At 63.8% G+C, this 57,671-nt stretch carries 43 protein-coding genes (1 of these 43 running past the window's edge); 13 read left to right on the plus strand and 30 right to left on the minus strand.

The window, feature by feature from the left end:
* Window positions 1-536 precede the first annotated feature (536 nt).
* The 8 genes from VNH11_17975 to VNH11_18010 all read right to left on the minus strand — a co-directional run bounded on the left by VNH11_17975 (window position 537) and on the right by VNH11_18010 (window position 6,874).
* Window positions 537-1,445: a hypothetical protein gene (locus VNH11_17975; protein ID HVA48259.1), complete on the minus strand. Its 909-nt coding sequence runs from the start codon at window positions 1,443-1,445 to the stop codon at window positions 537-539.
* Window positions 1,442-2,035 (minus strand): hypothetical protein, encoded by a 594-nt coding sequence (locus tag VNH11_17980; GenBank protein ID HVA48260.1) that lies wholly within the window; start codon window positions 2,033-2,035, stop codon window positions 1,442-1,444. The genes VNH11_17975 and VNH11_17980 overlap by 4 nt, the downstream gene beginning before the upstream one ends.
* 139 nt (window positions 2,036-2,174) lie before the next feature.
* The gene (locus VNH11_17985; protein HVA48261.1) at window positions 2,175-2,621 is read right to left on the minus strand and encodes a hypothetical protein; all 447 of its coding nucleotides are present in this window, start codon (window positions 2,619-2,621) and stop codon (window positions 2,175-2,177) included.
* A complete protein-coding gene (locus tag VNH11_17990; GenBank protein HVA48262.1) occupies window positions 2,618-3,361 on the minus strand; it encodes an SsrA-binding protein in 744 nt (247 codons plus the stop codon). The genes VNH11_17985 and VNH11_17990 overlap by 4 nt, the downstream gene beginning before the upstream one ends.
* A 76-nt stretch (window positions 3,362-3,437) precedes the next feature.
* A complete protein-coding gene (locus VNH11_17995; GenBank protein HVA48263.1) occupies window positions 3,438-4,547 on the minus strand; it encodes an ABC transporter permease in 1,110 nt (369 codons plus the stop codon).
* A 4-nt stretch (window positions 4,548-4,551) separates the two neighbouring features.
* Complete coding sequence (locus VNH11_18000) at window positions 4,552-5,688, minus strand: ABC transporter permease (GenBank protein ID HVA48264.1); 1,137 nt, start codon at window positions 5,686-5,688, stop codon at window positions 4,552-4,554.
* Between the two features lie 17 nt (window positions 5,689-5,705).
* The gene (locus tag VNH11_18005; protein HVA48265.1) at window positions 5,706-6,569 is read right to left on the minus strand and encodes a HEAT repeat domain-containing protein; all 864 of its coding nucleotides are present in this window, start codon (window positions 6,567-6,569) and stop codon (window positions 5,706-5,708) included.
* Between the two features lie 11 nt (window positions 6,570-6,580).
* The gene (locus tag VNH11_18010) at window positions 6,581-6,874 is read right to left on the minus strand and encodes a hypothetical protein (GenBank protein ID HVA48266.1); all 294 of its coding nucleotides are present in this window, start codon (window positions 6,872-6,874) and stop codon (window positions 6,581-6,583) included.
* A 229-nt stretch (window positions 6,875-7,103) separates the two neighbouring features.
* Here VNH11_18010 and VNH11_18015 point away from each other — a divergent pair, with 229 nt between their 5' ends.
* Both VNH11_18015 and VNH11_18020 read left to right on the plus strand, forming a co-directional pair.
* Window positions 7,104-7,478: a RusA family crossover junction endodeoxyribonuclease gene (locus VNH11_18015; GenBank protein ID HVA48267.1), complete on the plus strand. Its 375-nt coding sequence runs from the start codon at window positions 7,104-7,106 to the stop codon at window positions 7,476-7,478.
* A gap of 10 nt (window positions 7,479-7,488) precedes the next feature.
* Window positions 7,489-8,142 (plus strand): hypothetical protein, encoded by a 654-nt coding sequence (locus VNH11_18020; GenBank protein ID HVA48268.1) that lies wholly within the window; start codon window positions 7,489-7,491, stop codon window positions 8,140-8,142.
* Here the strand turns inward: VNH11_18020 and VNH11_18025 are convergent.
* The 3 genes from VNH11_18025 to VNH11_18035 form a co-directional block, all read right to left on the minus strand.
* A complete protein-coding gene (locus tag VNH11_18025; GenBank protein ID HVA48269.1) occupies window positions 8,139-9,251 on the minus strand; it encodes an MraY family glycosyltransferase in 1,113 nt (370 codons plus the stop codon). The genes VNH11_18020 and VNH11_18025 overlap by 4 nt on opposite strands.
* A complete protein-coding gene (locus VNH11_18030) occupies window positions 9,248-9,796 on the minus strand; it encodes a DUF4416 family protein (GenBank protein ID HVA48270.1) in 549 nt (182 codons plus the stop codon). Before VNH11_18030 ends, VNH11_18025 begins: the two co-directional genes overlap by 4 nt.
* A 145-nt stretch (window positions 9,797-9,941) precedes the next feature.
* Window positions 9,942-14,363: a PVC-type heme-binding CxxCH protein gene (locus VNH11_18035; GenBank protein ID HVA48271.1), complete on the minus strand. Its 4,422-nt coding sequence runs from the start codon at window positions 14,361-14,363 to the stop codon at window positions 9,942-9,944.
* 1,103 nt (window positions 14,364-15,466) lie between these two features.
* Between VNH11_18035 and VNH11_18040 the strand changes: the two genes are divergently transcribed.
* Window positions 15,467-15,970, plus strand: coding sequence for a helix-turn-helix domain-containing protein (locus VNH11_18040; GenBank protein HVA48272.1), 504 nt, complete (start codon window positions 15,467-15,469; stop codon window positions 15,968-15,970).
* A gap of 211 nt (window positions 15,971-16,181) precedes the next feature.
* Here VNH11_18040 and VNH11_18045 read toward each other — a convergent pair whose 3' ends face one another.
* From VNH11_18045 to VNH11_18055, 3 genes are all read right to left on the minus strand, one after another.
* A complete protein-coding gene (locus tag VNH11_18045) occupies window positions 16,182-18,377 on the minus strand; it encodes a BatA domain-containing protein (GenBank protein HVA48273.1) in 2,196 nt (731 codons plus the stop codon).
* A 174-nt stretch (window positions 18,378-18,551) separates the two neighbouring features.
* Complete coding sequence (locus tag VNH11_18050; protein ID HVA48274.1) at window positions 18,552-19,574, minus strand: ThiF family adenylyltransferase; 1,023 nt, start codon at window positions 19,572-19,574, stop codon at window positions 18,552-18,554.
* Window positions 19,575-19,631: 57 nt separating this feature from the next.
* The gene (locus VNH11_18055; GenBank protein ID HVA48275.1) at window positions 19,632-20,528 is read right to left on the minus strand and encodes a hypothetical protein; all 897 of its coding nucleotides are present in this window, start codon (window positions 20,526-20,528) and stop codon (window positions 19,632-19,634) included.
* Between the two features lie 98 nt (window positions 20,529-20,626).
* Here VNH11_18055 and VNH11_18060 point away from each other — a divergent pair, with 98 nt between their 5' ends.
* Window positions 20,627-21,622, plus strand: coding sequence for an SgcJ/EcaC family oxidoreductase (locus VNH11_18060; GenBank protein ID HVA48276.1), 996 nt, complete (start codon window positions 20,627-20,629; stop codon window positions 21,620-21,622).
* 16 nt (window positions 21,623-21,638) lie between these two features.
* Here the strand turns inward: VNH11_18060 and VNH11_18065 are convergent, their stop codons facing one another.
* A complete protein-coding gene (locus VNH11_18065; GenBank protein HVA48277.1) occupies window positions 21,639-21,926 on the minus strand; it encodes a hypothetical protein in 288 nt (95 codons plus the stop codon).
* 18 nt (window positions 21,927-21,944) lie between these two features.
* Here VNH11_18065 and VNH11_18070 point away from each other — a divergent pair, with 18 nt between their 5' ends.
* Window positions 21,945-23,201, plus strand: coding sequence for a tetratricopeptide repeat protein (locus VNH11_18070; GenBank protein ID HVA48278.1), 1,257 nt, complete (start codon window positions 21,945-21,947; stop codon window positions 23,199-23,201).
* 295 nt (window positions 23,202-23,496) lie between these two features.
* Here VNH11_18070 and VNH11_18075 read toward each other — a convergent pair whose 3' ends face one another.
* From VNH11_18075 to VNH11_18090, 4 genes are all read right to left on the minus strand, one after another.
* The gene (locus VNH11_18075; GenBank protein ID HVA48279.1) at window positions 23,497-26,214 is read right to left on the minus strand and encodes a bifunctional acetate--CoA ligase family protein/GNAT family N-acetyltransferase; all 2,718 of its coding nucleotides are present in this window, start codon (window positions 26,212-26,214) and stop codon (window positions 23,497-23,499) included.
* 150 nt (window positions 26,215-26,364) lie between these two features.
* Window positions 26,365-27,318 carry an ABC transporter permease gene (locus VNH11_18080; GenBank protein ID HVA48280.1) on the minus strand — a complete coding sequence of 318 codons (954 nt, stop codon included), beginning with the start codon at window positions 27,316-27,318 and terminating at the stop codon, window positions 26,365-26,367.
* Window positions 27,315-28,907, minus strand: coding sequence for a sugar ABC transporter ATP-binding protein (locus VNH11_18085; protein ID HVA48281.1), 1,593 nt, complete (start codon window positions 28,905-28,907; stop codon window positions 27,315-27,317). Before VNH11_18085 ends, VNH11_18080 begins: the two co-directional genes overlap by 4 nt.
* Window positions 28,908-28,918: 11 nt before the next feature.
* Window positions 28,919-29,956: a sugar-binding protein gene (locus VNH11_18090; protein ID HVA48282.1), complete on the minus strand. Its 1,038-nt coding sequence runs from the start codon at window positions 29,954-29,956 to the stop codon at window positions 28,919-28,921.
* A gap of 240 nt (window positions 29,957-30,196) precedes the next feature.
* Between VNH11_18090 and VNH11_18095 the strand changes: the two genes are divergently transcribed.
* The 3 genes from VNH11_18095 to VNH11_18105 are packed head-to-tail and all read left to right on the plus strand — an operon-like array spanning window position 30,197 to window position 33,220.
* Window positions 30,197-31,390 (plus strand): AAA family ATPase, encoded by a 1,194-nt coding sequence (locus VNH11_18095; protein ID HVA48283.1) that lies wholly within the window; start codon window positions 30,197-30,199, stop codon window positions 31,388-31,390.
* 44 nt (window positions 31,391-31,434) lie between these two features.
* The gene (locus VNH11_18100; protein HVA48284.1) at window positions 31,435-31,959 is read left to right on the plus strand and encodes a DUF4276 family protein; all 525 of its coding nucleotides are present in this window, start codon (window positions 31,435-31,437) and stop codon (window positions 31,957-31,959) included.
* Window positions 31,960-31,984: 25 nt separating this feature from the next.
* Window positions 31,985-33,220 carry a dipeptidase gene (locus VNH11_18105; protein ID HVA48285.1) on the plus strand — a complete coding sequence of 412 codons (1,236 nt, stop codon included), beginning with the start codon at window positions 31,985-31,987 and terminating at the stop codon, window positions 33,218-33,220.
* Between the two features lie 118 nt (window positions 33,221-33,338).
* Here VNH11_18105 and VNH11_18110 read toward each other — a convergent pair whose 3' ends face one another.
* Window positions 33,339-34,361 (minus strand): aminoglycoside phosphotransferase family protein, encoded by a 1,023-nt coding sequence (locus VNH11_18110; protein HVA48286.1) that lies wholly within the window; start codon window positions 34,359-34,361, stop codon window positions 33,339-33,341.
* Window positions 34,362-34,916: 555 nt separating this feature from the next.
* Complete coding sequence (locus tag VNH11_18115; GenBank protein ID HVA48287.1) at window positions 34,917-36,020, minus strand: ADP-ribosylation factor-directed GTPase activating protein isoform b; 1,104 nt, start codon at window positions 36,018-36,020, stop codon at window positions 34,917-34,919.
* Between the two features lie 233 nt (window positions 36,021-36,253).
* Here VNH11_18115 and VNH11_18120 point away from each other — a divergent pair, with 233 nt between their 5' ends.
* Both VNH11_18120 and VNH11_18125 read left to right on the plus strand, forming a co-directional pair.
* Window positions 36,254-37,345 carry an ATP-binding protein gene (locus VNH11_18120; GenBank protein HVA48288.1) on the plus strand — a complete coding sequence of 364 codons (1,092 nt, stop codon included), beginning with the start codon at window positions 36,254-36,256 and terminating at the stop codon, window positions 37,343-37,345.
* 9 nt (window positions 37,346-37,354) lie between these two features.
* Window positions 37,355-38,515, plus strand: coding sequence for a HAMP domain-containing sensor histidine kinase (locus VNH11_18125; protein HVA48289.1), 1,161 nt, complete (start codon window positions 37,355-37,357; stop codon window positions 38,513-38,515).
* Window positions 38,516-38,561: 46 nt separating this feature from the next.
* Here VNH11_18125 and VNH11_18130 read toward each other — a convergent pair whose 3' ends face one another.
* The 5 genes from VNH11_18130 to VNH11_18150 all read right to left on the minus strand — a co-directional run bounded on the left by VNH11_18130 (window position 38,562) and on the right by VNH11_18150 (window position 42,328).
* Window positions 38,562-38,951, minus strand: a complete 390-nt coding sequence (locus tag VNH11_18130) for a helix-turn-helix transcriptional regulator (protein HVA48290.1) — start codon at window positions 38,949-38,951, stop codon at window positions 38,562-38,564.
* Window positions 38,944-39,237, minus strand: a complete 294-nt coding sequence (locus VNH11_18135; GenBank protein ID HVA48291.1) for a type II toxin-antitoxin system RelE/ParE family toxin — start codon at window positions 39,235-39,237, stop codon at window positions 38,944-38,946. Before VNH11_18135 ends, VNH11_18130 begins: the two co-directional genes overlap by 8 nt.
* Window positions 39,238-39,274: 37 nt before the next feature.
* Window positions 39,275-40,006 carry a DUF1080 domain-containing protein gene (locus VNH11_18140; protein HVA48292.1) on the minus strand — a complete coding sequence of 244 codons (732 nt, stop codon included), beginning with the start codon at window positions 40,004-40,006 and terminating at the stop codon, window positions 39,275-39,277.
* An 8-nt stretch (window positions 40,007-40,014) separates the two neighbouring features.
* A complete protein-coding gene (locus VNH11_18145; protein HVA48293.1) occupies window positions 40,015-41,202 on the minus strand; it encodes a VCBS repeat-containing protein in 1,188 nt (395 codons plus the stop codon).
* 76 nt (window positions 41,203-41,278) lie between these two features.
* Entirely contained in the window at window positions 41,279-42,328 is a 1,050-nt protein-coding gene (locus tag VNH11_18150) for a malate/lactate/ureidoglycolate dehydrogenase (GenBank protein ID HVA48294.1), read from the minus strand.
* A 479-nt stretch (window positions 42,329-42,807) separates the two neighbouring features.
* Here VNH11_18150 and VNH11_18155 point away from each other — a divergent pair, with 479 nt between their 5' ends.
* Together VNH11_18155 and VNH11_18160 are read left to right on the plus strand one after the other, a co-directional pair.
* A complete protein-coding gene (locus VNH11_18155) occupies window positions 42,808-44,508 on the plus strand; it encodes a cytochrome c3 family protein (protein ID HVA48295.1) in 1,701 nt (566 codons plus the stop codon).
* Between the two features lie 235 nt (window positions 44,509-44,743).
* Complete coding sequence (locus VNH11_18160) at window positions 44,744-45,493, plus strand: hypothetical protein (protein ID HVA48296.1); 750 nt, start codon at window positions 44,744-44,746, stop codon at window positions 45,491-45,493.
* 43 nt (window positions 45,494-45,536) lie between these two features.
* Here the strand turns inward: VNH11_18160 and VNH11_18165 are convergent, their stop codons facing one another.
* The gene (locus VNH11_18165) at window positions 45,537-46,505 is read right to left on the minus strand and encodes an alpha/beta hydrolase (protein HVA48297.1); all 969 of its coding nucleotides are present in this window, start codon (window positions 46,503-46,505) and stop codon (window positions 45,537-45,539) included.
* A 129-nt stretch (window positions 46,506-46,634) separates the two neighbouring features.
* Between VNH11_18165 and VNH11_18170 the strand changes: the two genes are divergently transcribed.
* The gene (locus VNH11_18170) at window positions 46,635-50,093 is read left to right on the plus strand and encodes a PAS domain S-box protein (GenBank protein ID HVA48298.1); all 3,459 of its coding nucleotides are present in this window, start codon (window positions 46,635-46,637) and stop codon (window positions 50,091-50,093) included.
* A gap of 193 nt (window positions 50,094-50,286) precedes the next feature.
* Here the strand turns inward: VNH11_18170 and VNH11_18175 are convergent, their stop codons facing one another.
* The 3 genes from VNH11_18175 to VNH11_18185 all read right to left on the minus strand — a co-directional run.
* On the minus strand, window positions 50,287-51,516 hold the full coding sequence (locus VNH11_18175) for an SH3 domain-containing protein (GenBank protein HVA48299.1): 1,230 nt from the start codon (window positions 51,514-51,516) through the stop codon (window positions 50,287-50,289).
* A 77-nt stretch (window positions 51,517-51,593) separates the two neighbouring features.
* A complete protein-coding gene (locus VNH11_18180) occupies window positions 51,594-55,622 on the minus strand; it encodes a VWA domain-containing protein (GenBank protein ID HVA48300.1) in 4,029 nt (1,342 codons plus the stop codon).
* Window positions 55,623-55,995: 373 nt separating this feature from the next.
* Window positions 55,996-57,671 carry the 3' portion of a vWA domain-containing protein gene (locus VNH11_18185; protein ID HVA48301.1) on the minus strand. Its footprint extends 406 nt past the window's final position, so only the last 1,676 of its 2,082 coding nucleotides appear in the window; its start codon lies beyond the right edge, outside the window; its stop codon occupies window positions 55,996-55,998.

Here is a 57,671-nt window from a genome sequence, read left to right on the forward strand (position 1 = left end):
CCATGAACCTTTGAACTACGAAAGCATGCTCGCCTTTCGCCGAGTGTCCCGCCTTCTGCCCAAAGATGTTCCGATCATTCTCGAAACGCCCGTCGCGGCGGCGAGAATCGAGAAAGAGCTCGAAAAGGTCGGCTGGCTGATTGAGTGACACTACAGTTCGCGACCGCCCGAACAGTTCCCGACCGCCCGAAGCGAATCGCTGGATGACGTCTGAAGATGACGGCTTCGTGGAGGCCGCTCTTGCGCTGACGCTTGCGCATCCGCTCGATGGATTCGAGCCGAAAACCGAAGTGCCCGAAGATCGAGGCGAGAATCTCGTCGCTCGGCGGCCCGATCAAGCCCAGCTCTTCCGCCACGCTGCTCATTTCCCTCGTTGTCCTGGTATAGAGGTGCGGCCATACTTCGCGTCGCTGGTTGGAGTAGCGGAGCAACTGGCAGGTCCGGGTGGCCCTCGATCCATTGCCAACCCATTGCCGCGAGCTGCCGGCCGAAGGGCTTTTCGACGACCTCAGATTCCCTATCAATGACGCTCGTTGTCATTCCCAGGCTGGTACGCTCAGCAAGACGTACCGAGGTTTGCCGCTGCCGACCTGAGTCGCCATCACCGAAATCTCTGTGGGCTGGTGCAGATGGCGGTTGATCGAGTCGGGATCGGCCACCCCTGGACCGACCTTGCCGCGAATCACTTCGCTCTCGGCGGAGAGCCTGAACTCAAACCGCCGCGATTCCGGCAGCACGCCGAGAAACTCGCCGTGCAGCGTCTTTCGCTCCTCTCGCAGGTTTTCGCGGCTCAATCGCGCCACGGCGCGGCGGACCTCGCCGACATCGCGAAAGCGTGAGGCCCGCTCGTTAAACTCCAGCGCGCAAACGGCTTCGTTCGAGGCAAGCAGCTCCAGGAATTCGCGGACCGCCGCAACGGCACGCGGATCAGCCGCCGACGCGGAATCGGCCAGGTCGTCGTCGCTGCCTCGCGTACCTTCCAACAAGCCCCGAACGATTTCAAGAGCTTGGCCCGCTGGGTTCTCGTCGCCGAAATCGAGCACATTGGGGCGATACTCCTCGAACTCGAAGCCGAACGATCCGACAGCAGTGCTCGTGATCAACAATTGGCTGTCGGCACGATTGGGGACCGGCCCCATGGCGGCCAACGGCGCCGCAAGACCGGCGGCGACCTTGGCCACCGCGTCGGCAAATCGGTTGGCCGCCTGGCTGCCAAAGTCGGCGAAAATCCCTCGGCAGTCGAGCACCGGCCGACCGCCAAACGTGAGCACCGCCCGCGCGGGTCCGCGCCGCGGCGCCCCGCCCGCGGCGAGCCGCTCGTCAACTTCCTCCAAACGGGCCTCCAAGCCGGACCGATCGAGCACGTTCTCGCGCGGAATACCGGCCAGCATGCGCCGCAGGGCGGTCTGTTCGCTACGAAGCTGATTGTGTTCCTGAATGTTCATGGCGTAGCTCCCGTCGGCGGGGCCGCACTCAGATAGGCGGCCGCCGTGCCGTCTTCCACGAAGGCCAAATCAATTGTCAAGTAGCCCTTCCACCGCGCGTCGCGCCGGTGCGACCACATGCTGTACCAATAGGTGCTTCTTTCAATAAGCCGGTCCGCAGCCGTCGCCAGGTCCACCAGATAGGCATCCATATTATAGACATTTTTGAACGCCAGGCGTTCATCCTTCGTGCGCGGAAAAAGGCCCGGATTTCGGGCTTGGATTTCAAGCTGCGTGGCCCCGGCGGGCAGGTGAAAAAAGGTCACCACGTCCAGGTCATTTGGGGCGCGGTCTTCCAGTAGCTCGATGTTCTCCAAAAAGCTGCCGTCGAGCCACTGGAATCCGCGCGTCAATCCCACCGCGTGCAATCGACTTCGATACCGCAGCAATCCGTCGAGAATGGCATGCCGCTGGGGCGATGTGTTGAACCGCAGCACCACCTCCGACAGAGAAACGAAGTACGGCGACCGCTCCGAGCTTGCCGGTCGTGTCGCGTCGATCGGCGGCAGAATGCCGGTTGCTGTCCACGGCGGTATGGCGACTCGCGACATCACGCGCCCCCCGTTTCAATTTTCGCGGATACACGCATGCGGCCGCTCAGCAGATCGGCCATCAGGCCAGGCGACCGGTCGGCTTGAGCGACACAAATGTGACGCGGATGCCGGCAACCGATGACCTCCTGAACGTTGCTCACCCGATGCCCTCCGCCAAGCGCACCGCGAGGTGCTTTCGCGCGCGTACCCGACGCAGGCAGGCGCAATGCAGCAGGCAAACTAGCAGGTTGGGCGGTGAATGCAAGCGGGCGCGAGGCTTGCGTGGCAACATCCGTCGGCTTCCATATCGCTTGCCGTTGCGCGTCACCTGTTCGCCGCCGGCGGTCTCAGGCACCGATTCACCGAGCGCCTTGACCTCCACCACGGCCCGCAGGTTGCCCGACTTGGCCTTGGCGAGGCCGAAATCGGGTCGCCCCGAGCCGGTGTCGGCCAGTTCCGCGGTCGCGCGGACGGCCGGATCAAGCTCCGCCCCGACGGCATTGAGCAGATTTTCCAGGGCCGCGCGGTAGGAAAGTTCCGGCGTGCCTCTTCTGCTCGCGCGGATTTCGAACAGGCGGTCGAGATAGGCGGCAACCGGTTTCACGTGGCGGCCTCCGGAGCAGGCTTGAGAAACTTGACGTAGGCCAACATGCCCATGCGGTCGACGGTAAAACGCACGAACGCCGGGTCGCGCTTCTGGAGCGTTTTGAGCAACTCCGCTCCCGGCGTAAGGGCGAGCAAGACCAGGCTGCGCGTGAGCGGCGAGTAAGTCCCTTTCCTGATCAGCTCCAGCGACGTGCCGAGATAGGGATATCGCCGCCAACTGGCCTCTGCCAATTTGCCGGTGCGCGATGGAAGCCTCGCGTCGGCCAGGCAGACGTCCTGGATTTCCAAACGTACCGGTGCGCCGTTCGCCGGTTCGAGCACCGCATTACCCAAGTCGTGATACGAGCGGTGCGTAAGCCGGTTTGTCACGTACTCGCGCGTTTGAGCGTCGAGCGGGGACGAGACGACGACTCGTTTCGTGACACACTCGATGAGGCGTTTGCCGAGCGTTTCCAAGTTGCTGGTTTCGGTCTTGTTGACCAAGGCGCAAAGCGGCTTCAAATAGCCGAGCCGTTGCATGGTTCGGTTGGCCGAATCAAGCACGCGAATGCGTTTGGCCATGGTGAAGTCTGCTACCCCTCGCTTCCGCCGCAAGGCCCGGGCGATGTCGCGTTGGACCGAGGCTTTCTTGATCCTCTCGCGCTTGTCGTGCAGTTTGCGGCCGCGGCAAATGCCCCTGAGCAGCTTCACGCGGCCCTGTTTGAAGTACATCTTCAGGGGCACCAGCGTGAGACCCAGTTCGACCGTTGCGCGACCGTGTCGGAGAGTTCAGCCCGGTCTGGGAATTGCCGGGAAAGTAAGGATCTCATAGGGCCTATTCCATCCGCCGCCGAAAGAGCAGCGTGGCGGCTGAGAGCGTCACCGTCGCAATCACGGCCATCGGCCAGATGTAGGCCAGGGCGACCGCGGCGGGCATGTCTTTCAGAAACACGCCCTTCACCACCACCATGAAGTAACGGATTGGATTGGCGTAGCTGACGTATTGCAGCCAGTCGGGCATGTTCTCGATCGGGCTGGCAAATCCGGAAAGCAGCATGGCCGGCACCATGAACACGAACCCTCCCAGAATCGCCTGCTGCTGCGTCTTGGCCAGGGCCGAGATGAACAACCCCACACCGATCACCGCGAACAAGTAGACGACCATGGCGGCATAGAGCAACGCGAGTGAGCCGTGCAGCGGCACGCGGAAGGCCAGCACACCCACCAAGATCATGCCCGACGCTTCGGCCACGCCGACCAAGAGCGCCGGCGCCGTCTTGCCGATAATGATCTCCGTGGGGCTGAGCGGCGAGACGAGAAGCTGCTCGAAGGTGCCCAGCTCGCGCTCGCGGGCCACGGAAAGCGCCGTCACCACCACGCCCATCAACGTCGTGAGAATGGCCACCAGGCTGGGGACCGAGTGCCAGGTGCTCATCAGGTTGGGATTGAACCAGGTGCGGGCCACTACGACGCTGGCCGGCCGCGGAGTGCGCCGCCGCCGCGGAAGCTCGGCACTGTAAGCCTCGACGATCGCCGCCGAGTATCCGGCCACGAGTTGGGAAGCGTTCGAGCGCCGGCCGTCGAGCACAAGCTGCACCTTGGCCGGGCGGTTTGCCCACACCTCGCGCGAGAAGTCGGGCGGAATGTGCAGCACCATCAGCGCCTGCCGCGAGTCGATCACCTGGGCCATTTCCTCGTCGGACTTCAGATAGTCGATGCGGCTAAAGGTGGGGGCCCCTTCGAAGCGCGCAATCAGGTCGCGCGAGGCCGTGCCAGGATCGCGGTTGAGCACCGCCATCCGCACGTTCTTGGCTTCCTCGGTGGCGGCGAAGCTGAAGATCAGCATCTGGAACAGCGGCGGCACGATCAGGATCACCCGGCTCTTGCGGTCGCGCCACAGGGCCAGCAGCTCTTTGATTACCAGTGACGTCACGCGGTCGATCATGGCGTCACTCCAATCGCAGGCGTGTGGCCCGCATCAACAAGACGAACAGCACCGCTGCGAACGCCGCCAAGGCCAGCGTGTTGGGTACGAGCACGTCCGGCACGTCGCCCGCCAGAAAGAGCGTTTGCAGTGAGGGAACAAAATAACGGGCAGGCAAGATGTAGGTCAGGGCGCGAATCGGCAGCGGCATGCTGTCGATCTCGAAGATGAAGCCCGACAGCTCGAACGCCGGCAAAAAGGCCGCGATCAAGGCCGCCTGGCTGGCGGCGAACTGATTGCGGCTCACCGTCGAAATGAAGAGCCCCAACGGCAACATGGCCAGCAAGAAGGCCGCCGAAACGATCACCAAGGCAAGCACCGATCCGCGAAAGGGAACGTCGAACAGGATTACAGCCGCGGTGGCGGCCAGGCCCATCGCGGCCATGCCCAATGCAAAATAAGGCAGCAACTTGCCGAGCAGAAACTCCGCGCGGCTGATCGGCGTGGCCATCAGGGCTTCCATTGTGCCCCGCTCCCACTCGCGGGCCACGACCAGTGCCGTGAGCAGCGTGCCGATCAGGCTCATGATGATGGCCATCGAGCCGGGCACCAGGAAATTCTGGCTTCGCAGCTCCGGGTTGAACCAATACCGCGGCTCGACGCTGATCCGCGGAGTGATGGCCCGCGCGGCCAGCCCGACGCGCGAGAGCCTCTCTTCGGCGACCCAGGTGCTCCACACTCCTTGCACATAATAGGCCACCAGGCCGGCCGTGTTGGGTTCGCTGCCATCGACGATCGCCTGCACCGGCGCGGTCGCGCCGCCTCCCATGCGGTCGCCAAAATCGGACGCCAGCACCACAACCCCTTTCAGCCGTCCGGCAACCAGGTCGTTTTGGAACTGCCGCCGCGTGCGGGCAAGGTGAACGTGAAAGTAGGGCGAATTGCGAAATGCGGAGACGAGGCTTTCGGCCTCCGGCGTCGGTTGCTCGACGACCAGGCCGATTTCGACGCGCCGCAGGTCGAGCGACACGCCGTAGCCGAACAGAAACAGCAGGACCAGCGGCAACAGGCCGGCGATCAGGTAGCTGCTCGGATCGCGCACGATCTGCAGCGATTCTTTACGCACCAGTCCGGCCACGCGACGCAAACGGCCCCCATGCATGGTCGATTCCAAAACCATCACTCACCGGCTTGTAGATGCGCCAGGGCCGTGCGCGCCGAGTCGCGTACCACGCTATTCGTATCGCGTGTCGCGGCACTGAGGTCAGCGAGCGCTATTTCGGCTTCGGAGCCGAACTTTTCAATCGCACCAATGGCATAAATTCGCACGTTCGCTTCAGGATCCCCCCTAAGCAACTTGGCCAGGGCCGGCAGCGACAATTTCGGCAACGATCGCTGACAACCGAGAGACCTTGCCGCCCTCCAACGGACGTCCTTGTCAGAATCGGCCAGCGCCTTGATTAATGCCGGCACGGCGCGGTCGGCATACTTCTTGAAATACTCCAGCGCCATGGCGGCCCCAAAGCGCGTGTCAACTTCTTCCGCAGAAAGTGCCGCAATGAGTGGCGCTACGGACTTTTCCCCGATTTCACTCAAGGCAAGTGCCGCAAAAGTCGTCCTCCGGCCCAAGCGCAGTGCCAAAGGTCCAGACAACGACGTTGCCCGGCGTGCCGGTGCTAGCCGCTCAATGAGCGCCGGGATAGCGGGACTTGCCCTATCGCCGAGAATGCGAAGCGCGGACAGCGACTGCGAAAGCGCCTGGTAATCATCCATTTGTTCGGCCATCTCTTCGGTAAGATGCGGCGGCACTTGGAATCGTTTGATTAGCAAGGGCAGTGCGTCCGCACCTATCGCCCGGATTGCCTCGGTCGCCAGACGATCCTTCTCCATGTCGGGATATCGCCCGTACGCCAAGTCTTCGAGCCACGAATTGAGCGTCCTGCCCTGATAGACTGGCTCGGCAGCGTTCAGCGTCACGGACCACATCAGCATCGTCGAAACGGCGGCGAAACATGTCGAGAGTCGGGCGGTTTCAAACATCATCAGCTCCTGACCTACGGATTTCTGGGGAAACGCGGATGCAACAAGTCCTCGAGAACCTCGTGGGCCGGCCGGTTTTCAAATTCAGCAAGTTTATGAATTGCTTCGACGGTTCTTTCCGCGTAATCGTCGAGCCGTTCATGCACCGGCACGATTAATTGCCGCAGTGAATCGCGTGGGTTTTGGTAGACTGTGATTCTCCCCTCAATGTCGACGACGTGCTGCCATCCAAGGCGCTCCGCATAGCCTCGGACCGCTCGCGGCGACACCAGACGCACGGTCTCCAACGGCAAGCCCTTTAGCAGCACGGCAACTACCTCGAGAGGGTTCAGGATACTGCGCAAGTGGCGAAAACCAAAGTCTGCCTGCTGAGTGTGCCGAGTGCCCGAGTGCTGCACGAGCTAGACGCGATGCCCAGGCGATGGTAGCGTAAAAGGGAGGTCGCTTCGCTTTCGCGGCCATTGTCGCTCAACGTTGACGGCCAAGGCAAGGGTCGCGAGCATGCCGCTTCTCGAGTTTACCGTCCCTGGACCTCCCGTGTCGCATCAATCGAGAAACAAGGCGGCCTTGGCCCTTTGGAAGGCGGCCGTTCGCACGGAGGCTGCCAGGCGATGGGGTGCAAACCGGCCGCTCATGGGCAAGCTGAAGTGTACGATCATTTACTTTCACGAAGACGACTGGCCTTCACTCGACGACGATAATATGGTCAAACCGGTCCGCGACGCCTTGAACGGCCTGGTCTACGAGGATGACCGCCAGATCACTTACTCCGAGACGGTACAATATCCCATTGAGGCGCCGATTATGATTCGACGTGGGTCGGCGGTTTTGCTGGCAGCGTCTTCCGTGGGCGACGCATTCGTCTATGTCCGCATCGAAGACGCCCCGCAGGTTTTGCAAATTCCCGGATAAGGAGGAAACGATGGTCAGCCACGACAGTCTCGCCCAGGTCGTCAACGAGTATCAGGATGAAGGCTATCAGGTCATCGTCGCTCCGGACCCGAGCCAACTGCCCGCATTCGTTTCCGGGTTTCCCGTAGATTTGCTCGCGTCCAGAGGCGGTGAGCATGTCATCGTGGAAGTCAAGCGCAATCAACGTGCGCTGCAACAGGACCCGCGGATCCAAGAGCGGGCACAGGTTGTCAACTCGCAGCCGAATTGGAGGTTTGATCTGGTCGTGCTCGAGCGTCAAAACTTCCTCGAAAAGTTCGCCGACGACGCGCGACAACCGTCCGTGGACGAGATTGTGGAAATGCTGAACCGTGCGGAATCGACGGCGCGTGCCGGCGATCTCAATGCGGGCTACCTGCTCGCTTGGGCCGGGCTGGAGGCGGCAATGAGGCGGGCGGTTAGCGACGCCAACCGGTACGGCCGGATCGCCCCGCTGGGCTTGTTGGGCAATTTGTATTCCAACGGCATTCTGTCGCGCGAGGAATACGATGACTTGAAGCGGGCATACGCGATTCGCACCCAGTTGGCGCATGGCCTGGTGCCGACGGCGGCGAATGGCGTCCCGATCGACCGGCTGATTGCAACTGCCCGCAACCTGTTGACGGTGGGAAATGCCCGAAGCTAACCGTCGCCGTTTCGTTTTCTCCCCGTCATCTCCAACACGCAAATCACCGTGATCGTCGAGAGCACTTGCAGCACGACGACGACGGCACCGACGGCGTCGACCTGGTGCAGCAGCAATCCGGCCAGGCCGCAGGTAGCCGTGGTCAGGTAGATGGTAAGCACGGCTTGGCCTTTGGTCATGCCCAGCTCCACGAGTCGGTGCGAAAAATGGTTCTTGTCGCCTTCGAAGGGGCTTCGGCCCTGACGCAGACGGATGATGACCACCGTGATCGTGTCGTAGAGCGGCACCGCCAGGATGCACAACGGCGCCAGAATGGTGTGCGGCGGCAGGTTGCCGCCGGTGAATGTGGCCATGCTCGTGGCCGTGGCCAGGCAGTATCCGACCAGGTAACTGCCGGCGTCGCCCATGAACAGCCGCGCCGGCGGACGATTGTGCCACAAAAAGCCGACGAGCGAGCCGGCCAGCACCAGCAGAAACCCGGCCACGAAAAGCTGCGGCGCCCGCGTCACAGGGTCGGGCGTGGTCAGCAGCACGATCACCAGCATCGCCGCCGCGATGGCCGCCACGCCCGCCGACAGGCCGTCCATATTGTCGAGCATGTTGAATGAGTTGATCAGCCCCACGATCCAGAGCACGCTCAGCGGCATCGTGATCCACGCGTGATCGAGGATATAGAGCGACAGCCGCCATCCTTCCCACCGCCAAACCAATGCCGACGCCACCGCCGTTTGCACGGCCAGCCGCCACCGCCAATCCAGCCCGCGGCGATCGTCGATCAGCCCTAACACCACCAGCACAGCTCCTCCCGCCAGCAGAAACCAGAGCTTCGGCGCCTGACTCAGCAAGCCGGGCACATGCGTCGCGATGAACGGCGGCAATGGCAAACGGCCGGACACCAGCAGCAAGGCCAGATAACCGCAGGCCAGCGGCGCGACGATGCCCGTGAACACCGCCAGTCCGCCGCCCAGCGGAGTGGCCACGCTGTGGACCTTGCGATGGCCTGGGCGGTCGACCAGCCCCCAGCGCGGCGCCCAGCGGCGCACCAGATAGGCCACGGCCAGCGACACAAGCAGGCTTGGCAACGATGCCCCCAGAATCAGCCAGGTCACGCGCGTCGGGCCTCCCGAATGCGGCGCTGCCAGTCGTCACGCAATCGCAAAAAGAAGTCCTGAAAATCGGGCCGGCGATAGTCGGGGTAGGTCCAATCGCGATGCTGCCAGCGCCCGTCGCGAAAGTAGAGCGTCACCTCGCCGTAGATGCCCTCGCCCAAATACAGTCGGTGCGAATGGTCTTTGGTCGAAGCCAGCACCAGCTTGGCCACCGTCAAGTAGCCGGGGTCGAGATTCAACGGCCGCGGCTCCGCGTGCCGGGCGAGCCGGGCGTATTCCTGCTCCCAGTCGCCCGTCTCAAGCTTGATCTGCGGCAGCCGGGCAGGGTCGATCGGCCGCTCGAATGCCAAAAACTGCTTCAGCAGGCCCTCCCCCATCGTGGATCGGTAGTAATCGGTCTCGGTGAAGGCGAAGGCTTGGCTGCGGTCGGCGATGGGACTCCAGGCCCGGCTGCTGCGATCGGCCGCCCAGTCGAGGGCCTCCGGATAGCGGCTGACAACGGCCATGATCAGCAAAACCGGCGGTTGCGTGGTGGCTCGGCCCATGATGATTTATGATCGTAACTTGCTAGGCTGAAACAAGATCACGCAACGGAAAGCAATTTCGGGCTTGCGGCAAGGGGCGGCTTGCTTTACGAATACGCAATCCCTTGCCTGCCACAGGCCAGCGGCGCGAGTCGCCGCCGTCGCATCAAAAACTTTCGACCGTCACGGCCATCACCACCGGGGCGGTGTGGTCGGGGCCTTTGACCAGCTCGATCCGCTCGATCGCGTCGCGGCGGGCGGGGTGGATGGCGAAGTAGCGGATTTGTTGGTTGCGGAGCATGAAGGCCAGCTTCGACTTGGGCACCTCGAAGCGGCCGATGTAGTCGGCAAAGTGCTCGCCGTTGCGCAGCGCGTGCTCCTCCGTTTCGCCGTCGGCGTAGTGCAGCCGCACGATCAACGACACGCTGCCGCCCTTCAGCTCGCCCTGCGCTCCCCAGCCGCTCACGCCGCTGAGGAAATGGACCGCCTTGGCCGGCGCGTTGTACACCAGGCTCACCGACTTGGGCATCGTCGGCGGGAACTTGCCGGTGGGGCCATAAAGCATCACGGCGTTCGGCACGCGGTCGCCCTGCGGGTCGACAAGCTGGAAGGGCACGCCCTCGAACGTCTTCGGCGACCAGTCCGGGAAAATCAGCCGCTCGGCGCCGGCCTCCTTGCTGTAGAACATGCCCTGCGTGCTGACGATCGTCGCCACGCGGCCCAGATCGAGCGGCATGAATTGCCCGCGTTGCGTGAGAAACTCCAGCAGATTGACGATCGCCTCCGGCGGCACCTGCTTCTCAAACCCTTCGGGCATGAGCGACTTCGTCGAAGCCACGAGTTCCTCGATGTTCTCGCGGAGCACGGGGTGCCGCTTGGCTTCGGCGTCGATGAGCTCGATGGCGGTCTTCGTTTCGCCGGCCAACAGGCCGTTGAGCACGCGGCCGTCGTCGGTGAGCACGGTGTAGACGCGATAGTTGCCTTCGACGTTGCGGCTGGGGTCGATGATGTGCGTGAGCAGCTCGGCCTTGGGATGCACGGCCATGCCGGTCAGGTCGGGGCCGATGCGGTTCCCTTCGCCGCTGTGCGTATGGCACTTCAGGCACTGCTGCTTGAACACCTCTTTGCCGGCCGCGGCATCGCCGCTCTTCTTGGCCAGCGGCAAAAGCTCGTCGAGCACCTTCTGGCGGTCGGGACTCGGCAATCCTTTGTCGCGGGCGAGTACCTCCTTGGCCCGCTTGGCGATCTCGCGATCGGGATGCGCGGCGAGCGCCTGTTTCTGATCGAGCGTCAGGTCGGCCAACTGCAACTTGCCCTCGGCCAGCCCGTCGAGAAACGCGCGCGTCAACGTCGGCCGGCCGAGCAGTACGCGGACCGCCGATCTTTTGGCCGCCGGGGTGAGCACGCCGAACTTTTCGACTAGCGCCGTGCCGACGTCCTTCGATTCGCTTTGCGCCAGGGCATCGATCAAACCGGCGGAAACGTCGGGCGGAGTGCGCGGCGAGACGATGAGTTCCACCAGCGGTCCGATCACGTCCGATTGGCCGCCGCGGAAGTCGACAAGCTGCCGGGCGGCCGCAATGCGTTTGTCTTCGCCGAGTTTTTCGTCTCCCACGGCCGCCGTGAGCGATTGGGCGATTTCGTCGGCGTACTTCTGGAATGTCTCGTTGCCCCAAGCGGTAACGAGCTTGACGAGCTGACCCTGCGGGCCGGTGGCAAGCCGCGGCAAGATGTTGGCCAGGGCCTTCTCGGCCTCCGCGCTGAGGGCGACTTTTTGGTTTTTCGGCCATCCTTTGGCCAGCCCGGCGATGATCGTCTCGGCCAATCGCGGATCGGCGCGGTCGAGCGTCACCAGCAGCGAGTTCACAGAATCGGTCGGCCCACCGCGGGCATAGTGCTCGGCGACGATGGACACCGCCCTTCTGTAGGGAACGCCCTCCGTGGCGTTCCGCGGGGTGGACGCACCGCCTGGTCCCGGAACGCCACGGAGGGCGTTCCCTACAGAAGCGGGAGGCATCGTCGTCGTGGCCACCTCCGCGAGAAACGCCCGATCGTGCCTGGCCGCGGCGGCCGTGGCGGCGTCGGGCAACCATTTGTCGAAGAGGTTCTCTGGCCGGAAAAGCATGGCGGCAATCGCCCGACCGGCTTTCGTGCTGGCCGGCATCTCCGATAGCGCCAACAGGGCCGCCAGCCGCACCTGAGCGTCGTCGTCGGCAAGCACGCCGCACGCCAAGATTGCGTCGAGCGATTCTCGGCTTGGCGGCAGCACCGCCACAGCGTTTCGCCGCACGCCGGCCGATGCGTGTCGCATCGCGCCCACCGTCGCAGCCAGTGCGTCCGAATTCACACCGCCAAGAACTCCCAAGCCCTGCAACGTCCACAAAGCATGAATGGCCGCGGTGTTCAGGCCAAGCTCGTCCACATCGGGATCTTTCACCAGGTCGAGCAACTGCGGCACCACGTCTTGCTCGCCCCGTTCGACCAGCAGCCGCTGGGCATGCCGTCGCCAGAACAGGTTCGAGTGCCGCAACGTCTCGACCAGTTCGCCGGCCGTCGCGTCGGCAAGCGAAAACGGCCGATGCCGCGGGGCCGCCGAGTAGACAACCCGATAGATGCGGCCGTGCCGCTTGTCGCGCAGCTCGGTCTCGTAGGCGCCGCCCTTGCCGGTCTTAAACCCGGCGGGCGTCGGATTGTGCTGCACGATGTAGTTGTACCAGTCGATCACCCACACGTGCCCGTCAGGCCCGACCTCCGCCATGATCGGCGCGCTCCACTCGTCGTCGCTCCCCAGCAGGTTGAACGGATTGGTGGAGTGGAAACCGGCGCCGTCGGGCATCAGGGCAAAGGTGCCCACGAGGTGCCCGGTGCCGTCCGTGACAAAGGCCGTGCGGTTCCAATAGTTTTGCGGATACTCGCGGGCCGTGTAGAGCGCGTGGCCGGCGGCCGCGGTGTAGCCGCCGTGCTGATCGACCTGGCGGATTTTTTCCGTCGGCGGGTGGAAGAGATAGGTGTCGGCGATGCCGTTCAACTGGCCGGCCGACCAGCCGCGCACGCCTTCATAGTAGCGGTTGGCGACCGGCAGATATTCGCTCGGATTGCGGTTGGCCGTCGAGCCGAACACCGTCCCCTCTTCGCTGAAACCGATGCCCCAGGTATTGTTGTTCGTCGAGCGCAGAAACTCCAGCTTCGAGCCGTCGGGCCTCAAGCGATAAAAGCCCTGGCCGAAGCGGTGGTGCTCGCCGCCCACCTCGCCGTAGAAGCCCGAATAGCCGACCATGCCCCAAATCCAGTTGTCGAAGCCGTATTGCAGATTGCTCGGCCCGGCGTGCGTGTCGCGCGTGTTCCAGCCGGTGAACAGTACTTGCCGCACGTCGGCCTTGTCGTCGCCGTCGGTGTCTTTGAGAAACAGCGTGTCGGGCGCCTGCTGCACGATCACGCCGCCGCGAGCGAAAGTAAGGCTGGTGGGAATGCTCAGCTTGTCGGCGAAGACGGTAAACTTGTCTGCCCGACCGTCGCCGTCGGTGTCTTCACAAATCTTGATGCGGTCGCGGCCCTCGCCTTCGGGCTTGAGTTCGTTGGGATAGTCGTAGGTCTCGGCGATCCACAGCCGGCCGCGCTCGTCCCAATTCATGGCGATCGGCTTGACGATGTCCGGTTCGGCCGCGAACAGCCGCACCTCGAAGCCGACCGGCGTCGTGAAGTGTTTCATCGACTCCTCCGGACCGAGCGGTTTCTGCATCTTGGTGATCGGCTCGCCCATCGTGCCCCACTTCTCGCTGGGCGGATAGTAGGGGACGTTGGCTTCGACGTATTCGAACGGCTTTACGTCGTTTCGCCGGGCGGTCATTTCGGGCACGGTCAGCGGCGGATAGGGGGCGACTTGCTCAGGGTCGCGGCCGACGGCCCAGCGGATGCCGCGCTCCATCAGGTTCTGAAAGCCCGGATGTCCCCAGGTGCGTTCGTCGTGTCCCCAGGCGGTGTAGAAGACGCGGCCTTTGCCGTGCGTGCGAATCCACGTCCACGGCTCGCGGCCTTCGGCATCGACGCGATAGGAGAGCACTTCGCGGTCCTTGGTATTGTGCAAATGATGCACGTAACTTTCGTCCCAGCTCCCGAAGCCGCCATAACCTTTGAACAGCGGATGATCGGGCCGGGCGACCACTTCGCTGAACACGCCCGTCCCATGACGCTCGAACTGTGCGCCGATCAACTCCACGATCTTGGCCGAGTTGCGAAAGCAATAGGAGGCGCAGTGCAGCGGCACAAAGCCGTGTCCGGCGGCGACGTAGTCGATGAGGGCCCGCTCCTGTTCCGGCTCGATGCGGTCGATGTTGGCATAGAGCAGCAGAGCGTCGTAGTTTGCCAGCGTGCCGGCCTTGAGATCGCCGACATTCTCGGTGTACGCAAGGTCGATCCCGCGTCGAGCGAGCACCGGCTCGATTTGGCGGAAGCGGTCGGCCGGGCGGTGGTGCCCTTGGTCGCCGAGAAACAGCACTTTGATTCGCGGCGACTCACCCGCCCGAGCAAGCGGGCCGATTGTCAACGACGCAAAGAGGGTAACGAAAAGGGAAAGTAAGCGTGAGGTCATGATGTACTCCGGGCGTTCGACAGGAGATTTCGATTATAGCTTTCGCAAAACGGTTCCGCATCCGTGGCGACCGCCTCGGTCTCGCATTTGCTTGCGGAAAACAACGGCCCTCAGCGTGCGCTGCGTGTTGCAACGTGTTTCCGCATGGCCAGTTGCAGGCACGCGCCAACGCATCACGAGTCTAGCGCCGAACCGGCTTGTGATGCTCCGTTCGCCTTCCACGGTCTTTGCAAATTTGCAAAGACCGAAAAACGTGCTGGATTTCGTTACTATCCCCTCACACGAGTGGCATCGATAGCCGTGCCGTGATTTAAGCACCGCGACTGGCCCGGCGGGAAGCACTGCGATGGTCGGCGGGCAAGGGCCTGCTGCCCGTGGGTGCAAATTTGCACCCGTGGGAAAAAGACGGCGATTTGCTTGTCTCGTACCTCATCAGAACGGGCGCCGCTTCGGCTGCGGAAGCTCCCCTGTGGGCGGATGCCAGTCGCCGCGCCAACCCCTTGAGTTTCCGCGCAAACTGGCTTGGGAGGTGCTTTTTTGGCGGACGTCCGCTCGACGGCTTTTGCAAATTTGCAAAAGCCGCGAAACGCGAGGGATTTGGGCATTCCGTACTCCATCCGTGGGGAACCGTCGCCGGGGCTTCCCTGAAGCGGAACCGGAACCATCGAACCGTCGCCGTTGATTGCGGACCGCAGTCCAGGTGTTAAACTAAAAAGGGTGCGGTTTCTTGCCGTACTGCCACACACAATAGCGGACGGCCGAGGACGTGCGGCGCAACAGGGCGGCGATTATCCACGCGGAGCCCAACAGCGACGCGGCCCACACGACGAGCAAACCGATGGCCTGAAATCCGCGGTCGCCGAAGACGGCGACGAGTGTTGAATCATGCTGGATAAAGGCGGCGGCGGATGACGCTGGCGGTGAAGGTGGAGGGGCTGACGGTCAACCAAGTCGCCGAGAGGTTCGGAGTCAGCACGACGACCGTTCACAATGCCTGCGTGAAGGATTTCGCCGCTTACGAGGCGCTGCTTGAGCCGCGTGGCAAGAAGCGGTCGGAGCAACACCGGCGGATTGCGATGGCGGTGCGAAAGGAGGTTCTTACCGTGACGGCGGCGGCCGAGAAGTTTCATGTCGCGACGAACCACGTAAGAATGGCCTGCGCCGAACATGGCGCCCAACCGCGCGTAGCGCAGCCCACATCCAATGTCAGGATGCTCCAAATCGTGGCGGACATTGCGCGAGGCAAGTCGAGAAAGCAGATCTGCGACGAGCGGTGCTTGAGCCGCGAACGCGTCCGTCAGATCAAGGACAAAGCGGAAGCCGCCGGAAGCATCAAGTCGCATTTCGCGGCAGCTCTCCGCCGCTGCCGCAAGGCCAACGGACTCACGCAAGCCGACGCGGCGGCGATCGCCGGGATCGGCCAGACACACTGGTCCGCTTACGAGTCGGGCTCATCGACGAACCCCAGTTTGGATCACATCATCGCGATGGCCGCCGCGCTCGGCGTCAAGGTCAGCGAATTGCTGGACAGCCCGCCGGCGCCTGATGCCACCGCGATGCTTCGCCACGAACGGGAAATCGACCCGAAACGGAATCAAAACGCCTAAAGGCGGCATTCTCAAGCATCGCGATGGAGTCACCGTTGCATCGAGCGAGAATCGCATCCTCAAGCCCCTCTCGAACGGCACAATCTGTGCAGCTCCGGCCTGCGCACACGTGCCGCTCGCCTGTTTCGTTGCTGGCCGCGAAAAGTACAGCGATTTTCCATCCGCAACCGGTTGCGGATGGAAATGCAGGATTCTTGAGCAGTCAAAAACCTTACGCCGCCCGCCGTCCCAGCCAGCTTGCCAGGCCGGTCTCGACCAGCAGCAAGGCTAAAGCGGCGTAGAGCAGCCAATGGTGCAGGGCATATTGCCGCACGATGGCCGAACTTGGCTCCTCGGCGGCAACCCGGCCGTCGAACGCTTCGAAATCGACGCCGGGCCAAACGTCGTCGCGCAGGTCATCGAGAGTGATGCGCGTTAAATCGCTCTCCGCCGTATCGACGTTGGCCGCATACAGCTCGTGCTTCGCCAACGGCGGGACAAAATCAACGCCGTACATGCCGCTGCGGTCGACGCCCTCGAAGGTCCAATGGCTCGCACCGTCGTCGGCCACCGCCCGCACCGCCTGCGGCTCTCCCACGGGCGGCTCGATGGTGACCAACAGTTCGCCGCCGCCGGCGATCGTGCCTGAAAGCGTCTGGCCGACCTTCAGACTACGTTCTTCAAGCCGGCCCCGCACGGCCGCGGCCACGAGTTCCTGCACGACGGGCACATAACTCGGCCACATGGGCCAGCCGGTCCAGGACGCGTCGGCAGTCGTCGCCACCACGATCGAGCGGCCCGCGCCGACGCGACGCTCCACAATCGCGGCATCCCCGGTCGTGAACGCCAGCGCCACCTTGGACGGTTCTTCCGGCTGCAGCTTGATGTATTGATAGGTGGGCGTGGTGAGCAGGCCCGCCCGGTCGCGCCCGCGGAAGGGGGCCACGATCGGATGCTGGTAGCCGAGCGCGTTGAAAAGATACGGCTCGTCGCGATTCAAGGGCGCCGGCTGGCCCAGCTTCGCCGCTAGCAACTGGACGCCGTCGTCCTCGGCCGCCAATTGCTGATTGTAATTCTCCGGCCGCACCTGATCGCCCAGAAACACGACCAACCCGCCGCCGCCGCGCACGTAGGCGTCGAGGAGGCGCGCTTCGCCCGCCGTAAACTGGGCCACGTTGCAAAGGAACACGCAATCGTATTGATCGATATCGGTTTCCAGCAATGCCCGCTCCGTCATGACTTCGGGCTGGATGACCGAGCGCTCGTCGGTCGGCCCGTTGGGCGCCAGCGCCACCACCAAATAATCGGTGGCCCCCTGAAAATCGCCGCCCGCCGGCTTGCCGTTGATGCACAGCACCCGCAGATGACTGACGACGGGCAGTGCCAGCCAACGATGGTTGTCGACATCCAACGAGTCGCCCGCCGCGCGGATCTCGACCGTGTGGTCGCCCGGCGTATCGAAGCGGTAGTTGAGCGCCGTCGTCGCCGAACCGTTGGCCGGCAGATCGACGCGCGACTCGCCCGCGCGGCGGCCATCGACGAACAGCTCGACGGGCTGGCGGGGCCGCTGCTGACGCCCGAAGTTGTGCAGATCGGCTTCCAGCGGAGTGTCGCGGGCCAGTGCGGCGTACGGCTCCAGCGGCCGCAGCCCGGTGACGGCGATGTTTTCCGCGCCGTCTTGCCCCAGGTCGGCCACCACCAGCGTTGCCGACGCCGCCAATCGCTCGCTACGGGCGCGAAAGTCGGATACAGCGGTCGCCCCGCGCAGGTCGGGCATCCACGTGTTGCGGCCCAGATCGGTGAGGAAATAGACTTCGTCGTGGGCCAGCCGCGGGTATTCGCGATGGGCCGCCGTCAGCACCTGCTCGACCTTCGCCAGCGTGCCCGGCAGATCGGCATCGGCATCGAGTACGCGCACGTTTTGGAGTTCTTCGAGAAAATCCTGCCGCTCGAAGACCGGCGTGCCGACGACGACACGCGGCGGAGACGCCAGCAGCAAGAGCGTAAAGCCATCGCCCTGGCTGCTGTCGTCGACGATTCGCTTGGCCAGCTCGCGGGCGCGGTCGAAGCGGCTCTTGTCGTTGTTGACGTACGCCATCGAATAGGACGCATCGAGCACCAGCACTTTGTGCGTGCGTCCGCCCGACATGAGCTTCAGCCCGGCCTGCGTGAAATAAGGCTCGGCCAGCGCCAACACGACCAGGACCACCAGCAGCGTGCGCACGGCCAGCAGCAGCCACTGCTCGATGCGAATTCGGCGGGCGTTTTTGCGGACGGCGGCCAGCAGATATTGCATCGCGGCCCATTGCGTCTCGCGATAGCGCCGCCGCGAAAGCAGATGGATGATCAACGGCGCCGCCGCGGCCGCCAACCACGCCAGCATGGCGGGATGGTTGAAGAAGGCCAGGAGCAGGAAGGGCGGCGGCATGGAGGGTTCAGGGTTCAGGATGCGGGATGCGGGATGCGGGATGCGGGATGTGACGATTTTGGATTTTGGATTGCGGATTTTGGATTCAAGTCTTGGGGCTTTGGTCTTCTGCTCCACGCCTCGCTTCCAATTGCGAATTTGCAATTTGCAATTTCCCCTGAACCCCGAACCCTCTCACGCTCCAATATACTTGGCATAGACGCTCCGGGCGGTGGCGATGTCGTCCGTGCCGCCGATGATGGCGCGGCCATCAGGAAAGATGGTTAGCGTGAAGCCGCCGACCTCCAACCGCAATAGAAAAGGATTCCGTGTGAGACGACCGACGCCCGACAGCTTTTGAGCCAGCGCATCGAGCGAGACGGCGGCGCGGCCGGGCTGAGCGAGCTGCACGGCGTTGCGGCCACAGAGCACGGCGGTGTGCGAGCCGCGCTCGCCCGACAACCACTCGAACTTTCGCCGCACGCAAGTGGGGCAATCGGACCCTTCGCGCAGGCCGCGGGCCTTCATCGCCAGAAAGCGGTTCTCCCACAGGTCGATCACCAGCAGCGACCGCTGCACCGCCTCTCGCCGTCCGGCAAGAATTTTGATGGCCTCGGTGGCCTGAATCGACGCGATCACGTTGACGATCGGGCCGAGAATGCCCGCCGTATCGCACGTTTCCGTGGTTCCCGGCGGCGGCGCTTCGGTGATCAGGCAGCGGAGGCAAGGCGTTTCGCCGGGCAGAATCGTCATGGTCTGGCCCCCCGCCCCGATCGACCCACCGTAGACCCAGGGGATGCCCAGCTTGACCGCCGCGTCGTTGATCAGAAAGCGGGTCTCGAAGTTGTCGGTGCCGTCGACCAGGCAATCGACGCCTTCCAACAATCGCTCGATGTTCGTCGCGTCCACATCAGCCACGATCGGCTCGATTTCGATTTCGGAATTGATCCTGCGCAGCTTGTTTGCGGCGGCGATCGCCTTGGGCAAGTTCGCCGCCACGTCGTCTTCATCGAACAAGACTTGCCGTTGCAAATTGCTCGTCTCGACAAAATCGCGATCGACGATCCGCAGCTTGCCGACGCCCGCCCGTGCCAGCGTGTTGGCCAGCACGCTGCCCAGCGCTCCGCAGCCGCAGACCAGCACCCGGCTGGCCAGCAGGCGACGTTGCCCGTCGTCGCCCAGTGGGGCAAAGCGGATTTGGCGGGAGTAACGGTCCATGCGCAATTTTGGATTTTGGATTTTGGATTTTGGATTGCCAAGCGAACAACGATCAATCTACACAACGTAGCCCGTGAAGTCGCCTCGGCCGGCCAGGTCGCGCTGCAAACCGTCGCACTCGCGACGGACATCGGCCAGATCGTCGCCCCAGTCGGCGGCGCGCTGAGCGACGACGGGCACATGGATCTTGTTCGCCTGGGCGGCGATCGCATCGGCCGAGGCGCCTTCGCAGATCACAACGTCGGCCCACGGACTTGGCGCGAAATCGGCCTCGGGGCCGCAGCGTTCCGCCAAGAGCAGATTGCGGGCCGTGCTGCGCGTGCTGGCTTCCAACAATTGGCCGGAGGCGAGCACCGCGCCGGCCACCGCCGGCCAACATGCCAATCGTCGCAACTCGTTGTCAACCTGCTCGCGGCATTCAGTCATGTCTGCGATCAGAACCACGCCAAGCCGGCTGGCATCGCGGCAAAGCTCGTCGCCCGGTTGTTCGACGAGCATGGCCAGGTCGTTGGCTCTCCATTCGGCGATCGGCCGCTCGGCCACTTCGCGAACATCCGCGGCCCGCACCACCCACGGCCGCCTTTCCCACACCAGCCGCCGCTGGCGAACGCCCAGCGGCCGAATGCCGAAGCTTCGCGTAACGGCGGCCAGTAATTCCCCGCCGCATCGCAGCTCGATTTCCGCCGCATAAAGAAACGGCAGTTCTTGCGACCAAAAGCACGGATCGGGCACGATCGCCTCGGTCAGCAACGGCGACGGTCCCGGAGCGGCGGGTGGTCGCCGTGGGGCGAAGGGGATGGTCGCCCGCAGCGTCTGCGAGTATTCACACGTCGGTCCAACGACGCGACCGATCAAGGCGCAGCCCGGCGGCAAATCCGTGTCGGCCAGCCGCGCGTAGACCCGCGCCTCGGCATGGTTGGCGTCGCCAAAAAAAATGTCCAAGTCTGAGAGCATCTTCGCCAGTCTTGTATCCCACTCTCGTTATCGTACACTACCAAACACAGCCGCGGGAATCCGCAATTCGCCGAAAGGGCACCTCAAGGTACGCCGATATGAAAACGACGCCGTTTCTCTGTTTGTTGTATGGTGCCCTGTTGGCCGGGGCCGCCGCGGCTGCCGATAAGCCGCAGACCAAACCGACGCCGTCCAAACCGGCGGCGCCAAGCACCGCCGCCCGCCAACCCGCCCCCAGCCGGGCCGACGACGAAAAGACGTTGCGAACGCTGGCGGCCGATTTTGTCAAAGCATTCAACGAACAAGACGCCAAAGCCATCGCCGCGCAGTTCGCCCCACAGGCGGAAATGGTCGACTTGGAGGGCAACGTCGTGCAGGGACGCGAAGCCATCGAAAAGTCGTATGCCGAGCACTTCGAAGAGCCGTTGCTGACCATCGCCGTCGAAATCGAATCACTGCGGTTCGTCGGCGACAACCTGGCCATCGAAGACGGGCAGCTCGTGCTGACCAGCGAAGACCACGATCTGACGCTTCGCACCCGATACAGCACGGTCCACGTCCGCGAAGGCGGCCGCTGGCTGGTGGCCAGCTCGCGCGACGTGGTCAACCCCAACGATCGCGTGCCGCCGCACGAGCACCTGGAGCAGCTCGCGTGGCTGGTCGGCGATTGGGTCGAGGAAGGAGGCGACTCGATCGTCGCCACTTCCTGCCGCTGGGACGAGAACAAGAACTTCCTGCTCAGCGAATACACGGTCCAGGTGGCCGGCCAAATTACGATGAGCGGCACGCAGCGCATCGGCTGGGACCCGCTCACCCGGCAGATCAAGACCTGGACCTTCGACGGCGACGGCGGATATGGCGAAGGTTTTTGGCACCGCGACGGCGACCGCTGGCTCGTCAAGCTCGAAGGCGTTTCGGCCGACGGCCGCGCCGGATCGGTGACGCAGATCCACACTCGCGTCAACGACCACACGCGCACCTGGCGGGCCGTCGATCGCATGCTTGGCGGCGAGCCGCTGGCCGACATCAACGAAATCACGGTGGTCCGCCGGGCGCCCAAACCCAAACAGCCGCCGGCCCAGAGCGGCAAATGAGATGCGGCCTTTGCCATCAGCCTAAACGGGCGGCAATTTCACCGACACGGAACCACAAAGATGACTCATGAACCCAAAACTCGATCGCCTTGACGTTGCTGCGATTCTTTGTGTTGCGTTGGCTTCCGGAACCGCCTTCGCCCACGGTGGCGGTGGAGGAGGATTTCACGGCGGTGGTGGCTTTCACGGTGGCGGCGCGGGAGGCTGGCACGGCGGTGGTGGAATCGCAGGCGGTGGATGGCACGGCGGTGGAATGCCGGGCGGCGGAATGCCGGGCGGCGGTCACGGGGGCGGCTTTGAACATTTCGGGGGTTTCGGCGGCATGGCCAACGCGCCGATGGCCGGACACTTGCCCGGCACCACGCACTTTCCGGGTGCGGGGCTTGGATTCGTGCCCGGTTTTCCCGCCCACAGACCCGCAACGGTCGGCGGATTCGGTCACGGAGCTGGTTGGGCGGGCGGTATTCCAGGCCACGGATTAGGCTGGGAGGGCGGCGTGCCGGGTGCGGCCGGCCATTGGGCGAACGCTCATCCTTATTCCTGGTACAACGGCCATTGGCACGATCACTGGCATGGCAATGGCTTTGGCGGCTACGGGGGCGGTTGGGGATATCCGCTTGGCTGGGGAATGACCGGCTGGGGGATGGGCAGTCTTTGGTATCAGAGCGGCTACATGCCGTACTACAATCCGTACTACAACGCCGCCGCCGGCGGATGGAACTATGCTCAGCCGATCCCTGCTCCCGCCATCGCCACCGCGCCGGCCGCCATCCCGCCCGCGCCGGGCCTGGCCGACGCGGCCAATCCCAACGTCGATGCCGCCATCGAACGGTTTCGGATGGGCGAATTCGCCGATGCGCTGGTGCTGATCGACGGCGTCATTCAGGCCCAGCCCTCCGACGCCGCCGCGCACGAGCTGCGCGCGCTGATCCAGTTCGCGATGCAGGACTACGCCGGGGCGGCGGCCACCATCCATGCGGTGCTGGCCATCGGTCCCGGCTGGGACTGGACCACGCTGAGCAGCATCTATTCCGACATGCGGGTTTACATGGGGCAATTGCAGGCCCTGGAAGTCTACGTTGACGATCATCCCCGGCAGGCCGACGCGCGGTTCTTATTGGCCTATCACTACCTGACCGCGGGCCACACCGATGCCGCGACCGCTCAACTCCAGCGCGTGGTGAGCCTGATGCCCGATGACAAGTTGGCCGCCGAGTTGTTGCGGATGGTGGGCGGGAAGGGCACTGCGCCGCAGGTCGCCGCGCAACCGGCGCCGCGTGCGGACGTGCCGCCGGTCGATCCGGCCGCACTGGATGGCAACTGGCACGCCCGCCGCGACGACGGAGCGCGGTTCGGCCTGACCCTCTCGCCCGACACATCGTTTATCTGGAAGTTTTCTCAACAGCAGCAGACGCAAACCATTTCGGGCAACTACAGCATCGACAACGGGCTGCTGATTCTGCGCGGCACGAGCGGCGGCGCGATGGTCGGCCAGGTGAGCGCGGCCGACGGCGACCGCTTTATCTTCAAGCCGCGGGGCGGCCCGGCCGACGATCCGGGCTTGACGTTTACGCGGTAATTACGGCTCTTTTCTGTCCTAGTTCAGTATACTTCACGCGGCCGAGAATGAAACGTTTTGCCGCAAGGAAAAGCGCGGTGGCTGGGGCAGAGCTTGGCCAGATAGCGGCTGGTGCCTTCAACAGCGTGACGGCCAAGCGATGCCCCGGTGCGTCCAACCGGGGCATCGCCTGGCCGCCGAGATGAACGGAGTGCCAGCCTCCACCGGCCCAGGCTCTGCCCCACCCACCGCCGATGTCTCGGCCGCGTGAAGTATAGATGCGCCCGCGTCACCTCGTTGCCACCCTTCACGTCCGTTACGACGGTCCCGCCGCTTCCGGCTCCAGACCGTCGAGCCGCTTGCGGACCAGCACCACGTCGCCGGCCAAGCTGTGATCCAGCTCGAAGCCGCGGTCGCGGAAAATGGCCAGCATGCGAGTGTTGTCGCGCATGGTCTCGGCCGTGATGCGGCGGAGCTGCCAGTCGCGTGCGATCTCCAAGCTGTAATCGGTCAGCAGTCCGCCCAATCCGCGCGACTGCCAACGGTCGCCCACCAACAGCGCATACTCCGCCTGCTGGTGATCGGGATCCGCCACCAGCCGTGCCACGCCGGCCAGCTTCTGCACGCCGTCGACCTCCAATTCCGCCACAATCGCCAGCTCGCGGTCGTAGTCGAGGTAGCAGAAGCGGGTCGCCATTTCGTGCGTGACTTCCTTCAAGAAGCCGCGGAAGCGCGACCAAAGCGATTCGGGCGAGCAACTCGCCAGCAACTCGTGCCAGAGCGGCTCGTCTTCCGGCTTGATCGGACGGAACACGGCCTCTCCGCCGTCGGTCAGCGTCACGCGGCGCACGTACTGCTCCGGATACGGCCGGATGGCCAAGTGGCTGAACGGCCGCGGCGCCGCGTTCATCCGCTGGCGATCGATCACCATCCGCGCATCGAGCGCCAGCACCTCTTGCGGCGTGACCAGCAGCGGATTGACGTCGATCTCGACGATCTCCGGAAAATCGGCCACCAGATAAGAGAACCGCATGATGACGTCGATCAGCCGATCGACCTCGACCGCCGGCCGGCCCCGATAGCCGTTCAACAGCGGCCACGACCGCAGCGATTCGAGCATCCGCGTGGCCAGCCGCTCGTTCAAGGGCGGCAGGCCCAAGGCCCGGTCCTGAAACAACTCCGCCGTCACGCCGCCCGCTCCGACCATGATCACCGCCCCAAACACCGGATCTTGCTTGGCGCCGAGAATCAACTCCACGCCGTCGGGCGCCGCCATCATCCGTTCGACCGTCACGCCCTCGATGCGGGCCTCCGGCCGACGCTGACGGGCGGCCAGCGTGACGCGTTCATACGCCGCCCGCACCTGGTCCTGGTTGGCCAGGTTCAGGGCCACCCCGCCCACGTCGGTCTTGTGCGTGATGTCAGGCGACGCGATCTTCAGCACCACCGGATAGCCCACCAGATTCGCCACCTTGACCGCTTCGTCGGCGTCGCGGGCACGCAACGGCAAGGTGGTGGGAATGCCGTAGGCGTCGAGCAGCTCTTTCGAATCGTCCTCCGAGAGAATGTCTTGCCCCTTCGAAGCCAGGTCGTGAAAGCGGCCGCGGGCCGACGGGCGGTCGAGCTTGAACGTCAGCGGAACTTCGCGAGGCGTCTCGTAAAGCGTTTCCAGGTTCTTGGCATATCGGATGAGATACATGAAGGCACGGATGGCATGTACCGGCGTGGCGTAGGTCGGCACGCCCACGTCGTTGAGCAACCGCACGCCCTCGCGCACCGAGGGGCCGCCCATCCACACCGCCAGCACCGGCTTGTGAAACCGTGACGCGACTTCGCCCACTGCCCGTGCGGTGCCGGTGGGATCGGTCATGGCCTGGGGCGTGAGCATGACCAGCGCCGCGTCGACGTCGCCGTCGCGCAGCACCAACTCGAGCGCTTTCGCCAGGCGTTCAGGCGGCGCGTCGCCGAGCACGTCGACCGGATTGCCGTGCGACCAGAACGAAGGAAGCACGTCGTCAAGCTTGGCCCGCAAATCGTCGGAGAGCGTGGCCAGCGTCCCCTGCCGGGCCAGCAGGGCGTCGGTGGCCATCACGCCCGGACCACCGGCGTTGGTGACAATGGCCAGCCGCGGCCCCTTGGGAATGTGCTTTCGCGCGAGCAGCTCGGCACAATCGAACAGGTCGTCGACTTGCGTGACGCGCACCGCACCGGCGCGTTCCAGCGCGGCGTCGTAGACGGCGTCGACGCCGGCCATCGCTCCCGTGTGCGAAGCGGCGGCCTTGGCCGACTGCGGGAAGCGGCCCGCCTTGTAGACCACGATCGGCTTGGAGCGGGCAAAGGCCCGCGCGGCCGACATGAATTGCCGGGCGTCGGTGATCGACTCGATGTAGAGCACGATCGACCGGGTGGCCGGGTCGGCGCCGAAATAGTCGATCAGGTCGCCGACGCCCACGTCGAGCATGTTGCCGATCGAGACGAAGTTGGAGAAGCCGATGTTCTCGTCGAGCGCCCAATCGAGCACCGACGTACACAAGGCGCCCGACTGCGAGAGAAAGGCGACATGGCCCGCCTTGGGCATGGTCGAGGCGAAACTGGCGTTCAGCCCAATCTGCGGGGCGATCACGCCCAGGCAGTTCGGGCCGATGATCCGCAAACCTTCGTAGCGCTCGGCTTCGCGGCGAATCTCCTCTTCCAGCGCGCGGCCTTCCGGTCCCACTTCGCGAAACCCGGCGGAGAGAATCACAATGCCCCGCGTGCCGGCCTCGCCGCACTCGCGCACCACGCCGGGCACCGTGGGCGCCGGCGTGCAGATCACGGCCAGATCGGGCGGAGGCGAGAGCTGGCCGACGTGGGCCACGGCAGGCACGCCCTGCACGCTCGACTGCTTGGGATTGACCGCATGGACGGCCCCGCCGAAACCGAAGCTGAGTAGATTGTGCAAGACCGTATGGCCGACCTTGCCCGGCTGTTCGCTGGCGCCAATCACGGCCACGCTCTTCGGACGGAAAATCTTGTCGAGATTATGAACGGGCACGGGATGGTCTCCTGCGGTGAAGTTTGGGTCCTGTTTGTCCTGACGCCTGCCGCCTGAAACCTGACGCCTCAAAACGGTGGGCCGGCGCTCGCAAGCTCGCTGGTCCCACCCTACCTCGAATGCCGAACTCGTTTGTCAAATCCAGCAGGTCTAACGTCCGCCGCCTTTCTCCGCGCGGCGACGCAAGAACTCGTCGAGCAGCGCCCCCAAGAGCAGCGCGCCGCCAATCACCGTGTATTCCAACGAGGAGGCGACTTTCCACATTTGCGTGAAGGTGGGCAGGATGCGGATGATAGCGGCTCCGATCAGGATGCCCAGCACGCTTCCCTCGCCGCCCCGCAAACTGCATCCTCCCAGCACGGCGCCGGCGATCGCATACAACTCGAAGAAGTTGCCCGTGCTGCTCGGCTGCACCGAGTTCTCCTCCATCAGAAACAATACCGAGAAAAAAGCCGCCAGCGTCGAACACAGCACGTAAGCCAGAATGCGGTAGCGGTCGGTCGGCACGCCCGCATATCGGGCGGCCTGCTCGTTGCTGCCGATGGCATACAGGTAGCGTCCGTGGATGCTGAAGTGCAGAAAGACCGTGGCCACCGCCGCCAATGCGAGAAAAATGACCAACGACATCGGCAGCCCCAGCAGGTCGCGGCTTTTGGCCAGCCAATACTTCCACTCCGGAAACGCGTTGCCCAGTCCCTGCACTTTGTCGCCGGCCAGCCAGCGGGCGGCGCCGCGATAAATGAACAATCCGCACAGCGTCACCACAAACGCCTGCACCCTCAGCTTGGTGACAACCAGCCCGTTCATCAGCCCGATGGCCGCCCCCGTGGCGAGCACCGCCGCCGTGGCCGCGGCGGGATGCCAGTGCAAACGCACCAGCAACAGGGCCATGATCGTGGCGCAAAAGCCCACCACCGAACCGATCGAGAGGTCGATGCCGCCGCTGATGATGAGCATGCCCGCTCCCAGGCTGATGATGCCGTACAGGCCGGTCCGCTTGCCGAGATTCAGATGGTTGCTGAGCGAGCGAGCGCTCTCGTCGGCCGCCAGCATCGCCACGTAAAGGACCACCAGGAAGGCGGTCAGGCCCAAAAGCTTTTTCATTCGCGAGATTCGCCTCCGGTGGCAAGCTGCATGATCGCTTCTTCGGTCATAAGTTCTCGGCCCAGTCCGCCCGCCAGCTGGCCCTGGTGCATGACGAGCACGCGGTCGCTGACGCCCAGAACCTCCTCCAGGTCGCTGGAGATCATCAGCACGCCGAGGCCTTGGTCGGCCAGCTCGCGCATCAAGGCGTAAATCTCGGCTTTGGCGCCCACGTCGATGCCGCGCGTCGGTTCGTCGAGAATCAGCAGCCGGCAGGCACGCGCCAGCCATTTGGCGATCACGATCTTCTGCTGGTTTCCGCCGCTCAGCAAGCCCGACCGCTGCTCGACGTGCGGCGTGCGGATGTTCAGCCGCTGGCGCATCGTATCGGCCAGCTCGCGCTCGGCGCGTCGCGCCACCAGGCCCCAATGATTCAGGCGGTCCAGTGAGGGGAGGCTGATATTCTCTTTGACGCTCATCGCCAACAGCAGACCCTGGCTGCGGCGGTCTTCCGGTACGAGGAACACTCCGGCCGCAATCGCGTCGGCGGGCGAGCGCGTGCGAACGAGCTTGCCATCCACGGCGATCGTACCGCCCAGCAACGGACGAACGCCGAAGATCGCTTCGGCCAGTTCCGTGCGTCCGGCGCCCATCAGGCCCGCCATGCCTACGATCTCGCCGCCGTGAATCGCAAAGTCGATCGGCCGCCGCTGCGCCGGTTCGACGACAAGTCCACGGGCTTCAAACACCGGCTTGTGGTGTAGGCGTCCCGCCTGCGCGACGACAGGCGGGACGCCTAAACCTGAAGCAAGAGCAGGCGGGACGCCTGCACCACAAGGGGCGCGATGAAAGAACTGCTTGACGTCGCGGCCGACCATCAACCGCACGATGGCGTCGTGCGAGATTTCGTCGCGCGTCAGCTCGCCCGCGTTGCGGCCGTCGCGCAGCACCGTCACGCGATCGGCAATCGCCCGCACCTCGGCCAGCCGGTGCGAAATGTATAGAATGCTCACGCCGTCGTGTTTCAAGTCACGAATCACCTCGAACAAACGGTCGGTCTCGCGCTGCGTCAGGCTGCTGGTCGGTTCGTCCATGATCAGCACGCGGCTTTTCAAGGAAACCGCCCGTGCGATCTCGACAAGCTGCTGCTGCCCGATCGACAAACGCGAGACGGGCGTCTGCGGCGAACAATCGAGTCCCAGCCGTTCGATCACGGCCACCGCGTCGGAGTAGATGCTGCGGCGGATCAACCCCAGCGGTCCGCCCCAACGCGGCTCGCGGCCCAGGAACAAATTGCCCGCCACGTCCAGGCTCTCGGCCAGGTTCAGTTCTTGATGGATCAGCGTGATGCCCAGCCGCTGGGCGGCTTCGACCGTGCCGATTTCGACGGGGCTGCCGTCGAGCAAGATTTCGCCGGCGTCGGGCGTATAAACTCCGCCCAGGATCTTCATCAACGTCGATTTGCCGGCGCCGTTCTCGCCCACGACGCACAGTGTTTCGCCGCGGTCCAGACGCAGGCCGACCTGCTGCAAGGCGCGGACGCCGGGAAACGATTTGGAGATGCCGGCCGCCTCAACCAGCGGCGGGGCACTGTGGGCCGTGCTCGTCACGCGCGCTCCTGCTATTCTTTCAGCCGCCGCAGCTCGTCGTGGAACGCTTCGACGTTGTCGCACTTGATGACCTTATAGTCGATGAACAATTCCCCACCGGCGGGCACGACCGACTTGTCGCCCTGCGCCAGGCTGTTGAGCATCTTGACGGCCTGATATCCGAACTCGAACGGCTGCTGCACGATGGTGCCGAAGATTTGGCCCTCTTTGATTCCTTCCAGCGTCTCTTCGTTCTCGTCGAATCCGACCAGCTTGACCTTGCCCGCCAGCCCCTGGTCTTTGACGGCGGCCAGCAGGGCCGGCGGATTGTAGGCCCACAAGCCGACCAGGCAGAGACTTTCCGGATCCTTGCCATGCTGCACCAGGGCGTCTTCCGCCTTATTCTTGCAGACTTCTTGCTTGGCGTCGTCGGTGAAGGTGTCGATCAGCGTAAATCTGCCCAGCTCCGGACCCTCGGCATGCTCCTTTCCGGCCAGCTCGTCGAGCACACCTTGGCGGCGGTCGATGGCGTTCTGGGCGTCCATGCTGCCGACGAAAATCGCCAGGCGTCCGCCGTCGGGCAGGGCCTCTTCGACCAACCGGCCGGCGGCCTTGCCGGCCTCGTAGTTGTTGGTGCCCAAAAAGCAGAGCCGCTTGCTCCCCGCGGGCAAATCGCTGTCCTGCGTGATGAGCGGCACCTTTTCGGCCACTTCGTCGAGAAACTCGGCCTGGTTCGCGGGATCGATCGGGCTGATGGCGATGCCTTGAACGCCCTGCACCAACAAATCTTCAATGATCTGGCGTTGCTCGGCGGCCGAGCCTTGCGGCGGCATGCGAAACTCGACCGTCACGTTCAGATCCTTGGCCGCCTTCTCGGTTCCCTTCTTGGCAATGGTCCAGAATTCGTAAGGATTGTTGGTGACGAAGGCCACGCTGGGCGTTTGGCTCGCCGTCGCTGTTGCCGGGCCGGTGGGTGAATTTGCCGGTTTGCCTGAGCTGGTGGCGCTGTTGCCTGAGCAGCCAAGCGTGCCGGCGGTCAGAATAAGGAACAGATACGTGCATCGTCGCATGGCGAGGCTCCCTGAAACCTGGGCGGGCGAATATTGGATGACGGTTGAGAGTCGTCATCATAATCGGCGAAACGGCCGTCCGCCACGCTGAAACTCCGCGCCCTGCGTTACCCCACAATCTCGAATGGCTCCGAACAGACCACCGCCTGCGCCATGCGGTACAGGCGGCCCAAGGCTTCTCGTTGGCACCGCGGGCAGAATCAGGCTAAACTTGCCAAAGAACATCAGGATCGCAAACGAATGATCGAACGAGTTCGGATCGAGAATTACAAGGCACTGCGCGACATCACAATCGACTTGACGCCCGTCCATGTCCTGATTGGACCGAACGACTCCGGCAAGACGAGCGTGCTGGAGGCGATTGCGGCGCTTTGCCGTAGCACCGATCATCAGTTGAATCATGCGTTTGTTGGAGCGTGGGAGGGTAGAAGCCTTGTTTGGAAACGACAGGCCGAGTTGCTTGTCGTGCTTACCGCCGCGGTCGAAGATGTGTCGGGTGCGTTCGAGTATAGCCTCTCCGTCCGTTTTCCAATGGCGGACCGAAATGTAGTGGTTGAGCGTGAAGCAGTCCGCATGGACGCGAACCAGCACGAAATCGAAATTCAACCTGGACGCGGGCATCCTCGCTCGGGCGTGTTTACGTGGGAAACCAGTCCCACAGCCATACCGGATGACAAACGGCAAGCGACCGAGCGCGTGTTCGCTGCACTGGCGGGAGTGCATTACTACCGCTGGAGCCCCGGATTCCTCGCTTTGCCCGTCGCGCCGGACTCGAAGCGGAGGTTTCGCATGGAGGCGTCAGGCTTTGGGCTGGCGCTTTGCCTCGACGACATTCTGGGATTCGACCGCGACCGCTTTATCGCATTGGAACAGCGCTTCAAGGCGATTTTCCCGCAGGTGCGTTCGATTAAGCTCATGCCCGAGCCCGCCTTTCGCGCTCCTGCCGACGACCCTGAACAAGTTCCGCAGTTGAATCGCGCCGATGGCAAGGGTATCTACTTCGAGCTATCCGAGCGCGGACAACTGGTGGCGGCTTCGCAGGTATCGGACGGCATGCTGCTCGTGCTGGCCTATCTCACGGTCCTTTATTTGCCACAGCCACCCCGAGTGGTGCTGGTGGAAGAACCGGAAAACGGCATCCACCCCAAGCGCCTGCAGGACGTGCTTTCGATCTTGCGCGACTTGGTGAAGGAGCAGGCGCAATCGCAAGTGATTTTGACCACGCACTCGCCCTATGTCGTCGATCTATTTCAGCCCGACGAGGTTACACTTTGCCAGAAGTCGGCCGACGGCTCGGTTGCCGTACGCCGGCTTTCCGAAAGTCAGGCAGTCCGCGAGCAACTCGATGTCTTCACGCTTGGAGAAATCTGGACCGCCGAGGGCGATGAAGGGCTTGCCCGGCAGGCAGCAGACGTTACGGACGCCGTGCCATGAAGGTATTACTCGTATCCGAGGGAAAGCACGAGTTGAGCGGTTCCTTGGAAACGCTTGTCCGCCGACTCTCATCGCTCAAGCTGGAGGTGGATCACGACCGAGTAAGCCGGGGCGACATCCACGCGCACCACGGAAAGGGGCAAGGGTTCTTCAAACGTGCCCTTCGTTGGATGCTCGAAGCGCGCAAGCGCGGTTACGAAGCTCTCGTCCTCGTCGTCGATGAGGACGGACAGGCCGAGCGGGTGAAAGAGATGACGGCGGCTCAGGAGTCGTCGCTGATTGCCTTCCGCCGGGCACTTGGCATCGCCGTCCGGACCTTTGATGCCTGGATGCTGGCGGACGAGAAGGCTTTATCGTCTATTCTAGGAGGCGAAATCGAGCGACAACCGTCGCCGGAAGGAATTCACAATCCGAAGCAAGTGTGTATGAAGCTCCGCGATGAATGCAAAGCCGACCTTGCGCAGAGCGAGATGTACGCCAAGTTGGCCGAAGCCATCGAGCTGCCAATCCTTGAGCAGCGATGTGCAAGAGGATTCGCGCCCTTCGCTCATCGCGTAAAAACCCTGTGAGTTATCCCGAACGACTGTAAACCGCATGAAACCTCATCTGCACCTGGTCGTTTCTCTCACGCTGGCCGTCGCCTGTGTGGCGATAGCGGCAGGTGCCGAACCGGCCTCCGACAAACCGCCCGTCATCGTGACCGAACGGGCATGGCAGATCCACCGAGACTCCCCGGTGTTCGACGGCCACAACGACCTGCCGTGGAGATTGCGAGACGAGTTCGGCGGCTCGCTGGACAAGTGCGATCTTTCTCAGCCGCAGCCCCGCTTGCAGACCGACATTCCGCGCCTGCGACGAGGCGGCGTCGGGGCGCAGTTCTGGTCGGTCTATGTGCCGGCCGAGACGAGCCAGTCGGGCACCGCCCTGCGCGATACCCTGGAGCAGATCGACCTGGTCTACCAGATCGTCGCCCGCTATCCCGAAACGTTCGAGCTGGCACTGACCGCCGACGACGTCGAGCGAATTCACCGGCAGGGAAAAATCGCCTCGTTGATCGGCGTCGAAGGCGGGCATTCAATCCAAGAATCGTTGGGCGCGTTGCGGCAGCTCTACAAGCTCGGCGCACGCTACATGACGCTCACCCACAGCGACACGCTGTCGTGGGCCGATTCGGCCACCGACGACGCCAAACACGGCGGACTGACGCCCTTCGGCGAAGAAGTGGTGCGCGAGATGAACCGCCTGGGGATGCTGGTCGACATCTCGCACGTTTCGGCCGATACGATGCGCGACGCGCTGCGGGTGTCGCGGGCGCCGATCATCGCCTCGCATTCGTCGGCCTATGCCATCGCGCCGCATCGCCGCAACGTGCCCGACGACGTGCTCGTCGGCCTGCGCGACAACGGCGGCGTGGTGATGGTCAACTTTTTCTCGGGCTTTGTCGTGCCCGAAGCCGCTCGTCGCAGGGCCGACTTTCTGGAAGTCCGCCGCGAACTGAAGGCCCGGTTTCCCGACAAGGCCGACTACGAAGCCGCCGTCGAACGCTGGGACAACGCCCATCCGATCTCGCCCGGAACGGTGCGGACGGTGGTGGACCATATCGAGCACATCGCGAAGGTGGCGGGCATCGACCACGTCGGCCTCGGTTCCGACTACGACGGCGTCTCGATGGTGCCCAAGCAACTCGAAAACGTTTCCTGCTATCCCTATCTCACGCAGGAGTTATTGGACCGCGGCTATGACGAAGCGGCGATCAGGAAGATTTTGGGCGGCAACATGCTTCGCGTCCTTCGCCGGGCGGAAGAAGTCGCCCGCCAACCGGCAGGCTGACGATTGCTACACCGAACGTACGGTGGGACCAGCGAGCTTGCGAGCGCTGGCCCACCGTTAGCGACGTCGATAGCGGTGGGCCGGCGCTCGCAAGCTCGCTGGTCCCACCTTACGAGGGTCAAACGCCAAACGCCGTTTGACCGACGAGATGCTCCAACCGCGCCAGATTCGCATCGAGCCGCTCGCAGATCGCGGCCCGGTTTTCAAACTCGCGGCCCTCCAGGTAAATCCATTCCAGCCAACTCATGCCCGAAAGCAACACGTTCGAGCGGTCGAACGCCGTGACCAGCAGCGCCTCGCCCGACGAAAGCGGACGGACCGAGTCGTAGGCGTTGAGGGCTTCGAGCCAGGCCGCGCTGTCGTCGCCGCACAGACTGCCCAGCAGCCGGGCGACGTCGGTGGCCACCGAGTCGACGCGCAGGGCCCCAAAGTCGATCAGCCCGCTCACCTCGTCGCCGACAAAGAGCACATGGTCGTGCCAGATGTCGCGGATGCATGGTTCCAGCGAAGCCTGGATGGGGAGGGCCTGCCGCAACACGTCGGCCACCGCTTCGGCGGCACGGGCAAAAAGCGGCACGAGCCTTCGGGCACGCTCGGCCATCTCCGGCCAGTCGCCCGCGGTAATGGCGGCCGAAACCTGTACCAGCCTGGCGTCATTCCAGACTTCCAGACGCTTCAGCCGGCTCCGCAGGCCCGGGGCCGTGCCCGGACCACGATGCGGCAACGGAAAGCTGGCGGCCGCCTGATGAAAACCGGCCAAGGCGGTGGCGGCGGCGCGCAGCCGGGCCAACGACGGCGAGCGGTGATAGTCGGCCTCACCCGGCAGCCAGGGAGTCAGCTCCCAGAGGTGCCCGGCCTCGCAAACGTATCCCGCGAGGGTGCGGGTTTCCAGCGGCAGCGGCACAAGGCCAAAGCCTTCCTGATGGACGTGCCACAGCACCGCCTGGATGAACTCAAGCTGCTGCCGGTCGGGGTGTTCGCGCGGCCAGCGACGCAGGCACAAGACGCCGGCCTGGGCAGAGACGCGCCAGAAGCGTGCCCCGCTGAAGCCCCCGGCCGAAGCCAGCGGCTCGATGCGCAGCGGCTGGCAATCGGCCCCATAGGCCGCAAGCACTCGCCGGCAGGCATGTTCGTCGGCCATACTCCTCACGTTCCTGAAAACCATCGCCGCGGCCGATCGCGCCACGAAATTACACCGCTACTTAGGATACTTTCGGCAGGTCGATGCCGCGGGCAGCGGCGAGCGCCGCGCCGCTCGGCAATTCAGCCGTAAACCGCCCCGCCTCCGATCTTTACCGGCTGCAACGCGGGTAGTCTAGGGCGTCTTTATACTTCACGCGGCCGAAAATGAGGGATTTTTCCGCGAGCAAAAGCGGTGGCTGGGGCAGAGCTTGGCCAGATAGCGGCTGGCGCCCATCAACGGCGTGGCGGCCAAGCGATGCCCCGGTTGGACGCACCGGGGCATCGTCTGGCCGCCGAGATGAACGCAGTGCCAGCCTTCACGTGGCCAGACTCTGCCCCAGCCACCCCCAATGTCTCATTCTCGGCCGCGTGAAGTAGAACCACCGCGACTTTGCCGGCCTTGCCTGGGCAATCGCGAGCGTGCGGGTGGTGGAGGATGGCCTTCCTAGACTGTCCAGGCTCGTTTTGAGGGCCAGGAACCAGCGGCTTGCTGGAGCGATTGGACATCGGAGTTTCACTCCCCGAAGCGCCGCAGGCGGTAGAGCATCAGGCCGTGGACGGCGTGATAGAGCCCGCCGCACTCGACCGGCAGGTCGGCCGTCTCTTCCAACAGGCCGCAGAGATAGGTCGCGGCACGCGTCACCCAGGGCTGACGCAATTCGTCGCCCGTCGCCGCCAGGCAGACGAACTCCAGCACGTGACCGGTGGTGTTGAGCCGCAGGCCGATGTCGGCCGAGCTGCTGGACCGCTGGAAATAGTTGGTCGAAAAACCGCCGTCGGGCTGCTGATATTCACGCGCGTCGGCCAGGGCCTGCTTGACCTTCTCGTCGGCCACCTGCCAGATGCCCGCCAGCTTGCCGCCTTCGACGAGATGGCGGTTCAGAGTCGAGGCGATGCCGTACATGCGGTGCGTGCCGCCGCAAGTGCTGCTGGCCAGGTCCTGCTTGCACTCCAGCTCGAGCAGCCGCTCGATCGACCACTCGCTGCCGTCGCGGGCCTGCCACTTCGAATCGAGCGGCAGGTACACGCTGAACGCCATCAGCGTCCAAGTGGCTTCCATGCCTTCGCGCACGTCCCATTGGGCTTGAGTGACCATGTCGTGGATGGTGAACTCCTGCCCGCGCACGTTGATCTTGGCGTCGAGCGGCACGTCGCACTGGGCGAAATAACCGAGCCACTGATCGTCGTGCCCCTCGCCGCTTTTGCTCCCCGGCTCCTCGACGTCCTTGAGTCCCTTCTCGCCCGGCACAAGCTGCCAGCCACGCATCTGCCCGCCGTCGAACAGCCACTCGATGCCCGGCACCAGCTTGCCGTTGTCGTTGAGTTGTAGCGAGTCACCGTAGGCCAGCATGCCGTGGATGATTTGCCAGGCGTTGTTCACCTGCGGACTCATGTGCCGCTTGCCTGTCAACTCGATCACGTTGTCGAGCCGGTCACGCAGCGTTTTATCGTCGGGCAGGCTGGGCAAAGCGGCCACTGCCGATGGCGTGGCATCGACGTCATTTAGGGCATGCGACGCCTGGCTGGTCGTGTCGGAGCACCCGGAGAGTGTCGGAAGCAAGAGCGCGATGGCCAGCGGCACGGCTGACGGTCGGCAGAGGGAAGTCGTAGAGGGCATGGGCGCGAAGATGTTTGAAAGCGTAACCGAAGAATCGGGGGGAACAGGTTTGGACCGCCGGGCGGATGTAGGGTGGGCCGGCGCTCGCAAGCTCGCTGGTCCCATCCTACGGAAGATACCACACGATTTGCCATCGCTCCAGCCGACTGGGCACTTTGGCTAATTCGGGTTAAGTGTGTAGGCGGAGACCGCCGATAAACGATCTGAGTCGCTACGGACAGGATTCGAGCATAATGAATGATCGGCGGCGATTGATGACGCTTTCGGTATCGGTTTTGACCATCGTGTCGTTGGGCGCGGTCGGCATCACCGCTTTATACCTTCTGCCGCTGGGCGATCGAGGCGTTGCCGCGCCGGTGGCAAAAAACCTCTGGCTGGCGCTGGGCAGCACCGCGGTTTTCGTCTTCGCCGGCGCCACGCTGCTGCTGCGAATCAGCCAGCCCTTGCTGCGGCGGTTGGAAGAAACCGAACGGCAGCTTCGGGCACTCGTGGTCACGCTCGAGGCCAAGGCCGGCGACCTGGCGCGGACCAACCAGGAACTCGACGACTTTACCTACGTCGCCTCGCACGACCTGAAAGAACCGTTGCGCGGCATCAGCGCCTACTGCGATATTTTGCTGGATGAATATCGCGACAAGCTCGACGACAACGGGCGACGAATGATGACGACGCTCGTCGATCTCTGCGGCCGGTTGAGCCACCTCATTGACGACCTGCTCGCCTTCTGCCGGGCAGGCCGAACGCCCGAAGCAACCGACCTCGATCTCGACGAAGTGCTCGACGAAGTGTTGGTGACCCTCGGGCCGGCCATCGACGCGCGCGGCGGCCGCGTGCGGCGGCTGAATCGTTTGCCGGTGGTCCACGGCGATGCGACGCTCTTGGGCATGGTGCTGCAAAACCTGATTTCCAACGGGCTGAAGTTCAACGACAGCGCTTCTCCGACCGTGGAAGTCGAGGTGCTGGATGGCCAGCGACCGACCATCGTGGTGCGCGACAACGGCATCGGCATCGAACCCCGCCATCACGAGGCGGTGTTCGCGATGTTCCGGCGACTCCACGCGCGAAACAAGTATGAAGGGACGGGCGCGGGACTGTCGATTGCCCGGAAGGTTGTCGAAAACCACGGTGGCCGGATGTGGCTGGAGTCGCAGCCGGGAGAAGGATCGGCGTTCTTCTTTACGCTGCCCGTGGCGGTAGGCGCAGAACAGAAAGCGGAAAAGGGGAATTGCAAATTGCAAATTGCAAATTGCGAATTGGCCATTTCGAGCGCTCAGAATCGAGAAGCGGAACTCGCTGCCGCTTACGTCTCAACGCCTATCGCCTAACGCCTTCAAATGCTCCAGCAAACCGCCAGCCCTGTGCGACCGCGTGCCATGTCGGCGCCGCCGATGACGGTGCTGGTGGCCGACGACAGCCGGCCCGACCGCGATTATTTGGCATGGCAACTGCGTCGGGCGCTGCGGCCCCAACCGACGATTCTGGAAGCCGAATCGTCGGCCGAAGCATTGAGCATTCTGGCCCGCCGGCCGGTCGACGTGGTGTTGGTCGATTATTTGTTGCCCGACATGAACGGCCTCGACTTGCTCAGCCGAATTGTCGAACGTGCCACGGGCACGGCCGTCGTGTTCATGTCGGGTCAAGGCAACGAACGCGTGGCGGCCGAAGCCATCAAACGCGGCGCGCACGATTATTTCGTCAAGCAAAGCCTGAACGGCGAGGAGTTGGGGCAGGCCCTTCGATTGGCCGTGAGCGACGGTCGAAACGACCGTGAAGAACGGGCCAGTTCGCAGCGTCTGCACCGGGCGCATCACGAGCTCGACCACTTTGTGCGCGCGCTGTCGCACGATATGAACGCCAACTTCATGTTGCTCGACCACTCCTTTCGCGAGCTGCGTCGGTCATACAGCCGGGCGCCGCTCAAGGGCCTGACCGACGGGTTTTCGCACGTAGACGCTTGCCTGAAACAGTCGCGTCGCTTTCTGGAAGACCTCGTCACGTTGGCCCGCACCGGCAGCGTCAGCATGGATCCGGCCCGCGTCGAGCTGGCGAAGCTCGTCGACGAAGTCTTGTTCGAACAGCGAGAGCTGCTCGAAGACCGCCGCGTGCAGGCCGAGCGTGATGGCACGCTGCCGGCCGTCTGGTGCAATGAAGGCCGCGTCAAGCAGGTGATCACCAATCTTCTCCGCAACGCCGTGCGGCACGGCTGCGACAAGCACTCGCCCCAGGTCACCGTGTCGCACATCGCCCCGCGCGACGGCGACGCGCGGTTCGTCTGGCTGACAGTCCACGACAACGGGCCGGGAATACCGGTGGAGTCCCGAGAAGAGATTTTTGTACCGGGGCGGCGCTTGCCCGGTGCCCACGAGTCGGGCAGCGGCATGGGCCTGGCGATTGTCCGCAAGATTGTGGAGCACTACGACGGCAAGGTGTTTGTCGATCCTCAGTGTTCGCAAGGGACGACGTTCGTGGTCATGCTGCCGAGAGGCGAGGCCTAGCCGTCGTCGACGGGCCAAAGCTGCATTTGATCGCGGGCGTGCGGTCCTAATATCCCTTGGGAGGCTTTTTGCTGCGCGGCTTCTTGTTGTTGGCCGCGTTCGGTTCAGCGGCCTTGAGTGCCTGATCGAGCTTCTCGACGACTGACACGTTCGGCGAATGCGTGGCCCGTTCCAGCCGGTCGAGCGTTTCCACACGAACTCCGGCGCGGCTGGCCAACTCGGCTTGCGACCAGCCCAGCGCCCGACGCGATCGGATCAGGTCGCGGGCCAGGATGATACGCGCGGTCTCGATGGCCGGATAGTTGCCGTTCGGCAGAGCTGGGGGCAATTCCGGCTCGATCGGTTCACCCACCAAGCGCGCAAATTCCACTTCGGGCAAGATCACGAAACGTTCGCCGCCCAAGGTCACGGTCTGAATAACCGGGGATTCACTCATCGTCATAGAAGCCATCGCGGTGTCCGATTTTTTCGACAATTAAAACTTCGGGCACGGCCGGTTGATCCTCCTGTGCCGGCTGGCCCGGTTGAACGTAAAACTGAAGGCGGTAGTCGCCGGTGCGAGCGCGGTATCGCCCCGCCAGCGGGCCCGACAGCGCTTTGACCCCGCTCACAGCGGGCCAGTTCCGCAATCGCTCCAGCACCTTTACGACACGCGCTTGGATTGGTTTGGGCAGCTTTGCCAACTGTTCGCGCGCCACCGGCGTCAACTGGACAATGGCCATGATCCAGTATCCGTTCGGCTTGATTCGGGTGTCAAGATCACGGCAACTCGCGCAGCCGCAGGTGCTTGAATTCCACCGGAGCGCCTTCCGACTCGAGGCAAAGATAACCGCTCGGCGGCTGGCAGCCGGTGCCGCCGGAAACCTCCTCGCCGTTGACCCACAACCGCACTTCGCCGTTGATCGCCCGCACGTAGTAGTGGTTCCACTGGCCGACGCCCTTCGTGAGCTGCTTGCGCGGAAAGCTGCGGTCGCCGTTGGGCGACTTCGGCTCGAAGGGCGTCATCTTGGCGCCGCCCGTGGGAAACACGTCGCCGTTGGTCGTGAACCAGTCGGGCTTCTTGCCGGTCCGCTTTTCGTATTGCTCGGCAAAGCCGTGATCGAGCACCTGCACTTCGATGCCGTGCGGCAGCTTGCCCGGCGGAAGTCCGCTGAGCGACTCTTCGCTTCCCCAAACAAACACACCCGAATTGCCGCCCGACTGCAGATGCCGCCACTCGACGACCAACTCGAAATTGGTGTAGGGCTTTTGACTGCGGACGACTCCCACGGGTTTGCCCGTGCAGTGGACCACGCCGTCCTTCCACGACCACGTTTCGGGGTCGCAGTTGACGTTCGTAAAATCGCTCTCGCCCAACTCCTTCCATCCCGGTCCCCTGCCGTCGATGCAGGCCCTGGGCAAAGCGGCCTCGTCGTCAGCCGGTGCCAGCGAAGCGTTCCCCAGCATTGCGACGACAAGGCAGACCGCGAGATGATGGCAGGCTGGCTTCATTGGCTCACTCACTCCCGAACTTGCTGGAAATAATTCACACCCTTCTTATTGGATGTGACCACATCGAGCAGGCCATCGCCGTTCACGTCGGCGATCTCGAACTGCGTGCCCACGCCGCTGTCGTGGTCGAACGGGTGGGGCGTCCAGGTGGGCTTGCCGCCGGGCCGCGAAAACTCGAACCAGTACATCACGGCCGGCGCGTCGGGGTCGACGTCGCCCTTGGGCCCGTGCGCCCACCAGCGCTTGCCGGTGACGAAGTCGGGCAGGCCGTCGCCGTTGATGTCGGCCATCGCCAAGGCGTGCGTCTGCGAAAAGCCGCGGTCGATCTCGTGCGTCTTGAAGCCGTCGGGCGTCTGCTCGTGCCACCAGATGCCCACCGCATGCGCGGCCGAACTGAGCACGTCGTTGTCGCCGTCGCCGTCAAAATCGTAGACGTGCATCTGCGCGCAGTTCTCGCCCAGCTTCGCCGGATGGAAGGCCCATTCTTCGGCCGCGGCGTCGGCCGGCGATTCCCACCAGCCGTCGATGACGAGCACGTCGTTGCGGCCGTCGCTATTGATGTCGCCGACGCCGAGTCCGTGCGTGAACTTGTTGGTGCAGGGCGCCGCGGCCGCCGAAATGGCGCGCACCGGCCACGGCCGATCGACCGGCCGGCCGCGATGGACGATGCCCATGCGTCGCAACGGCCCCTCAACGTCTTTGGGATCGGGCGAGAAGGCACACACCAGCTCGCGTCGGCCGTCGCCGTCGACGTCGAGATAGGTCGGGCTTTCGTTGTTCGTGACCGGCGTGACGACGTGTTTCTTCCAGGCGCCGCCGGCGGTCTGCGGGTTCTCGAACCACCACGTCTGCTGACCCGGAAAATCCACGACGATCAGATCGGTCCAGCCATCGCCGTTCAGGTCGTCGGCGAAGTTGCAAAAGCTGTGGCTATAGCCGTGCGGATCGTATTCCTCGGCCTTTTCGGCGATGGTCCGCATTTGCCAGTCGGGCGCGGCGTAATAGACGCTGCCGGCCGAAATGTCGGGCCGACCGTCGTGGTTGAAATCGCCGACCGACGTTCCCTCGCTGCGGAACTTGGCATCGAGCTGCGTGCGTTTGAAGCCGATCTTGGGCTTGGCGCCTTCGGCGGCAGCCGATGCGGCGAGGGCGAACAGAAGGAGAAGCGAGACCGCAAGGCAACGGGGGTGAATCATGGATATACCAATTTGGGGGAAATTGCAAATTGCAAATTGCAAATTGCAAATTTGCAATTGCCTGACGCCTTAAATTCTACCCTGCCGCCACCGGAGGCGATACTCCCAACGTCTGACACGTTTCCGTAAGCTGCCGCCAGGTGGTTTCATCGAGCTCGATGCCCTCGGCCAGTCGGCGCTGGCGGTTGAGGGCTTCGATTTCGCCCGGTATGAGGATCTTTCCGTCGGCGGTGACGGTTCGCGCCCCCTTGACGAACTCGATGTACGTTCGCACTTCGTTTTGAAAACCGTCGTTGTCGACAAACCGGGCCGGGTCGAGATAGATCGAGAGCATGCCGTTGGAGAGCCGCGTGACGCCGGGCCGGGTGCAGCCGCCGCCCGTGAGCGCGCCGCCGAGCACTTCGGCCAGCATGCCCAGGGCATAGCCTTTGTGCGCGCCGAAGGGAAGAATTGCCCCCGGCGGCGGACCATAGAACACGCGCGGGTCGTCGGTCGGATTTCCTTCGGGGTCGATGATCGATCCGGCGGGCACGCGGTCGCCGCGGTGCAGGGCCACGCGGATTTTTCCTTCGGCGATGGCGCTCGTTGAAATATCGACCACGAGCGGCCAGGTTCCGACCCTGGGCACGCCGGCCGCAATGGGGTTGGCCGACAGCCGCCGGTCGATGCCGCCAAAGGGCGCGACGAGGTTGCCGGCCCCGCTGGTATTGACGAAGTGCAAAGAAACGAGGTTGGCATCGGCGGCCAGCGTGGGCCAATCGCCGATGCGTCCCAGGTGGCCGCAGTTGCGCAGTGCGATCACCGAGACGCCGCGCGTCCGGGCCTTGTCGATGCCCCGTTTTACGGCGGCCTCGCCGATCGTTTGCCCGAAGCCGAAATTGCCGTCCAGCACGGCCAGCGTGTCGGTTTCCATGACCACGGTCGGCTTTTGGTTGGCCAGCACTTTTCCGTCCCGCAGCCAGGCCACATAGCTGGCCACGCGGATGACGCCGTGCGAGTCGTGTCCGACGAGATTGGACTCGACGAGATAATGGGCGATGCGTTCCTCTTCCGGCGGACGGCAGCCGGCGGCGGCAAAGACTTCGCGAACGGTCTGTTTCAGGCGATCGGCGGGAATGCGTGGCATGGCAGGTAGGTTGTAGACGGCAGACGGGAGACGGACCGACAAGAGCAATGTAGCCGACTTCTCGACCATGATCGAGTGCTCGGCGGGGCAAAGCAGCCCCCTTTTGCCCACGCGTGGATAAAATCGGGGACGCCATGCTTGGTGGTTCGCGCTGCCACTTGGCGATTGTATGCTTGATTCGAGACTCAGATCTCGGAATTGCCGTCATAATGATTGCCGACCATTTTGTGCGAGGTGTGTCGTTCCGCCGAGTTGGGGCTTGCTGCGCCGCGCTCGTCTGTGTGGCAACGGGCCTGACTGCCAGTTGGTGGTTGTCGTCGGACCGTCCGCCTCCACGAAACGAAGATTCGGCACCCTCAGTTCCGTCAATTGACGGTTTGCCGAAAACCGTGACGAACGGTGGATATGTCTCGTCCTCCGCCTGCCGATCTTGTCATCCGCGGCAGCATGCCAGTTGGCAGCGGACGTTCCATCGACGGATGACGCAGCCCGCCTACGTCGACGCCGTGTTGGCGCCGTTCAAGGGCGAAGAGGTTTCTGTGGGCGATTGGACGTTGCGAATGACGCGGCGCGGCGACCAGTTTTGGGTTGAACGGCGGTCAGGTTCCCCGGCAACGGATGAGACTGGGCCGACGGACGAGACTGGGCCGACGGAAACGCGCCGCATCGTCATGACCACGGGTTCTCATCACATGCAGGGCTACTGGGTGCGCCGAGACGGAAGCAATATCCTCGATCAATTCCCGTTGATGTGGCTGCTGGAAGAGGACGGTCGCGGCCGCTGGGTGCCACGTATCGACTGCTTCTTGACCCCTCCCGGCAGCCCGTCCGGCGCGCCCCTCGGTCCGACGCCCTGGAACACGACCTGGAACATGAATTGTGTCGCTTGTCACAGCGTCAATGGCGTGCCTGGAGTCGTACCGCGGGCCGAGGTCGCCGAGGATCAAATTGCCCAGACCGCCGATACGACGGTTGCCGAATTGGGCATCGCCTGTGAAGCGTGTCACGGTCCGGGACAAGCCCATATCGCAGCGTACAAAAACGTATCGGGCACGCGGCCCGCTGCCGCGAACAGGCCGGTTGATGCCGCGATCGTCAATCCCAAACTCCTGAAGCCCGAACGCTCCGCTCAGGTATGCGGCCAATGCCACGGGATCTTTCAGTACGCCGACACGCAATTCTTTGCAGATTGGTTCCAATTTGGCCGCGATTATCGACCTGGCGGCGATTTAAGCGAGAAGCTGATCACGGACTCGCCTTCTTACCTTCCACGCGCGGAATTGAAGTCGATCTTGCACCATCGGCCGGCGTTTGACCAATCGACCTCCTGGCCCGATCGCATGGTGCGCGTCGCTCGCGAGTACAACGGGCTGGTGGAATCGGCCTGCTATCAGCGAGGCGGCATGACGTGCCTGGATTGCCACTCGATGCACGACAGCGACCCCAACGACCAGTTGGCCGCCGGAATGGACACCAACGAAGCCTGCTACCGCTGCCATTCGTCGTACCGCCGACAGAGCGAGACGCACAGTCATCACCCGGCCAATTCGACCGGCAGCATATGCTACAACTGTCACATGCCGCACACCACGTATACCTTATTGAAGGGCATCCGCAGCCACCAGATCAGCAGCCCGAATATGGCTGCGACACTGGCTACCGGCCGGCCGAACGCCTGCAACCTTTGTCATCTCGACCAGACGCTGGCATGGAGCGCGGAGAAGCTTTCCCAGTGGTATGGTCAGAAACCGGTTCAACTCGATGAGGACCAGCAGGGCATTTCGGCTGCCGTTTTGTGGATGTTGCGGGGCGATGCCGTTCAGCGGGCGCTCGTGGCCTGGTCGTGCGGGTGGCCAGCGGCGCGTGAGGCTTCCGGCGAGGACTGGCTGCCGCCATATTTGGCGTGGCTGTTGGAGGATCCCTACTCGGCGGTCCGGCTGATCGCCGACCGTTCGTTGAAAAAGCTGGGCTATGATCTCGACTACGACTTTTTGGCGCCGGCGGACATGCGCGGCGCCGCGCGGCGCGAGGCGCTCGAGCGCTGGCGACGGCGCGTGGCCGACTCCCATCACGGTTTTCCATCTCACGTGCTCCTGGACCAGGAGCGACGTTTGCGAGACGACGAGGTCGAGCGGCTCATTCGCACGCGCGACGACCGCCCGCTGTCGATCACCGAGTAGCGGTCTGGCTGTCGCCACCGCATCCGATCAAGTAAAGTTAAGATCTATCCAGCGCAGCGAACGGTTGGCAAAATACAACCGGCTGCTGGCGATCGAAGAGGAATTGCAAGTCTCAAAGTAACGTTCGCACAAAAAGGAGTGGTTTACCATGTTGGCCGAACGCGCACGGATCGTTTGGCGAGAAGTCGCCGTCCTCGTTTCAGCCGTTGTTCTCACGTCGGTCCCGCGGCCTCTCTTGGCGGAGGAGTCGGCGAAAAGACCGTATCTGGCCTTGAACGCAAGACTGACGGAGCGGTTCCAGGTACACATCGCTCCAGCCTACCGGCCAATCCACGTCAAGGAGGAAACATGGTCGTTCAAAGCGGCGCCGGTCAACGCGGACGACCTCGATGATTACGTGCCCATTTTGTCCGAGGAGTTCTTTCTCTATCCGGTGGAATTCATCAATGCCGTCAACCTCAGGCGAATCGTGCTCTGCACTCGGCTTATGAACGGCGATACGGAGGCGGGTGGACTTGCCGACTTAACCAACCGCACAATCTACTTGAATGTGTCGGTCTCGAATGACGGATACCTGCGAGGTGCGTTCCACCACGAATTGTTTCACTTGGCTGACGACGCGCAGGGGAGACGGAACTTTGACGATGAAGAGTGGTCGTCGCACAATCCGCCGGGATTTGATTACAGGGGCGGACCATGGTCGATGCTCGCCAACAGCCTTTCCGATACAGCGGTGCCCGGCTTTGTTAGCGAATATGCGCTCACCGCCGTTCACGAAGACAAGGCCGAACTGTTCTCGCGGCTGATGGTGTTGGGAGGAGAATTAGAGGAATGCGCTGCAAGTGACTCGTTCTTGAGAGGCAAAATCGAAACGATGAAATGCCGTCTTTATGGCTTCTGCCCAAAAATCGACGAAGGCTTTTGGGAGTCGGCAAAACGGCAGGGGTTGCCGGATCGCATTGCCATTGCGGCTGGCCGAGACTGAGTAATCGGCCATGCCGCAGAGAAGGCCGATGAAATCATCCGGGCTAGCGGCCATCGGGCGTCAGCAAGTGACTTTGTTTGAGCCAATCGGCGGCGCGCTGCGGCCAGGTGTTGACGTTTTGGCCGGTGTCGCGCATGCCGTAGCCGTGGCCGCCGGTGGCGTACAAGTGCAACTCGGCCGGCACGCCCGCCTTCCGCAACTCGGTCGCAATGTGCAGGCTGCTGAAGACGGTCACCGGATCATCCCAGGCGTGGACCAAAAACGTCGGCGGGGCGTTCTTGCCGATCGTGACGTCTTCCCGCATCTTCGTCGGCTCTCCCTTCTTCTCGAAGTACGCCGGATAAATCAGCAGTGCGAAGTCGGGCCGAAACGATACCTGATCGATCTCGTCGATCGGCGGGTACTGGCGATCGGCCAGGTAGGAGGTCAAACCGGCCGTCTCGCCGCCGGCCGAAAAACCCAGGATGCCGATCCGCCGCGGATCCAGTTCCCATTCCTTCGCCTTGGAGCGGACCAGACTGACCGCCCGCTGCGCGTCTTGCACGGCGGCCAACCAGCGCTTTCCGTCCGGAGTGCGGGTGGGAACGCGATACTTCAACACGATGCCCGTCACGCCCAGCGTGGTCAACCATTCGGCGGCTTCGGTTCCTTCGTGGTTCAGCGCGAGAATGTGATGCCCTCCTCCGGGACATATGATCACGGCCGTGCCGGTGTCTTTGTCTTTCGCGGGGCGGTACAACGACACGGTCGGAATCGAGACGTTCGTCAGCCGAATGATCGGCTTCCCGCCCGGATCTTTCTGGCCGGGCTGGGTGGTGTCCTGTTCCGGCGGCAGTTCCTTGGTTTCTCCCGGCGGTTTGCCCGGCCAGATCGGCTGCACCAGGGAAGGTTTCGTTTCTTCGGCCTGAAGCGATCTCATCGGGGACGAAGCGACGAACGCAAATAAGAACGCGGACCAACTGGCAAGCAGTTTCGCCAGCGGCATGGCAACTCGGTTTGGCAGTACAGGCATGGTTTTGGTTCCAAGGTTCAACTTTAAGACAATACCCTGAACTGGCGCCGCTGGAAAGCCGCGGGGCGATGTGCGAAGATAATCGGCAACAGCCCAGTCGCGCCATGCACGCCCCTAACCTCCCCTTCGATGAGCGACATCCTCGACCTCGTCAGCAGCCTTTTCGACCAGAGCGACGATGCTGTTTGTCTGGCCACGCTACACACCGAGTTGTTCTATCTGAACCCGGCCGGCCGGCAGTTACTGGGCATCGAAGCGGAGACCGGTTTTGCGGGTACGCGGCTGCGCGACGTGTACAGCGACGAAACGCGCGACCGGCTGCGGGCGGACGCTTTTCCCACGGTCCGCGCCAGCGGGCGTTGGTCGGGCAACGGGCAAATGCGGCGATCGGGCACCGACGTACCGATCGACGTCCACATCACGGCATTTCTGGTGCAGCATCCCCGCAAAGACAAACCAGTCTGCCTGGCCCTGGTGCATCGCACGTCGGGCGACCTTCAGCGGGCGGTCGAGGCCGAGTCGCTGCGCCGGGCGGTCGTGGAATCGTCGATCGATCCGATCGTGGCCGTCAACCACGAAGGCCTCGTCACGGAGTTCAATCCCGCCGCCGAGCGGGTGTTCCGCCGCCGGCGGGCCGAGGTGCTGGGCCGCCGGTCCGACGACATTCTGTTTCCGCCGCCCGACGCCGGAGGCGAGCCGGAACGCGTGGAGCGGCACGTGGCTGCGGGCGAGGGCTCGATGCTGGGCCGCCGCACCGAAGTGGTGGCCATGCGCGCCGGAGGCCAGACGTTTCCGGCCGAGATGGCCATGACCATCAGCCGCGCTCAGGGCAAGGCGGTGTTCACGTTCTTCTTCCGCGATATCAGCGAGCGGAAGCGCACCGAGCAGGCCCTGCGCGACTCCGAGGCGCTCTACCACTCGCTGGTCGAGAACCTGCCCATGAACGTCTTTCGCAAAGACGAGCAGGGCCGGTTCACCTTCGCCAACCGGTTGTTTTGCGAAACGCTGGCGGTGCGCAACGAGCAGGTGATCGGCAAGACCGATTTCGACTTTTACCAGGCCGAGCTGGCGGAAAAGTACCGCCGCGATGACGAGCACGTGCTGGAAACGGGCCAGGTCTTGGAAGCGGTCGAAGAACATCGCAAGGCCGACGGCAGCAAGATCTATGTGCAGGTGTTCAAGACGCCCGTCCGCGACGCCGACGGACGCACCGTGGGCACGCAGTGCATGTTCTGGGACGTGACGGCCCGCAAACAGACCGAAGAGGCGCTGCGCGAAAGCCAGCAGCGGCTGCAATCGATCCTCGACAACGCGCGGGCGGTGATCTACGTCAAGGGCATCGACGGCCGCTATGTGCTGGTCAACCGGCTGTTCGAGTCGCTGTTTCACATCCGCCGCGGCGAAGCGCTCGGCAAAAGCGATCTCGATTTGTTCCCCCCGGAAATGGCCGAGGCCTTCCGCGCCAACGATCAGCGCGTGCTGGCCGCGGGGGCGCCGTTGCAATTCGAAGAAGTCGCTCCGCACGACGACGGCGCCCATACCTATATCTCCACCAAGTTTTTGCTCTACGACTCCAGCGGCGTGCCGCACGCGCTGTGCGGCATCTCCACCGACATCACCGAGCGGAAGCATGCCGAAGTCGAATTGCAAAAGGCCAAGGAGGCGGCCGAAGCCGCCAGCATGGCCAAGAGCGTGTTTCTGGCCAACATGAGCCACGAAATCCGCACGCCCATGAATGGCATCATCGGCATGACCGAGCTGGTGCTCGACACTCCGCTCAGCCCCGAGCAGCGCGAGTATCTGAAGCTGGTCAAAGAGTCGGCCGATTCGCTGCTGACCGTCATCAACGACGTGCTCGACTTCTCCAAGGTCGAGGCCGGCAAGCTCGACCTGGTGGAAATCCCCTTCGCCTTGCGAGACACGCTGGGCGACACCATGAAGTCGCTGGCGTTCCGGGCTCACACCAAGGGGCTGGAGCTGGCCTGCCACGTGGCGGCCGATGTGCCCGACTACGTCACTGGCGACTCCGGCCGCTTGCGGCAAGTGCTCACGAACCTGGTGGGCAACGCCGTCAAGTTCACCGACCAGGGCGAGGTGGTGGTCGACGTCCAGCGTCAGCCGGCCGAGGGCGAGGGGCTGGAATTGCACTTCTGCATCGCCGACACGGGCATCGGCGTGCCGGCCGAAAAGCAAGCAATGATCTTCGAGGCCTTCGAGCAGGCCGACAGCTCGACCACGCGGCGCTATGGCGGCACGGGACTGGGGCTGGCAATCGCCCGCAAGCTGATCGAAATGATGGGCGGCCGCGTGTGGCTGGAAAGCGAGGAAGGCAAAGGGAGCCGGTTTCACTTCACCGTTCGCGTCTCGCCTGCCCAGCGGCCGCCGACGCAACTCCGCGTCGAGCCGGCCACACTTCTCGACCTGCCGGTGTTGATCGTCGACGACAACGCGACGAACCGACGCATCCTCGTCGAGATGTTGCAAAACTGGCGGATGCGTCCCACGGCGGTCGAAGGCGGCCGGGCGGCTCTGAGCGCGATGCGGCAAGCGGCCGACGACGGCCGGCCGTTCTCGCTGGTGCTGCTCGACGCGAACATGCCCGACGTCGACGGCTTTCAATTGGCCGACGAGATCAACCGCCATCCGCAGTTGGCGGGCGCGACGATCATGATGCTCACCTCGGGCGACCGCCCGGACGACGTGCGTCGTTGCCGGCAGCTTGGCATCGCGTCGTATCTGATGAAGCCGGTCAAGCAGTCTGAACTGTTCGACGCCATCGTGGGCGCGCTCGGCAGCCGGTCCGCAGCCGGTCCGCCCGCGGAAGAGCCGGTGGTCGCTCCACCGGGCCGGCACCTGCGGGTGCTGCTGGCCGAAGACAGCGTAGTCAACCAGAAGCTGGCGGTGTATCTGTTGGAGAAGTGGGGCCATCAGGTCACCGTGGCGAACAACGGCCACGAAGCGGTGGCGCGGGCCGAAGCCGGGCCGTTCGACCTGGTGCTGATGGATGTGCAGATGCCGGAGATGGACGGGCTGGAAGCCACGGCGATCATTCGCCGCCGCGAAGCCGCGGCGGGCGCTCACGTGCCGATCGTGGCCATGACGGCGCACGCGATGGTGGGCGACCGCGAGCGGTGTCTCGAATCGGGCATGGACGACTATCTCTCGAAACCGATCCGCGCGCGCGAGCTGTTGGCGGTGATCGAGCAGGTGATTGCCGGCGGGCAAAAGCCGCTCGACGGCGATTCGGAGCCGAGCGCCATCGACTGGGCGGCGGCGATCGACCGACTGCAAGGCGATCGCGAGCTGATGGCGGAGTTGGTGGCGGTGATTCACCAGGAGGCCCCGCGACTCTTGGCGGAGGTGCGCGAGGCGGTCGAGCGCGGTGACGCCGCGGCGTTGAAGCTGGCCGCCCATACGCTCAAAGGCTCGCTCGGCAACTTTGCCGCAGCCAAGGCGGTCGAGGCCGCCAATCGGCTGGAGTTGATGGGCAAACAGAGCGACCTGAGCGAAGCCCCGCAGGCGCTTGCCGCACTCCAGCGCGAGCTCGACCGCTTTATGCCCGAACTCGAAGCCTGGAACCGGCGGTAAGGTTTCGACCTGCCGACCAGTTTCAGCGGCAATCGGCCGCCGAGCCTAAGCCCGGCCAACTCCCCAGCCGCGGCGCCATCGAGGTCAAGTTGGCACTGCCGCAACCTGTTCGAGGCAATGGTCCGGCGACGAAATCGGCCAAACACGCCGAGCATGCCAAAGACCTCAAGATCGCCGCACCATTGGGAACACCCTACCTCACGATGGGCACGATGCGCTTGGCGGTCAGGTGCTGCGCTTGACGTTCGGGCATATAGCCCAGGCTGCCGTTGATGCCGACGTCCTGGTTCAAATACCGCCGAAGATTCACGCCGGGAGCGGGCGAGACGTAGGCCGACACGCGGCCTGCGGCGTCGACCAGCGCGAACTGCGGCAACCGCGGATCGAGCGACGAAAGCTGCGTCAAGCGGCCCACGCCGTCGTAGCGCAGCGGTGACAAGGCGGCAACTGGCGACGTTCCCGCGGCCGGTCCGGCCACGGCGCGGTCCGAGCGATGCCGACCGGCCGGCACATCCATCACCGCCAGATAGCGGTGCTGGATGTCGGCGAATTTGTCGATCTTCCGCAACACTCTGCGAATGCGGCCGCGCTCGAGCGCCGTCTCGGAGCGCTCGATCGCTTCCTCGGCCTCGCGACGAAGAAGCGTCAGATCCCACTGGGGAGGATCCGCCGTCACCATCGCCGACAACGCCAGGTCGAGGTCTTCGGCTTCTTCCTTCAGGTCCGCCTTGGGCTGACGCTCTTCGCTCCGGAGACGCTGCACGCGGCCATCGTCGTCCGCTTCGGGGGCAAGGGCGTCGTCTTCCGGCTCGTCGTCGATCTTGGGCGGCGGCGCGGCACGGCGCGACCTGCGCTTGGCCGCGGAGCCCGACCCCGGCCCGTCATGCGACGCCTGACGGACCCAGCGGTCGCGCTTCTTTTCGTTGGGTTCCTCGATCTGCCGCTCGAGCTGATGGGCCGGGATCCAGCGGAATTCGCCCGTCGGCGGCGCGATTTTGTACCACGCTCGGGCGATGCCCCCCGATTCAATCTCCTGGGCTTCGAGAATCCGGACCTGGTCGCCGTCGTTGAGGCGTACCTGGATGACGTCCCGCATATTGCTGAAGGCGCTGCCCACACGCACGGCGACGTGATTGCCCGTCACCACGCCGATGTTTCCTTGCCGCGGCTCGACGAAGTCGGCCGAGACCCAGCTAAAGGCGTCGTCGGGCGGACGGACGGCATACCATCCGCCGGGACCGTGCCGAACGACTTCGACTTGCTGTCCGCGACGGAGCCTGGCGACGGGGTAATAGGCCTCGCCCGGTCCGCTGCGAAGATAGGCCTCGGACGCGGTAACGAAGGTCGTGTAGGGAAACGGCTCGGCCCAGGCCGGCGCCGCGCAGCAAGCGACGCAGGCCGCGATCGCCAGGCGAAGCGTCATCGCGCAGCCTCGTGTCGGAAGTGAGATGGAAGTGCAGCGGGCTTGTACCGAAAATCGGCGGGCCCCTCAAGGGCAGATTAGAAACCACCCAATCCTTTGCCGCCGGCGCCGCTGCCGCCGAAGCCGGAGGAGCCGCCGCCGCCACCGCTCGAACCACTGGCGCCAGTCACGTAGTTGAACGTGTTGACCTGCCCGATCGCGGAAAAGAAGGGGATCGGCGAGACCCGCACGTAGCGCCGGTCGGCCGAAATCACCGCGCTGGTGAACATCGATGCGCCTTGAGGCAGCGATATGATCACCGGCTGATAACCCGCCGCGCCGCGGAGGAAAAAGGGATTGTTGGGGTTGAGGCCGCGGGGAAGTTCGCCGGGCTGCTTGGCCCGCGAGCGGGCCATGCTGCCGGCCGCGCCGGGATCGTTCATGGCATTGAGCTGCGCGGCGAGTTGCCAGGTGACGGCGGCCTGATTGGCCACGGCGTTGACGAGCTGCTGTTGCTCCAGCGGCTCGGTCCGCCGGCCGTCCGTCAGATCGACCATGCAGACCGCCTCAGTGCCGCTCAGGTCGACCTGCTTGGTCATCTCCCCCTGTTTCTTGGACCAATAATGCCAGAAGACCTTGACGGTGACTTTGTCGGCGGTGACTTTTCCCCACACGCGCCGGACTCGAATGCGGTATTCGCCGCTGAACCCCTTGGGGCAGATATAGGCTTCTTGAGCCCCTTCGGCCTTCCGCTCTTCTTTTTTCGAGCGCGCCACCGAGTCGCCCAGCATGATTCCGCCCGACAGCGTGCGCGGCATACGGAAGGAGCAAACGGTGCCCCCCGGCTCCTCCACCAGCAGGTCGACGTCGGCCTCGCCGGTCCACGAGACGATCACCACCAGATCGCGGACCAGGGCCTCCTTGACCTCTTTTTCATATTGCTCGGCCTCTTCGGTTCGGTTTTCCGATTTCAGCCGTGCCAGCGTGGCCTCGGCCACGTTGACGCCGCTGTCCCATATATCGATCTGCTTGTTGGGCCAGGGCTGGCTGAGGATGCCGATGGTGGCCCACTTGATGGCGTCCAGATCGTCGAGCTTCTGAGCGAGCTGCAGGCCAAAAATGTAGGGGTCCGGCCACGCCGGCAGTCCCTTGCTGAGCTGCCGAAAGAGCTGCAAGGCCCGCTTGTCGAGTCCCAGGCGGCTCATATATTGCGCCAAGTACATGACCTCGATCGGATTGCTGGCGAAGTCGAGTGCCGAGAGCAACACGCGCTCGATCTCCTCGGGATCGCGCTGATCTGCCTGCAACGCCAGTGCCAGGGCCTCGTACATCCAAGGCTGGCCTTGCTTGTTCCGCAAGGCGGCGTAGAGCAATCCGATCACGTGATCGAACTTGCGGCCCTTCATCAGTTGGCGAACGGTTTCGCGCACCGAGGCTTCCGACGGGGCCTTGTCGCCCGTATGGGCGGCGAAGTAATCGTTCCACGCCGTGTCCGGATCGGCCCCTTCCTTGAATTCGATCTTGATCGGCTCGATTTTTTCGTTGCGGGGCCGCGGCTGACCGATTCCGGCAACGGGCTTCTTGGGCGCCTCGGCCCCGACCGGTCGCTTCGCCGCAGCTTTGCCGTTTGCGGCGGCGCCCTTGGCCCCGGCACCCTTGGACGTGTCGGCCGGCTTTGCGCCTTTGTCCTGCTTCTTCATCTTCAGGTCGTCCTTGACGGCGAAGGCGCGAAAGCCGGAGCGCTTTTCGGCGGGCACGTTAAACATGCCGCGGCCACCCATGCTTTGAACCGGGATCACCAGGTCGCCCACCGGGTAGACGCGGGTGCTCAACATGTTTTCCGCCTCGGTCTTGCTGGTGATCATCAGCACTTCGTTGCGGATCACGTAGGTCAAATCCAGCTCGCTCAGCAGCAGCTTGAGCGCCGAGCGGAGCGTAATGCCCTTGATGCTGCGGGTGATGGCCGTGTCGCTGGCGGTGCCGGCGTCGGCCAGGGCCTTTTCGTCGAGCTGGATTTCGATGCCGTGCCGCTGCTTGAGGTACTCGACCACGTCGCTCAGCGGCTGCTCGGCAAAGTCGATCTCCGTCGGCTCGTCGAGCGCTTGCAGAATCCTCATCTCGTTCGGGCCGTGCTCCAGCAGGTCGACCGCCTTGTACTTTTTGCGGCGCTCGGTGAGCAACTGCCAGACCTCGGGGTCGGGATAAATGATCGGCGGCTCGTCGGCCGTGGGCACGTGCGAGAGCTCGATCTGGAACAAAGCGTCGACGAAGCCTTTTCGCCGCATGTCGAGCACGGCGTTGGTGTCGGCCTGATAGCCGAGCATGCGGGCCGTCAACTCCGCGCCTCGCAGGCCGGCCCTGCCGGGCAGCATCTCTTCGGCGATGTCGGCCAGCGCCTCGGCGTCGCGATAACGTTCTTCATCCATCAGCGCGCCGAAACGCGACATGATCTGGTCGACCTTCTCCTCTTGCAAGAAAAGCTCGCGGACGATTCGCTCGCGCGCCTCTCCTTCGGCAACGATCTGTTGCCGTTGCAAGGTCTGCTCTTCCTTCAAGATTGCCATGCGGTTCGCCGCTCGGAGGGTGGCCACGATCTTGCTGACGAGCTGCGCCCGCACTTCGGTGCTCAGTTCCGAGGCCTGCTGCACTTTGTCCATCAGCAGCTTGAGATCGTTGCGCGTCGCTTCGGGATCGAGGGCCATGCCGGCGTTGGCCTTGCTCAGGGCATTGTTCACCTCGGCGCGCAGGAAGCCTTCCACCACGCGGTTCTGCCGCTCAAGTTCGTTGAGCAACTCGCCGTCGGCCGCTTCGGCGGCAGCGCGGCCCGCGGGTGCCGGCGGCAGTTTTTCCGCCGGCGCCCGCTTCATGCTCAGATCGTTGCCGCCCTTTTGACGCACGCGCATTGCCGCGGCGCGCACGTTCGACGCCTCGACGTTCTCCGAATCGAGCTTTTCCGCCGCGTCGGCAAGCTGGGCGGCGTCGTTCGGTCGACCAAAAGCCAATGCCTGTTCTCCCAGCATCGCCAATGCCTGGGCGCCCAGATTCACGCGCCGCCGCAATTCGGCCAGTCCCACGCTGCCCACCGTCGGCAGGCCCAGGCCCTTGCCCGGCGAGATCGCCTCGACCACTCTCGCCAGGTAGGCGTTATCCGGCGACGATGCGCCGGGCGTCAGCTTCCATTCGAGCGTCACCAGTTTGCCGTTCAAGTCGCCGGTCAGCTTGATGGCCAAGGGCTGCTTTGCTTCGGCCGCCTTCGAGTCGAGAGAGCCCAAGAGGATGGTGTCGCGGTCGAACCGCAGGGGCGGCACCGGCCGGGGATAGGCCTGTTTGACCGCCTGGGGAAAATCGACGGCCGCGGGCCAGACGACGGCCGAGCGTGCGACGGCGGCCAGATAACGTCCGAACTTGCGACCGTCGGAGCGATCGTCGTCGAAGACCACCATGCCGCCCGCATGGTTCGCCAACGCGGCCAACAACTCGCTGACCACGCGCGGGCCGATGGCATAACTGTTGAAGGAAAGCCGGCTCTCGACCAATCGTTCCGTGAACTGCTTCAGATCGTCGAAGGTCAGCAAATTGGCGACGCTGAATCCATCGCCGATATACAAGATGGAGCGAGTACGTCCCGCCTCGTCGCCGGCGGCCGCCACCTCCAACGCCGCATTGAGCGCGGCCCGCAGGTCGGTCGAACCCAATGGCACGCGGCGGTCCAGCGCGGCCAGCGCCCGTTGCATGGCCTCGCTCGACGGCGCGACTGGCAAATCGTTGAGCTTGACGGCGTTGACGTCAACCGCCACCAGCGCGGCCCGGTCGTTTGCCGACAAGCTGCCCAGTACGGTACGCAACGCTTCCAGCGCCTTGGCGCGATACGCGCCGATCTGGCTGGCCGAGGTATCGAAGAGCACGATCAGATCGAGCGGCGCGGCGGTCGGCTGGGGCACCGACGGGGAGAGCTTCAGCGCGAAAAAGGTCGGCCCGCCAGGTTTGGCGAAGGTCTCCCATACCGAGGGCGTCGAAGGTTTTGCTTCGGCGCCCACAACATCTCTGACCATCGCCGCTTGCGCGCAAACGCCGACGACGGCGAGCGCGGCCAACCATGCCGATCGGGACCGACCAACGTGAGACATCTGTATGACTCCAACAAGAAGTGTGCGCCGTCTGCACCGGGCCACTGGGATGCGCGGCGTAGGCGACGACCAAGCCTGATCTCCGTCCGTGAAATTGTGCCGGACGAACACCCGTTAGTCTATTACATTGAGAACCGTTATGCCAACAAAAACGGACATTCCGGGGGCATATTTTTTCATCGTCGCCCTTCCGCGTAAAGAGGGATTAAATTTGCCCGCGGCCCGGCCACCGGAACCCCTCGACTGGCGAGGTGGCCGATTCCGCCACCTGGCCTCGTTGCGGTTGACTCGCTTCGCCGGCCCGCCATGCCTTAAACCATGGCGGCTAAAGGAGTTGGCTTCGATCGATTCTCGGCCGCGTGAAGCTCTTGGTTTAGAGATTCGGCACTTTGACGCTGCCGCGTCGAGGATCGTAGAAGGCTTCGATCAGTTCGACACCGAAGCCGCGGTGCAATTCCCATTCGGCACGAGCGGCATAGGGCGTCCCCGGATGCAGCCGGACGATTTCTTTCAGCAAAGTCGTGGCCCGCTCGAGGTCGGCTTTCGTCTTGTCGCCGGTGATCGTTTGCTTGCGGGTGCGAATGTCCCAGTGCGTGGTCGGCTTGTCGGTGCCCAACGGATTGGTGATTTCCTTGGGGTGCTTGACAAATTCCTCCAGATAGGCGGCGTATTCCTGGATACGGATCCGATAGGCAATCACCTGCGCATACATCAGGTCGTAGCTGGCCTGCCAGCGAAAGCTTTGCTCCCGGCTGCGCAAGGGCTTCACCTTGTCGAGCATCTTCTCGGCCTGCAGCAGATACTCGTACATGCCAAGGGCCGTCTGGTGGTTTTCGGCGGCCGCCTTGGCAAACTCCTGCTGGTCGATCGGGAAGGTCACCCGCACGGTGCAGTATTTCGACGACTTGGGGTTGTAGGGGTTCAGATCGATGATGATCTGCCAGAGCGTGCTGCGCAACTTGCTCTTGTCGCGCTGCTTGAGGTACTCGGCCCGCGAACTAAGGTCGGGCAAGTAGGGCCGCATCCGCTCCAGTTCATACTTGCGGTCGTCGCGGGCCACCAGGTTCACTTCGGGGCTGGGCAACATAAAGAACACGCCGCCCGTCTCCCGTGCCAACCGCACCTGCTCGTAGGGGCCGAAACCGCTGGGATGCGCGTCCCAGCGCCGCGTGAAGCCGTCGATTTGCAACTGTTCGGGCAAGGGCGTTTCCGGACCGCGATTGATCCGCAGCCAGAAGTGGATCTTGGTCTGCGGGTCGATCCAGCGCATGTGGGCGTAGGGGTATCCGAACACCGCCTCGCGGCCCAGCGCATACACGGCGCAACGCGTGTCGCGGGCCTCTTTGACGGCCGCCTCCAGGTTCTGAAAGCTGTCTTCTTCCTCGCCGCTTTCGTCGGTGACGAGGATCAACGCGAGCTGCCTCCTGCCCGACGTGGCGTACTTGTGGAAGGCCGAGATCGAGTACTGCACGGCGCTGCACATCATTTCCTTGCCCGTCTTGTCGATGGGCACCTCACCGATGGCGGTGCGGATGTCGTCGGCGTTGGCCGTGGGCTTGGGTGTGTGGATTTTGAACTCGGCCCCATAGCTGGTGACGGCGCCCATCAGTGCATCGCCGGCGGCGACATCTGCCAAGCCCAGTTCCTTATAGACGCGGTCGATGCGGTCGCGAATCTCCTGCTGATCGTCCTTCATGCTCTCCGACTGATCGAAGCACCAGATGACCAGCACTTTGCCTTTCGAGAGCATGTGCAGGATTTCGTGCGTGATGCGGTCCATGGCCTCCTGATAGCTATCGACAATGGCCTGCGGCTCGCCGAGCGTTCCTTGCGGCACTTCCGCGTTGAACGCCGCCCCCGACGAGTTGAACTCGACCAGATCGCCGACATTCACCGACGGAGAGTCCGTCTCGGCCACCGTGCGGTCGATCGTCGGCTGCGAGACGCCCGCAATGGCCACGCTGCCCGCCGTGGTGGCGACGGGCGAAGAGCTGACCAAGGCCAGCGTCTTGGCCGGATCGATTTTCGTCTCCAGCACCTCGTTCAAGA

The sequence above is a fragment of the Pirellulales bacterium genome, from assembly GCA_035533075.1.
Taxonomy (GTDB): Bacteria; Planctomycetota; Planctomycetia; order Pirellulales; family JAICIG01; genus DASSFG01.

Excerpts from the sequence above, each read along its gene's own strand:
- VNH11_18035 (HVA48271.1), bottom strand. The coding sequence starts at position 14,363 with ATGACCTCACGCTTACTTTCCCTTTTCGTTACCCTCTTTGCGTCGTTG.
- VNH11_18140 (HVA48292.1), bottom strand. The coding sequence starts at position 40,006 with ATGAAGCCAGCCTGCCATCATCTCGCGGTCTGCCTTGTCGTCGCAATG.
- VNH11_18045 (HVA48273.1), bottom strand. The coding sequence starts at position 18,377 with ATGCCGCCGCCCTTCCTGCTCCTGGCCTTCTTCAACCATCCCGCCATG.
- VNH11_18070 (HVA48278.1), top strand. The coding sequence starts at position 21,945 with ATGGCCAACGCGCCGATGGCCGGACACTTGCCCGGCACCACGCACTTT.
- VNH11_17980 (HVA48260.1), bottom strand. The coding sequence starts at position 2,035 with ATGTCGCGAGTCGCCATACCGCCGTGGACAGCAACCGGCATTCTGCCG.
- VNH11_18155 (HVA48295.1), top strand. The coding sequence starts at position 42,808 with ATGACGCAGCCCGCCTACGTCGACGCCGTGTTGGCGCCGTTCAAGGGC.
- VNH11_18125 (HVA48289.1), top strand. The coding sequence starts at position 37,355 with ATGCTCCAGCAAACCGCCAGCCCTGTGCGACCGCGTGCCATGTCGGCG.
- VNH11_18145 (HVA48293.1), bottom strand. The coding sequence starts at position 41,202 with ATGATTCACCCCCGTTGCCTTGCGGTCTCGCTTCTCCTTCTGTTCGCC.
- VNH11_17975 (HVA48259.1), bottom strand. The coding sequence starts at position 1,445 with ATGAACATTCAGGAACACAATCAGCTTCGTAGCGAACAGACCGCCCTG.
- VNH11_18005 (HVA48265.1), bottom strand. The coding sequence starts at position 6,569 with ATGATGTTTGAAACCGCCCGACTCTCGACATGTTTCGCCGCCGTTTCG.
- VNH11_17995 (HVA48263.1), bottom strand. The coding sequence starts at position 4,547 with ATGATCGACCGCGTGACGTCACTGGTAATCAAAGAGCTGCTGGCCCTG.
- VNH11_18065 (HVA48277.1), bottom strand. The coding sequence starts at position 21,926 with ATGTTCAAAGCCGCCCCCGTGACCGCCGCCCGGCATTCCGCCGCCCGG.
- VNH11_18130 (HVA48290.1), bottom strand. The coding sequence starts at position 38,951 with ATGAGTGAATCCCCGGTTATTCAGACCGTGACCTTGGGCGGCGAACGT.
- VNH11_18020 (HVA48268.1), top strand. The coding sequence starts at position 7,489 with ATGGTCAGCCACGACAGTCTCGCCCAGGTCGTCAACGAGTATCAGGAT.
- VNH11_18090 (HVA48282.1), bottom strand. The coding sequence starts at position 29,956 with ATGCGACGATGCACGTATCTGTTCCTTATTCTGACCGCCGGCACGCTT.
- VNH11_18095 (HVA48283.1), top strand. The coding sequence starts at position 30,197 with ATGATCGAACGAGTTCGGATCGAGAATTACAAGGCACTGCGCGACATC.
- VNH11_18120 (HVA48288.1), top strand. The coding sequence starts at position 36,254 with ATGAATGATCGGCGGCGATTGATGACGCTTTCGGTATCGGTTTTGACC.
- VNH11_18175 (HVA48299.1), bottom strand. The coding sequence starts at position 51,516 with ATGACGCTTCGCCTGGCGATCGCGGCCTGCGTCGCTTGCTGCGCGGCG.
- VNH11_18030 (HVA48270.1), bottom strand. The coding sequence starts at position 9,796 with ATGGGCCGAGCCACCACGCAACCGCCGGTTTTGCTGATCATGGCCGTT.
- VNH11_18115 (HVA48287.1), bottom strand. The coding sequence starts at position 36,020 with ATGCCCTCTACGACTTCCCTCTGCCGACCGTCAGCCGTGCCGCTGGCC.
- VNH11_18000 (HVA48264.1), bottom strand. The coding sequence starts at position 5,688 with ATGCATGGGGGCCGTTTGCGTCGCGTGGCCGGACTGGTGCGTAAAGAA.
- VNH11_18110 (HVA48286.1), bottom strand. The coding sequence starts at position 34,361 with ATGGCCGACGAACATGCCTGCCGGCGAGTGCTTGCGGCCTATGGGGCC.
- VNH11_18135 (HVA48291.1), bottom strand. The coding sequence starts at position 39,237 with ATGGCCATTGTCCAGTTGACGCCGGTGGCGCGCGAACAGTTGGCAAAG.
- VNH11_18165 (HVA48297.1), bottom strand. The coding sequence starts at position 46,505 with ATGCCTGTACTGCCAAACCGAGTTGCCATGCCGCTGGCGAAACTGCTT.
- VNH11_18055 (HVA48275.1), bottom strand. The coding sequence starts at position 20,528 with ATGCTCTCAGACTTGGACATTTTTTTTGGCGACGCCAACCATGCCGAG.
- VNH11_18060 (HVA48276.1), top strand. The coding sequence starts at position 20,627 with ATGAAAACGACGCCGTTTCTCTGTTTGTTGTATGGTGCCCTGTTGGCC.
- VNH11_18170 (HVA48298.1), top strand. The coding sequence starts at position 46,635 with ATGAGCGACATCCTCGACCTCGTCAGCAGCCTTTTCGACCAGAGCGAC.
- VNH11_18080 (HVA48280.1), bottom strand. The coding sequence starts at position 27,318 with ATGAAAAAGCTTTTGGGCCTGACCGCCTTCCTGGTGGTCCTTTACGTG.
- VNH11_18150 (HVA48294.1), bottom strand. The coding sequence starts at position 42,328 with ATGCCACGCATTCCCGCCGATCGCCTGAAACAGACCGTTCGCGAAGTC.
- VNH11_18105 (HVA48285.1), top strand. The coding sequence starts at position 31,985 with ATGAAACCTCATCTGCACCTGGTCGTTTCTCTCACGCTGGCCGTCGCC.
- VNH11_18180 (HVA48300.1), bottom strand. The coding sequence starts at position 55,622 with ATGTCTCACGTTGGTCGGTCCCGATCGGCATGGTTGGCCGCGCTCGCC.
- VNH11_18050 (HVA48274.1), bottom strand. The coding sequence starts at position 19,574 with ATGGACCGTTACTCCCGCCAAATCCGCTTTGCCCCACTGGGCGACGAC.